46 protein-coding genes and 1 tRNA gene (1 of these 47 running past the window's edge) are annotated in these 57671 nt (G+C 56.1%); 22 read left to right on the top strand and 25 right to left on the bottom strand.

The window, feature by feature from the left end:
* Positions 1-57: 57 nt before the first annotated feature.
* From coaE to ACR2TX_RS22900, 8 genes are all read right to left on the bottom strand, one after another.
* Complete coding sequence (gene coaE, locus ACR2TX_RS22935; RefSeq protein WP_156879762.1) at positions 58-651, bottom strand: dephospho-CoA kinase; 594 nt, start codon at positions 649-651, stop codon at positions 58-60.
* A gap of 6 nt (positions 652-657) precedes the next feature.
* On the bottom strand, positions 658-1539 hold the full coding sequence (locus ACR2TX_RS22930; protein ID WP_434130763.1) for a prepilin peptidase: 882 nt from the start codon (positions 1537-1539) through the stop codon (positions 658-660).
* Between the two features lie 16 nt (positions 1540-1555).
* Positions 1556-2770 carry a type II secretion system F family protein gene (locus ACR2TX_RS22925; RefSeq protein ID WP_077730547.1) on the bottom strand — a complete coding sequence of 405 codons (1215 nt, stop codon included), beginning with the start codon at positions 2768-2770 and terminating at the stop codon, positions 1556-1558.
* A 5-nt stretch (positions 2771-2775) separates the two neighbouring features.
* Complete coding sequence (pilB, locus tag ACR2TX_RS22920; protein ID WP_077730548.1) at positions 2776-4491, bottom strand: type IV-A pilus assembly ATPase PilB; 1716 nt, start codon at positions 4489-4491, stop codon at positions 2776-2778.
* Positions 4492-4604: 113 nt separating this feature from the next.
* A complete protein-coding gene (locus tag ACR2TX_RS22915) occupies positions 4605-6101 on the bottom strand; it encodes an HDOD domain-containing protein (protein ID WP_077730549.1) in 1497 nt (498 codons plus the stop codon).
* A 14-nt stretch (positions 6102-6115) separates the two neighbouring features.
* Positions 6116-8968 carry a valine--tRNA ligase gene (locus ACR2TX_RS22910; RefSeq protein ID WP_434130762.1) on the bottom strand — a complete coding sequence of 951 codons (2853 nt, stop codon included), beginning with the start codon at positions 8966-8968 and terminating at the stop codon, positions 6116-6118.
* Positions 8969-9059: 91 nt separating this feature from the next.
* A complete protein-coding gene (locus ACR2TX_RS22905; RefSeq protein ID WP_077730551.1) occupies positions 9060-9500 on the bottom strand; it encodes a DNA polymerase III subunit chi in 441 nt (146 codons plus the stop codon).
* A complete protein-coding gene (locus ACR2TX_RS22900) occupies positions 9497-10984 on the bottom strand; it encodes a leucyl aminopeptidase (RefSeq protein WP_156879765.1) in 1488 nt (495 codons plus the stop codon). Before ACR2TX_RS22900 ends, ACR2TX_RS22905 begins: the two co-directional genes overlap by 4 nt.
* Positions 10985-11073: 89 nt before the next feature.
* Between ACR2TX_RS22900 and lptF the strand changes: the two genes are divergently transcribed.
* Together lptF and lptG are read left to right on the top strand one after the other, a co-directional pair.
* Positions 11074-12216, top strand: coding sequence for an LPS export ABC transporter permease LptF (gene lptF / locus ACR2TX_RS22895; protein WP_077730553.1), 1143 nt, complete (start codon positions 11074-11076; stop codon positions 12214-12216).
* The gene (gene lptG, locus ACR2TX_RS22890) at positions 12213-13283 is read left to right on the top strand and encodes an LPS export ABC transporter permease LptG (protein WP_077730554.1); all 1071 of its coding nucleotides are present in this window, start codon (positions 12213-12215) and stop codon (positions 13281-13283) included. The genes lptF and lptG overlap by 4 nt, the downstream gene beginning before the upstream one ends.
* Before the next feature lie 14 nt (positions 13284-13297).
* Here the strand turns inward: lptG and ACR2TX_RS22885 are convergent, their stop codons facing one another.
* Positions 13298-13705, bottom strand: coding sequence for an NUDIX hydrolase (locus tag ACR2TX_RS22885; protein ID WP_434132539.1), 408 nt, complete (start codon positions 13703-13705; stop codon positions 13298-13300).
* Positions 13706-13931: 226 nt separating this feature from the next.
* On the opposite strand from ACR2TX_RS22885, the gene ACR2TX_RS22880 reads away from it, so the two are divergent.
* From ACR2TX_RS22880 to ACR2TX_RS22865, 4 genes are all read left to right on the top strand, one after another.
* Positions 13932-14675, top strand: a complete 744-nt coding sequence (locus ACR2TX_RS22880; protein WP_077730556.1) for an ABC transporter ATP-binding protein — start codon at positions 13932-13934, stop codon at positions 14673-14675.
* Positions 14676-14689: 14 nt separating this feature from the next.
* Complete coding sequence (locus tag ACR2TX_RS22875; RefSeq protein WP_077730557.1) at positions 14690-15487, top strand: ABC transporter permease; 798 nt, start codon at positions 14690-14692, stop codon at positions 15485-15487.
* Positions 15444-16052, top strand: coding sequence for a low molecular weight protein-tyrosine-phosphatase (locus ACR2TX_RS22870; RefSeq protein WP_434130761.1), 609 nt, complete (start codon positions 15444-15446; stop codon positions 16050-16052). The genes ACR2TX_RS22875 and ACR2TX_RS22870 overlap by 44 nt, the downstream gene beginning before the upstream one ends.
* Positions 16053-16274: 222 nt before the next feature.
* A complete protein-coding gene (locus ACR2TX_RS22865; protein WP_168175425.1) occupies positions 16275-16442 on the top strand; it encodes a hypothetical protein in 168 nt (55 codons plus the stop codon).
* Between the two features lie 274 nt (positions 16443-16716).
* Here the strand turns inward: ACR2TX_RS22865 and malQ are convergent, their stop codons facing one another.
* Both malQ and glgC read right to left on the bottom strand, forming a co-directional pair.
* Entirely contained in the window at positions 16717-18219 is a 1503-nt protein-coding gene (malQ, locus tag ACR2TX_RS22860) for a 4-alpha-glucanotransferase (RefSeq protein WP_240502531.1), read from the bottom strand.
* 426 nt (positions 18220-18645) lie between these two features.
* A complete protein-coding gene (gene glgC / locus ACR2TX_RS22855) occupies positions 18646-19917 on the bottom strand; it encodes a glucose-1-phosphate adenylyltransferase (RefSeq protein ID WP_077730559.1) in 1272 nt (423 codons plus the stop codon).
* Between the two features lie 167 nt (positions 19918-20084).
* Here glgC and glgB point away from each other — a divergent pair, with 167 nt between their 5' ends.
* Genes glgB through ACR2TX_RS22840 form a run of 3 tightly spaced genes read left to right on the top strand, consistent with a single transcriptional unit; the run spans position 20085 to position 24583 of the window.
* A complete protein-coding gene (gene glgB, locus ACR2TX_RS22850; RefSeq protein WP_156879769.1) occupies positions 20085-22271 on the top strand; it encodes a 1,4-alpha-glucan branching protein GlgB in 2187 nt (728 codons plus the stop codon).
* Positions 22268-23749 (top strand): glycogen synthase GlgA, encoded by a 1482-nt coding sequence (gene glgA, locus ACR2TX_RS22845; RefSeq protein WP_077730560.1) that lies wholly within the window; start codon positions 22268-22270, stop codon positions 23747-23749. The genes glgB and glgA overlap by 4 nt, the downstream gene beginning before the upstream one ends.
* Positions 23750-23764: 15 nt before the next feature.
* Positions 23765-24583, top strand: a complete 819-nt coding sequence (locus ACR2TX_RS22840) for a hypothetical protein (RefSeq protein WP_077730561.1) — start codon at positions 23765-23767, stop codon at positions 24581-24583.
* 6 nt (positions 24584-24589) lie between these two features.
* Here ACR2TX_RS22840 and ACR2TX_RS22835 read toward each other — a convergent pair whose 3' ends face one another.
* The 11 genes from ACR2TX_RS22835 to ACR2TX_RS22785 all read right to left on the bottom strand — a co-directional run bounded on the left by ACR2TX_RS22835 (position 24590) and on the right by ACR2TX_RS22785 (position 39371).
* Positions 24590-27100, bottom strand: a complete 2511-nt coding sequence (locus ACR2TX_RS22835; RefSeq protein ID WP_434130760.1) for an FtsX-like permease family protein — start codon at positions 27098-27100, stop codon at positions 24590-24592.
* Entirely contained in the window at positions 27097-27756 is a 660-nt protein-coding gene (locus ACR2TX_RS22830; protein WP_434132537.1) for an ABC transporter ATP-binding protein, read from the bottom strand. The genes ACR2TX_RS22835 and ACR2TX_RS22830 overlap by 4 nt, the downstream gene beginning before the upstream one ends.
* A gap of 492 nt (positions 27757-28248) precedes the next feature.
* Entirely contained in the window at positions 28249-29220 is a 972-nt protein-coding gene (egtD, locus tag ACR2TX_RS22825; RefSeq protein WP_156879772.1) for an L-histidine N(alpha)-methyltransferase, read from the bottom strand.
* Positions 29217-30515 (bottom strand): ergothioneine biosynthesis protein EgtB, encoded by a 1299-nt coding sequence (gene egtB / locus ACR2TX_RS22820; RefSeq protein WP_434130759.1) that lies wholly within the window; start codon positions 30513-30515, stop codon positions 29217-29219. Before egtB ends, egtD begins: the two co-directional genes overlap by 4 nt.
* 224 nt (positions 30516-30739) lie before the next feature.
* Complete coding sequence (locus tag ACR2TX_RS22815) at positions 30740-31885, bottom strand: hypothetical protein (RefSeq protein WP_434130758.1); 1146 nt, start codon at positions 31883-31885, stop codon at positions 30740-30742.
* Positions 31875-32144 carry a phosphopantetheine-binding protein gene (locus tag ACR2TX_RS22810; RefSeq protein WP_077730566.1) on the bottom strand — a complete coding sequence of 90 codons (270 nt, stop codon included), beginning with the start codon at positions 32142-32144 and terminating at the stop codon, positions 31875-31877. Before ACR2TX_RS22810 ends, ACR2TX_RS22815 begins: the two co-directional genes overlap by 11 nt.
* Positions 32120-32653 (bottom strand): GNAT family N-acetyltransferase, encoded by a 534-nt coding sequence (locus ACR2TX_RS22805; RefSeq protein WP_133718148.1) that lies wholly within the window; start codon positions 32651-32653, stop codon positions 32120-32122. The genes ACR2TX_RS22810 and ACR2TX_RS22805 overlap by 25 nt, the downstream gene beginning before the upstream one ends.
* Positions 32631-34235, bottom strand: coding sequence for an amino acid adenylation domain-containing protein (locus ACR2TX_RS22800; RefSeq protein ID WP_434130757.1), 1605 nt, complete (start codon positions 34233-34235; stop codon positions 32631-32633). Before ACR2TX_RS22800 ends, ACR2TX_RS22805 begins: the two co-directional genes overlap by 23 nt.
* 5 nt (positions 34236-34240) lie before the next feature.
* Positions 34241-35305 carry an LLM class flavin-dependent oxidoreductase gene (locus ACR2TX_RS22795; RefSeq protein ID WP_434130756.1) on the bottom strand — a complete coding sequence of 355 codons (1065 nt, stop codon included), beginning with the start codon at positions 35303-35305 and terminating at the stop codon, positions 34241-34243.
* A gap of 224 nt (positions 35306-35529) precedes the next feature.
* On the bottom strand, positions 35530-37611 hold the full coding sequence (locus tag ACR2TX_RS22790) for an iron-containing redox enzyme family protein (RefSeq protein WP_156879775.1): 2082 nt from the start codon (positions 37609-37611) through the stop codon (positions 35530-35532).
* Positions 37608-39371 carry a carbamoyltransferase family protein gene (locus ACR2TX_RS22785; protein ID WP_347257510.1) on the bottom strand — a complete coding sequence of 588 codons (1764 nt, stop codon included), beginning with the start codon at positions 39369-39371 and terminating at the stop codon, positions 37608-37610. Before ACR2TX_RS22785 ends, ACR2TX_RS22790 begins: the two co-directional genes overlap by 4 nt.
* 18 nt (positions 39372-39389) lie before the next feature.
* On the opposite strand from ACR2TX_RS22785, the gene ACR2TX_RS22780 reads away from it, so the two are divergent.
* Complete coding sequence (locus ACR2TX_RS22780) at positions 39390-40442, top strand: fatty acid desaturase (protein WP_168183804.1); 1053 nt, start codon at positions 39390-39392, stop codon at positions 40440-40442.
* 35 nt (positions 40443-40477) lie between these two features.
* On the opposite strand, the gene ACR2TX_RS22775 is transcribed toward ACR2TX_RS22780, so the two are convergent.
* The gene (locus ACR2TX_RS22775) at positions 40478-41746 is read right to left on the bottom strand and encodes a cytochrome P450 (RefSeq protein ID WP_434130755.1); all 1269 of its coding nucleotides are present in this window, start codon (positions 41744-41746) and stop codon (positions 40478-40480) included.
* A gap of 142 nt (positions 41747-41888) precedes the next feature.
* On the opposite strand from ACR2TX_RS22775, the gene ACR2TX_RS22770 reads away from it, so the two are divergent.
* Positions 41889-42626, top strand: a complete 738-nt coding sequence (locus ACR2TX_RS22770) for a TerC family protein (RefSeq protein WP_347257512.1) — start codon at positions 41889-41891, stop codon at positions 42624-42626.
* 25 nt (positions 42627-42651) lie between these two features.
* Positions 42652-43077 carry a universal stress protein gene (locus tag ACR2TX_RS22765; RefSeq protein WP_077730574.1) on the top strand — a complete coding sequence of 142 codons (426 nt, stop codon included), beginning with the start codon at positions 42652-42654 and terminating at the stop codon, positions 43075-43077.
* A 216-nt stretch (positions 43078-43293) separates the two neighbouring features.
* On the opposite strand, the gene ACR2TX_RS22760 is transcribed toward ACR2TX_RS22765, so the two are convergent.
* Positions 43294-45372 carry a TonB-dependent receptor family protein gene (locus tag ACR2TX_RS22760; protein ID WP_077730575.1) on the bottom strand — a complete coding sequence of 693 codons (2079 nt, stop codon included), beginning with the start codon at positions 45370-45372 and terminating at the stop codon, positions 43294-43296.
* A gap of 769 nt (positions 45373-46141) precedes the next feature.
* Between ACR2TX_RS22760 and ftsH the strand changes: the two genes are divergently transcribed.
* From ftsH to ACR2TX_RS22715, 9 genes are all read left to right on the top strand, one after another.
* Positions 46142-48058, top strand: coding sequence for an ATP-dependent zinc metalloprotease FtsH (gene ftsH / locus ACR2TX_RS22755; protein WP_156879779.1), 1917 nt, complete (start codon positions 46142-46144; stop codon positions 48056-48058).
* Between the two features lie 301 nt (positions 48059-48359).
* Positions 48360-49700, top strand: coding sequence for a phosphoglucosamine mutase (glmM, locus tag ACR2TX_RS22750; protein WP_077730577.1), 1341 nt, complete (start codon positions 48360-48362; stop codon positions 49698-49700).
* A 71-nt stretch (positions 49701-49771) separates the two neighbouring features.
* On the top strand, positions 49772-50155 hold the full coding sequence (gene gloA / locus ACR2TX_RS22745) for a lactoylglutathione lyase (RefSeq protein ID WP_077730578.1): 384 nt from the start codon (positions 49772-49774) through the stop codon (positions 50153-50155).
* A gap of 127 nt (positions 50156-50282) precedes the next feature.
* Positions 50283-50528 (top strand): RNA chaperone Hfq, encoded by a 246-nt coding sequence (hfq, locus tag ACR2TX_RS22740; protein WP_077730579.1) that lies wholly within the window; start codon positions 50283-50285, stop codon positions 50526-50528.
* 62 nt (positions 50529-50590) lie between these two features.
* Positions 50591-51865: a ribosome rescue GTPase HflX gene (gene hflX, locus ACR2TX_RS22735; protein WP_133718158.1), complete on the top strand. Its 1275-nt coding sequence runs from the start codon at positions 50591-50593 to the stop codon at positions 51863-51865.
* A 207-nt stretch (positions 51866-52072) separates the two neighbouring features.
* On the top strand, positions 52073-53248 hold the full coding sequence (gene hflK / locus ACR2TX_RS22730) for an FtsH protease activity modulator HflK (RefSeq protein WP_077730581.1): 1176 nt from the start codon (positions 52073-52075) through the stop codon (positions 53246-53248).
* A gap of 2 nt (positions 53249-53250) precedes the next feature.
* Complete coding sequence (gene hflC / locus ACR2TX_RS22725) at positions 53251-54108, top strand: protease modulator HflC (protein ID WP_077730615.1); 858 nt, start codon at positions 53251-53253, stop codon at positions 54106-54108.
* Positions 54109-54293: 185 nt separating this feature from the next.
* Positions 54294-55487 (top strand): ATP phosphoribosyltransferase regulatory subunit, encoded by a 1194-nt coding sequence (locus tag ACR2TX_RS22720; RefSeq protein WP_077730582.1) that lies wholly within the window; start codon positions 54294-54296, stop codon positions 55485-55487.
* 45 nt (positions 55488-55532) lie between these two features.
* Complete coding sequence (locus ACR2TX_RS22715) at positions 55533-56825, top strand: adenylosuccinate synthase (RefSeq protein WP_434130754.1); 1293 nt, start codon at positions 55533-55535, stop codon at positions 56823-56825.
* A gap of 14 nt (positions 56826-56839) precedes the next feature.
* On the opposite strand, the gene ACR2TX_RS22710 is transcribed toward ACR2TX_RS22715, so the two are convergent.
* Positions 56840-56924 (bottom strand) — tRNA-Leu (locus tag ACR2TX_RS22710).
* A 165-nt stretch (positions 56925-57089) separates the two neighbouring features.
* Here ACR2TX_RS22710 and rnr point away from each other — a divergent pair.
* Positions 57090-57671, top strand: partial view of a ribonuclease R gene (gene rnr, locus ACR2TX_RS22705; RefSeq protein ID WP_077730584.1) — the 5' end (the start) only. Its footprint extends 1659 nt past the window's final position; 582 of the gene's 2241 nt are visible here — the first part of the coding sequence; the start codon lies at positions 57090-57092; its stop codon lies off the right edge, out of view.

Here is a 57671-nt window from a genome sequence, read left to right as displayed (position 1 = left end):
CCCGGAGATTAGTCAATACTACCTTTTGCGCTTGCTCTTGTGTAAGAATTATTCGGATTACTGCCCACCGAGTGCGAGATAGAGTTGGTGTAATTCTTCGATACGGTCCGATAGAGCAGCTTCATCGACCATGTTCTCGAGCACGTCGTCTGCTGCTTCCAGCCGTTCGGCGCGGCTGGCTTGGGACGCCATGATTTTCTCGATTTCCCTATCGCTCAATCCATCGCGGAGCCTGACGCGCTGCCGTTGCGTTTCTTCTGAACAATCGACGACCAGCAATCTATCCACGAAATGCCTTTGGCCGGTTTCCAGAAGCAGGGGAACGACCACGATACAGTAAGGTGCCGAAAGAGTCGCTATTCGTCGGCCGATCTCGGAATACACCAGGGGATGCAGCAGTGTCTCGATCCAGCGTTTTTCTTCGGGATCGGAAAAGACGAGTTCTCGCAATCTTGCCCGATCGAGACAGCCATCTCTTAGAATCGCAGCCCCGAAGTGCTGCTTGATCGCCTCGAATGCCGGTCGATTCGGTTCGACCAACTCGCGGGCGATGACGTCCGCGTCCAGAATTGGAACGCCCTTGGCGGCGAATAATCTGGCAACCGTGCTTTTACCGCAACCGATTCCGCCGGTCAAACCGATGACAAGCATGGGGGCTCAGCCGGAAATTCCCGCGAAACGCATATAAGCGGCGTTTATGTCATGGCCCCACAGCAGGGCAATCCATCCGGCAATGGCTAAATAAGGGCCGAATGGTATGGGAATGCTGCGGTCGTGCCTGAGAACGGCGATCATGGCTATCCCGATGATGGCCCCGACCAAGGATGAGAGCAGCACTATGGTCGGCAAAAGGCCCCATCCCAACCACGCGCCGAGCATGGCGAGCAGTTTGAAATCGCCGTATCCCATCCCTTCTTTGCCGGTCGCGATCCTGAACAAGTGGTATACCAGCCAAAGGCTTAGATAGCCGAAGATGGCCCCCAGTATACTCGAGGAGCTGTCTGTAAAAATGTTGAACAGGCTAAGAAACAGTCCTGCCCATAGGATAGGTAAGGTAATCGCATCGGGAAGCAGTTGACGATCGAAGTCGATAAAACTCAAGCAAACTAGACTCCAGCTGAGGATCAGTGCCGATGCGGTTTGCCAAGTGAAACCGAAGTGCCAGGCAACGGCGACAGAAATCGCGGCGGTCAGCGCTTCGATGGCCGGGTAGCGAAAGGGGATTGGTATTCGACACCCGGCACATCGTCCTCTAAGCAGTAGGTAACTGACGACCGGGATGTTTTCCCAAGCGCGGATCGGCCGATTGCACTGTGGACAACGTGAACCCGGAACGAGCAAATTGTAGGCCTCGTCCGGCTCCGATTCGGGTTCGAGATCGAGATAGGTTTTACACTCCCGCCGCCAGGTTTTTTCCAGCATTATCGGCAAGCGGTGAATGACTACGTTCAGGAAACTGCCGACCACGAGCCCCAGAACGCCGATGACGGTCAAGAACAAAGCTGGATTTTCGGCCAATAACTGGATGAGTGGCGCCACCTCGGAATTTCCTCGATCAGACGACTGAGCCGAGCTTGAATATCGGCAAGTACATGGCGACCACCAAACCGCCGACAACGACGCCCAAGAACGCCATGATCATGGGCTCAAGAAGGCTGCTGAGCGAATCGACGGCGTTGTCCACTTCCTCCTCGTAGAAGTCCGCCACTTTGGCGAGCATGCTGTCCAAAGAGCCGGATTCCTCTCCGATTGCGACCATTTGTATGACCATGTTGGGAAACAGGTTTGCCTGTCGCATGCTCAGTTGAAGCTGATGTCCGGTGGCGACTTCGTCTCGCATCCGAAGGACGGCATTGGAATAAATGATATTACCGGTAGCACCTGCCACGGACTTCAGTGCCTCGACCAAGGGGACGCCGGCTGCCGACATGGTGGCCAAGGTCCGGGCGAAACGGGAAATCGCCGCCTTATGCAGAATGGTGCCGATCGCCGGTATGTGCAGGGAAAATCTATCGAGGGCCTGATTGAACGCGGCCGAGCGCTGTTTGAGCTTCACGAACACAAAGCCGACGGCAACGAGAACTCCCAATACGATATACCACGATGCCTGTAGAAACCGGGACATCTCGATGACCATTTGAGTAAATGCCGGGAGGTCCGCGCCAAAACCCTTGAACAATTCCTCGAACGTCGGTACCACGAAGATCAGCAGGATGGCCGTTACGATACAGGCAACCACGATGACGGCTGTGGGATAAGTCAAGGCTTTTTTGATCTTGGCCTTCAGCGATTCGGTTTTTTCCTTGTATTCCGCTATCTTGTGCAGCAGCGTTTCGAGAACGCCGGCTTGCTCGCCGGCATGCACAAGGCTGCAGAATAGCTCGTCAAAATAAATCGGATGCTTTCCCAAGGCTTCGGCAAGCGGACTGCCTCCTTCGACGTCGGCCTTGATGCCCATGATCAGTTCCTGCATGCTTGGATTCTCGTGGCCACGCCCGACAATGTCAAAGGCTTGAACCAGCGGTACCCCTGCACTCATCATCGTCGCGAGCTGTCGGCTGAATACGGCGATGTCTTTGGTCGTGATTTTCTTCTTTCGCGCACTGAAGAGCGGTTTGGGCTTTTTCTTGATCTTGATGACTTTGATGCCCTGGCGTCGGAGTTCGGCCTTGGCCGTAGTTTCTGTGCGCGCGGACAGTTCCCCTTTGATTCGCCCGCCGGTACGGTCGGCGCCTTCCCAAATAAACAGAACGAGTTCTTCTTTTGCCATAAGACTTAATCTCGCGTGACGCGGTCGATTTCTTCCAGACTGGTAATGCCCGACTTGATTTTTCGAAGCCCCGATTCCCTCAGGTCCGCCACACCCTCCGCTTTCGCTTGTTCGCCGAGCTGAAGGACGTTCCCGCCCTCCAGAATGATGCGGTTGATGGATTCGGAAATGGGCATGACCTGATAAATGCCGACGCGGCCCTTGTATCCCTTTACGCATTTATCGCAGCCGACCGGTCCGAAAACCGTAAAACTGCCCAGCTCTTCTTCTCGAAACCCGGCCTCCAGCAAAACCTCCGGAGGGAGGTCCTCTTCCTTCTTGCAATGCTCGCAAAGCCGCCTGGCCAGCCGCTGCGCCATGATGAGCAACACCGAGGAAGCGATGTTGAATGCAGGGATGCCCATTTGCATCAAGCGGTTGAGCGTTTGGGGCGCATCGTTGGTGTGCAGGGTGGAAAGCACCAAGTGGCCGGTTTGTGCGGCTTTGACCGCAATCTCGGCCGTTTCCAGGTCGCGAATTTCGCCTACCATGATGACGTCCGGGTCCTGCCGCAGGAATGCCCGGAGCGCCTCGGCAAAAGTCAGGCCGGTTTTGACGTTGACATTGACCTGATTGATGCCGGGCACGGTGATTTCCACCGGATCCTCTGCCGTCGAGATATTGCGGTCGGCCGTATTCAGGATATTGAGCCCGGTGTAGAGACTGACCGTTTTACCGCTCCCGGTGGGCCCCGTAACCAGAATCATCCCATAGGGCTTATTGATGGCGCTCAGGAAGTTTTGCTGCTGCTCCGGTTCGAAGCCGAGCTTTTCGATTCCGATTTGGGCCGCGGTCGGATCGAGGATACGGAGTACGATTTTTTCGCCGAATAGCGTCGGACAGGTATTGACGCGGAAATCGATGGCGCGAGTCCTGGACAATGCCATCTTGATGCGGCCGTCCTGAGGGATGCGCCGCTCGGCGATGTCCATTCGCGACATGACCTTCAGGCGCGCCGCGACCCGCCCTGAGAGGTTGACCGGAAGGCTTGTGACCTCGTGGAGCATGCCGTCGTGACGAAAGCGGACGCGGAAGTTTTTTTCGTAAGGCTCGAAATGGATATCGGAAGCGCCTTTCTTGATGGCGTCGAGGAGAAACTTGTTGACTAATCGGACAATCGGGGCGTCATCGATATCCGAGGATTCGCCTTCGGAGGGCTGATCGATTTCATCGCCGCCGGTAATCCGGAGATTGTCGAGATCGGCATCCACCAAGTCTTTGAACGAGATGTCGGCTGCTTCCAGGGCCTGGTCGATCATCCGCGTCAGTTTGTCTTCCTCTACGATGACGCTTTCGGTGCTGGACCGGGTGTGAAATTTGATCTCGTCCAGAGCTTGGAGATTGGTGGGATCGGCGAGCCCGAGATAAAGGCGGTTCCCGCGCTTGAACAGCGGCAGGACATGGTGCTGGCGGATCAGCTTCTCGCTGACGGCCCTGGTCGGCATCATGTCCGGAGATATCGCATCCAGGTCGAATAGAGGAATTCCGTATTCTTTGGATGCTACGCATGCAATGGATAGGCTATCGAGAATCTTGTTGCCGACCAGATAGCTTACGAAATGGGTTTTTTTTTGAAGAGCGCTGTCGAGATGAAGATGTGCATCGGATTCCGTCAACAGCCCTTCCTTGACCAGGCTTTTGGCCAGTCCGCTGAGTTGCAATTTCGTCGCCGTGATTGCCATGAGATTTAATGCTACGGACAGCTATGCATCGCATTGTTGGAAAGCCTCGATAATATTAGTCGATGCATGGGCTTTATCCAGTTTGCTCGGACGGAGCCGCTTGATGGTGAGGATCAGCGCGCTTGAAGAAGCTTCAAGGCAATATTGGCCTGCATGGTCAACTGACGGAAACTGTCGAAAACCTCACGGGTAATCGGTTCTTTGCTGAACGCGCGGTCGGCATAGAAGAGTCCTATGACCCGCTTGTCGTAGCTGACCGGGGAGAGGCAGCAGTCGTGCTGGCCGAACTGCGCAATGACCTCTCCGGTAAATAACCGCTGTGTTTCGGTGTCGGCACCGCGAGCCCAAAAATACTCGTTCTTCTCCAGCACGTTCGAAAAAATGTTGGGCGACGAACCGGCAATGCCGATTTGCAGTTGTCCGCGCGATTCAACCGACGGCCAGCCGAGCGCGAACTTTTCCTTGAGACGTTTGCGATCGGGCGTCAACAGCGCGAAAAGGACCCGATCCATGCCTAAAGCCCGATAAATTCCCTCCAAGATCATTTCGAGAACCAGGTTCACGTTGAACTCGCCGCACAAGAGATTGGTCACGTCCTGCATGATTTGTATCAGGCTGGTGTCGTCCCTCGGCGCTAGATCATCGGTCTGACGCTGTTTGCCCGTTGGCCCCCGATCTGTGCCGGGGATATAGGGTGTGACTTGATGGGCTCCGGATTGCTTGGCGAGTCTTATCGCACTTTCCGCGTTATCCTGCAATATCGTGAGCAAATGGCGTTCCGGCTTTCCCGTCAGCTCAGCCATTCGGTAAATGCAGCGCCTGATTTCTTCGGTGTTCCACCCTTGAGGTGAATTTCTGGCGACTTGATAACCGAGCTTGACGTACTCCGTGCGGGGTGAGTTGCCGGAAAATGCCTCTTCGATCAACCCGCCAAGTCCCCACGTTTTACTGAGGGAGGCGCCGAGATGAATGAGTTGAAATCCTAAAACGGTTTTTTCGGCTTTTTCGGCAGGTATTTTTTGCTGTTCCGTCAGTACCTGAATTTTTTCCCCGGCATCGTGTTCGAAGCACCAAAAGCCGATGTGGCCGATGTTGTGCAGCAGGGCAGCGACAAATACTTCCTCTGGCCGTGGATCGTTAAGCAAGATCGCGAGTGATTTCGCCTGTACTGCGCTGTGCAAGGCACAGGCGATTTCCCGGTTTACTTGGTGTTTGCGTTGTTTGGACAGAACCGTTTCGATGAACGAGCAGGCTAGTGCCAGTTCGCGGATGACATTGAGTCCCAGCAACACGATAGCCCGTGTAACGGTTGCCAGACGGATGCCGCTGGGGTTGTAGTGAGGACTGCTGGCGAACTTCAGCAGCCTGGCCGTGAGCCCCGGGTCTTCGAGAATGATCTTCGAAAGTTCGGATACTCCCGAACGTTTATCCTCGATGACTTGATTAAGACGCTGCGCGGTACGGGAAAAAATAGGCATTTCCTTGTCGCGTAGACAGTTGGTCCAATCCTCCAGAGTTGTCGGGCTTTCTCTTACGTTGGCCGCCGACGTTTCGCTGACTGACGCCTTTGCACCGTCTTCAGGTGTTTCTGCGGCCGGATCATCGCGCATGATGACAGGTACCCCTATAAAGCACGGATTTTTTCCGCCTGCGCCTGCAACTCCACGAGGCTAACGCGAATCTCTTGAAGGCGCGCTTGCTCCTTGGCGACGACTTGAGGGGGGGCTTTCTCGAGAAAGCCGGTGTCATTCAGCTTGCCCTCGATACGCGGCAGGTCTTTGGACAAACGCTGGATCTCCTTTTCCAGCCGCGCCAGTTCGGCATCCTTGTCGATCAATCCTTTCATGGGAATCAGAACTTTCATCTCGCCGACCAGCGCGGTGGCGGATTCCGGAGCCGCTTCGGATTCCGAAAGCCAGGTTACGGTTTCGACGCGGGCTAGCTTTACGATGAACTCTTGGTTGCGGTTCAGCCAAATCCGATCCTGTTCGGAGCCATTCTGAATCATGATCGGCAGAGGCCTGCCGGGCGCGATGTTCATTTCGCCGCGGATGCGCCGAACGCCCAGAATGATATTCATGACCCATTCCATCTCGGCGATGGATTCCGGATCGATCCAGCTTTCGTCGACCTCGGGATAGGCTTGCAGCATGATGCTCGTGCCTTTCTTGCCGGCCAGAGGAGCGACGCGCTGCCAGATTTCTTCGGTGATGAAAGGCATCAGCGGATGAGCCAGGCGTAGAATGGTTTCGAGTACATGGACCAGCGTCTGGCGCGTTCCTAAAACATACTCGATCGGAGTCGATCCCTGGCTGTCAGGGGATTCCGCGCCGTAAAGCGTGGGCTTGGACAGTTCCAGGTACCAATCGCAGTACTCGTTCCAAACGAATTCATAAATCGCTTGGGCCGCCAGGTCGAAGCGATAATTCTCGATGGCGTTGCTGGCCTCTCGTATCGTCAGCTGCAATCGGCTTCGAATCCATCGGTCGGCCAAGGTGAACTTAACGTTGGCATTATCCAGTCCGCAGTCCTTGCCCTCGGTGTTCATCAGTGCGTAGCGCGCCGCGTTCCACAGCTTGTTGCAGAAATTGCGGTAGCCCTCGACCCGGCCCATGTCGAATTTGATGTCGCGCCCGGTGGAGGCCAGGGAGGCGAAGGTGAAGCGTAGGGCGTCGCAGCCGTACGCGGCGATGCCTTGCGGGAACTCCTTGCGGGTCCGCGTTTCGATTTTCTGAGCCATTTGCGGTTGCATGAGGCCGCTGGTGCGCTTCTGCACCAAATCCTCCAGGCTGATGCCGTCGATGATGTCCAGGGGATCCAGCACGTTGCCCTTGGATTTCGACATTTTCTGGCCTTCCGCATCACGCACCAGACCGTGCACGTAAACCGTCCTGAACGGCACTTGCGGGCTGCCGTCCGGGTGTTTCATGAAGTGCATGGTCATCATGACCATGCGCGCCACCCAGAAGAAAATGATGTCGAAGCCGGTCACCAGTACGTCGGTGGGATGGAAGGTCTTCAATTCCGGCGTCTGGTCCGGCCAGCCCAGAGTCGAGAACGTCCAAAGGGCGGAGGAGAACCAGGTGTCGAGTACATCCTCGTCCTGGCGCAGTTTCAGGCCGGCGTCCAGGCTGTACTTGGAGCGCACTTCGGCCTCGTTGCGGCCCACGTAGACGTTGCCGTGGTCGTCATACCAGGCCGGGATGCGGTGGCCCCACCACAATTGCCGGGAGATGCACCAGTCCTGAATGTCGCGCATCCAGGAGAAATAAAGATTTTCGTATTGCTGGGGCACGAAGCGAATGCGGCCGTCTTCCACCGCTTCGATGGCGGGTTTCGCCAGTTCCTTGGCGCTGACGTACCACTGATCGGTGAGCCACGGCTCGACGACTACGCCGGAACGGTCGCCGCGCGGCACTTTCAGCGTGTGCGGCTCGATTTTCTCCAATAGCCCTGATCGGTCGAATTCGTCCACGACTCGCTTGCGCGCTTCGAAGCGGTCCAGGCCGGCATAAGCTTCCGGAGCTTTTTCCCCGTGCGCGCCGGCATAACCCTCGAAGGTGAGCACGGTGAATTCGTGCAGGATTCGGGCATCCTTGTCCAGTACGTTGATCAGCGGCAGGTTGTGGCGTTTGCCTACATCGTAGTCGTTGAAGTCGTGGGCCGGCGTGATTTTCACGCAGCCGGTGCCGAACGCGGGGTCGACGTATTCGTCGGCGACGATGGGGATTTCCCGGTTCGTAATCGGCAGCCTGACAGTCTTGCCCACCAGGTGCTTATAACGCTCGTCCTCCGGGTGCACCGCCACGGCGGTATCGCCCAGCATGGTTTCCGGCCGGGTGGTGGCGACGACAAGATGGCCCGAGCCGTCCGCCAGCGGGTAGCGGAAATGCCATAAGCTGCCTCTTTCCTCCTCGCTCTGCACTTCCAGGTCGGAGATGGCGGTATGCAGCTTGGGGTCCCAGTTCACCAGGCGCTTGCCGCGGTAGATCAAGCCATCGTCGTAGAGGCGCACGAAGGCTTCCTGCACGGCGCGGGAAAGTCCCTCGTCCATGGTGAAGCGCTCCCGGCTCCAGTCGACCGACGAGCCTAGCCGGCGCAATTGCCGGGTAATGGTTCCGCCGGATTCGGCCTTCCATTCCCAAACCTTTTCGAGGAACTTCTCGCGGCCTAAGTCGTGGCGAGTGAGGTTCTGAGCCGCCAATTGCCGTTCCACCACCATTTGCGTGGCGATGCCGGCGTGGTCGGTGCCGACCTGCCAGAGGGTGTTGTAGCCTTGCATGCGATGGTAGCGGATCAAGGCGTCCATGATGGTGTTGTTGAATCCGTGGCCCATGTGCAGACTGCCCGTCACGTTCGGCGGCGGAATCATGATGCAGTACGGCGTTCCGTTCCCGCTGGGCGCGAAATATCCGCTTTCCTCCCAGAATTTGTACCATCGCGATTCTATGGAATGAGGCTCGTAGGTTTTATCCATGACGTGTTCTGTTGTTTAGGGATGGCCAATCGCGGGATTGGCGCAAGACGATCGATCTCGAATTATATTGAAAACTTAGCTGATCGAGGCTTCAGTCGGAGCTATCCAAGCGATGCGTCTGAATGGTATGGCCTTGATCCGTATAGAACCGGTATCGGCGGCGGCCCGCCTGTTTTACCGTTTCGTCCTGGTCGACAAGTTCGACCAGACGCTCGAATCGGTCGAGATCGGGCGGTATTTCGGCACTCAAATTGATCAGTACGTTCTTGGCAGCCTGCGGTGAGCTCCGGTGTCCGATGAGCACCGGCGTTTCGGCTTGGGCTGCGGAGGCATCGAGCCGTTCGTGGGCGACGAAACTGCCTTGCCGGAATGTCCATAGCAAATCGTCTAGCACCCGTTCTTCCTCTTCCGAAGCGGCATAAACGAAAACCGTGAGGTCTTGCTTGATGGCCTTCTCGGTAAGACGGCAGGCCATCAAGCGGCGGCTGTGAGCATCTCCGGTGGGCAGCACGTAGAAATCGATCCGGGTCATCGCGCTTGGTCGATCAGATACTGCACCAGCAGCGGCACAGGGCGTCCGGTCGCGCCTTTTTCATTGCCGGTTCTCCAGGCGGTTCCGGCGATGTCGACGTGAGCCCACGGATAGTCCTTGGCGAAGCGGGACAGGAAACAGCCGGCCGTGATCGTGCCGCCGTCGGGGCCACCGATATTCGCGAGATCGGCGAACTTGGACTTGAGCTGCTCCTGATATTCGTCCCAAAGCGGCAGGCGCCATACCCGGTCCCAGGCTTTTTCGCCGGCTTCCGTCAGCGCTTGGGCTAGACCTTCGTTATTGCTCATCAAGCCGCTCGGATGACGGCCCAAAGCGACGATGCAGGCTCCGGTCAAGGTCGCGACGTCGATCACGGCGGCCGGCTCGTATTTCTTGGCGTAGGTTAGCGCGTCGCACAGCAGCAAACGGCCTTCGGCATCGGTATTCAGGATTTCGACGGTAAGGCCGGACATGCTGGTGACGATGTCGCCCGGCTTATTGGCTTTGCCGTCCGGGAGGTTTTCGGAAGCCGGGATCAATCCCACCACATTGAGCGGCAATTCGAGCTCGGCTATCGCCGAGAGCGCGCCGATCACGCTCGCGCCGCCGCACATGTCGTATTTCATTTCATCCATGTTGGCGGCCGGTTTCAGCGAAATGCCGCCGGCGTCGAAAGTGAGTCCCTTGCCGATCAGAACGAAAGGCTTGGCTTTCGACGAAGCGCCGGAATATTCCATGACGATGAGCCTGGCAGGCTGCTCGCTGCCTTTGGAGACGGACAGAAAGGCACCCATGCTCAAAGCTTCGAGATCGGACTCGTCGAATATTCGCACCTTGATTTTCCGGCTTCTCCCGATTTGCTCGGCTTGTTCCGCCAGATAGGTCGGCGTGCAGATGTTGCCGGGCAGATTGGCCAGATCCCTCGCGATGTTCATGCCGTTGGCGATGGCCAAGCCTTGTCTGATGCCCAGTTTGGCTTCGGCCGATTGATCCTCGCTGTCGAGCAGGAATTGGAGTTTGGATAGGCGTTGCGGCTTATCGTCCGCCTCTTTTTTCAAGCGCGTGAATTTGTATAGGTTTCCTTCCAATACCTCCACGGCTTGCCGGATTTTCCAAGCCAGATCGTACCCTTCGACCTCGGCTTCGTGGAGAAGGCTCACGGCAAGTTTTGCCCCCGAATCTTTCAGCGATTTCGCCGCTGCGGCCAAAACCTTGCGGTAGGCGGCGGGGGCCAATTCTCCCTTCTTGCCGAGACCGACGAGCAAAATACGTTCTATGTCGCTTTCGGGGATATGGTTTATCAATAGAACGTCGCCGACTTTTCCTTCGACGTCGTCGCGCTTGAGGAGCCTGGAGATCAAGCCTCCCAAGTGTTCGTCCAACCCGCTGCCTGCGGCGGTCAGTTTTCGTTTCTGGTGGAAGCCTAGAACTGCGCAGTTGGCGCTAAGCTTGATGAGCGATTCACATTTTGCCGAATAGTCCATGGTAGAATTTGTGGCTTATTGCTTAAGGGATGGATTGTCGTAATTGACCGCAATTTTCAAGGGAGGGCCTCGAATCGTTAAAGCTTATTATGAAACCCCACCCTTTTAAACCGCTTCAATGGAGACGCCCTCCGATCATCTCGGTGCTCGACCGGATGGTGGCGGCGGAACTCGCCAAGACCTTAGGGGCCGTTCTCGGCGTTTTGGTCACGATCATCGTCAGCCGCAAATTTCTGAGTATTCTCGCCAAAGCCATCGAAGGCGAATTGTCAGGCGAAACCATATTTCAACTGCTCGGGCTCAAAATCCTGTCGGCAACCGCCCAGTTGCTTCCGGCTTCATTGTTCATGGCAACCTTGACTGTGTTGGGGCGCATGTATCGGGACCAGGAGATGTCGGTGCTGGCATCGAGCGGGGTGGGGTTGAGCCGCATTTATCGGGCGATGAGCTGGATGGTGTTGCCGGTGACTCTCATTGCCGCCGTATTGGCGCTGCAGGTCATGCCGTGGTCCGAGCGACAGGCCCAGGCGCTTATGAAGAAGGACGAGAAAAGTGCCGACATACGCGGTATAAAACCGGGACGTTTCAACGAATTCAGCCAGGGCGACGTCGTGTTGTATGCGGAGGAGTTGAACGAAGACAACTCCATGCACAAGATCTTCGTGCAAAGCCGGCAGCGGGACAAAACCGGCGTAGTGATCGCCGAGAGCGGCCATCTAAGAAGAAACGAGTTGAACGAGCATTTCGTCGTTTTGCAGCAAGGCCGCCGTTATCAAGGAATACCCGGACGAGCTGATTTTATTATCAGCGAGTTTGAGGAATACGCGGTGCGCATCGATGGTCCAGAGGGTGAGACGGCATCGCTCAAGCGCGAAGCGTCGGATAGCATGGTGCTGTGGTATTCGCATACGCCACGGGAGTTGGCGGAGCTGCAGAAACGTTTGGCAGTGCCGTTCGGCGTGCTCTTTCTGAGCTTTTTGGCCGTTCCGCTCGCGAAAATCGCGCCGCGTAGCGGTGTCTACGGGAACGTGTTTACGGCCTTTCTGATTTATATCGTTTACGAGAATGCTCAAAAGATTACTCAGGGTCTTCTGATGACCGAGAAGATACCGCTTTGGCTGAGCTATTCCGGCGTTTATTTCTTTTTGCTCATCATTACCGGGGTCTTGTTCATTCGAAATCTCGGCTTTAGCTGGATCGTTCAGGTAGCCAGGGAAAAGGTCGGGTTATGAGAACGCTGAGCCGGTATATTGCAGGAGAAGTGGTCAAGGGATCGCTGATCGCCGTGTTGATATTGTTGGCGCTCCTCAATTTTTTCACCTTTGCGGATGAATTGGGCGATCTGGGGCAGGGGAATTACGGCCTGGCGAGTATCGTTCAGTATCTGATCCTGACCTCGCCTCGCAATTTTTACGAGCTGATGCCTTCCGCGGCATTGGTCGGAAGCCTGGTAACCTTGGGAGCCTTGGCCAACAATCGGGAGCTGGTGGCCATGCAGGCCGCTGGAGCCTCACGTCTGCACATCATCGGGGCAGTGCTGGCGGGGGGCATGATGCTGGTTTTCATTTCGCTCGGAATCGGCGAATACATCGCTCCGGTAGCGGAGCGTGCGGCGCATACGCTTAAGGCTACCGCATTGCAAAAGCAGATCGCATCGAGAACGAAGTATGGATTTTGGGTGCGGGACGGCGATGTATTCATCAATATCCGCCAAATCGAACGGCCCGAAAACTTGGGCGATATCAATATCTTCAAACTGGATGGGACAGAGAAACTCCATTCGGCCACGCATGCCGACAAAGCCGTTTACGATGGGAAGCAGTGGCGATTGGATAATATTTTCGAGAGCCAATTTCTAGCCGACGGAATCGTCACCGAGCAAAAGGCGTATGCTGATTGGTCTTCGGTGCTAGCACCGAATCTGCTGAATGCGTTCGTGATCAGTCCGGAAAACCTATCGGCTTACGAACTGGCGAGATACATCCGGTATCTGAAGGAGAACGAACAGCAATCGGCGTTCGTCGAACTGGCATTCTGGGGAAGAATCGTGAACCCGGCGGTTACTCTGGTCATGCTGCTCGTAGCCGCCCCTTTTGTACTGCCGGTGCGGCGAGAAGTCGGCACGGGGCAGCGTATCGTGGTAGGCGTCGTCATCGGGTTGGGTTTTTATTTGTTTGACCGCACTTTCGGTCACTTGGGGCTGATTTATGAGATGAATCCGATATTTGCGGCTTTCTTTCCGACAGTGCTGGCGCTCACGGGTGCTTTGGTCGCGATTTTCCGGCTTCGCCTAACTTAGATTGGAGATGTGGGTTAGATAAAGGGCAAGAAGTCGCGGCCGCTTCCGTCGGCATCGATTAAGCCCACAGCGAAACCAGAGTGTAAGCTATCGAGGGCGATTCGAATAACCCGTTCCAGACCTTCCACCAGGGAATAGTGCTTCAAATCGGCGACTGTCACCCAGCGGGCGTCCGAAACATCGGTGGCGGGCTTTGGTGTGAAGCTCTCCGGATCTTTCAACGTTGCGACAAAATCGACGATGACATAATGAAACTCGCCGATCATCCGCTCGACCAGAGCAATTACGGGGCCCAGCTCTGCCTCGATCCCGGTTTCTTCCAGTATCTCGCGCCGGCAGCATTGGACGAGCGTCTCGCCGGGTTCCTGTTTACCGCCCGGAATCGACCACAGTCCCAAGGCGGGTTGTTTTCCTCTGCGGATCAGAAGAACTCGCTCGGATGCATCAAAAACGACAGCACCAACGCCGACGGCCGATTGAGGTGGTCCGCACCTTGTAGAGGTGATGTCCGGCTCCGGAGGCGTCATTCTAGCGGTAATGCGCTAAAGTCCGCGTCCGAGGCGTTGGCGAACCGGCGAGTAGAGCCGGTGCGTATCGATTAGGCGGATTCATTGTGCGATACGAGATCATTCGGTAGAGGAGAAGTTTATGCGGGCTCCCGCCATCGAGGTTCGTGGTCTTAACAAGCGCTTTGGCTCGGTGACGGCTGTGGACGGAATTTCTTTCGCGGTACCGGAAGCAAGCACTTGTGCCTTACTCGGCGGCAATGGAGCAGGAAAGACGACCACTCTGGCGATGTTGTTGGGACTCTTGTTGCCATCTTCTGGGAGTATTCGGATCATGGGCGTGGATATGATCAAGAATCGGTATCCCGCGCTGTCCCGCATGAATTTTACCTCTCCCTACGTCGATTTGCCGCATCGGCTTACGGTGAAACAGAATCTCGACGTTTATGCCCGTCTCTACGGCGTTCGGCATCGAGCCGCGTGCTTGCGGTCTCTTGCGGAGCGTTTCGATCTAGAAGCATTGATGAACCGCGCCTACGGTTCCCTTTCGGCCGGGCAGCGTACCCGCGTCGCCTTAGCCAAAGCGCTCTTGAACGAGCCCGAAGTGTTGCTGATGGACGAGCCGACTGCTTCCCTGGACCCGGCTTCGGCGGATACGGTCCGAACCTTGCTGAAAGCCTATCAGGAAAAATCCGGGGCCACAGTTCTGCTCGCTTCCCATAATATGCAGGAGGTGGAGCGGCTATGCGATAACGTCTTGATTCTCAAGCAAGGGCGTATCGTAGATCGGGATACGCCCGCGATGCTGGTGCAGAAATACGGACGAGACAGTCTGGAGCAGGTTTTCATCGATATCGCGCGCGACCAAGATCGCCAGTCCGCTTAGTGTAGCGTGTATACATGTATATGAGCTTGCAACGTGTTTTCGCCTTGGTCATGCGCTATCTGTATTTGATGCGCAGCTCCTGGCCTCGGTTGATCGAGCTCATTTATTGGCCGACCATGCAGATGATTTTGTGGGGGTTTATCAACCAATTCTTCGTCGGCCACAGTGAATGGGTGGCCCAGGCTGCGGGATTGTTGATAGGCGCCGTTCTACTCTGGGATGTGTTGTTTCGTGCCCAATTAGGTGTTTCCGTAGTCTTTTTCGAAGAGATGTATTCCCGAAACCTCGGGCATTTGTTCGTCAGTCCGTTGCGTCCTTACGAATTGGTCATGGCCTTGTTGACGGTCAGTTTTTTGAGAACCTCGATCGGCGTCGGGGCGGCAGCGGGTCTGGCGGTCGTTCTGTATCGGTACTCGATTTTCGATATGGGGCTTCCGCTCGTGGCGTTTTTTGCAAACCTGCTCGTCATGGGATGGGCTATCGGGTTGATGGTGGTCGCGCTCGTATTGCGTTACGGACTAGGAGCGGAAAGTCTGGCTTGGGCCGTGATTTTTGCAGTTGCGCCGCTCAGCGGGATTTATTATCCAATTTCCGTGCTTCCCGATTGGCTGCAAAAAATTGCTTTGCTGTTACCCTCCAGCCATGTCTTCGAAGGTATGCGTGCCGTTGTGCGAGATCATGTTTTTTCTCTCGATTCGTTTTGGATGGCCGTTCTGTTGAACCTGATTTACCTCTTGATCGGTTTCGCTCTTTATCTTTTCGCCTTTCATGTCGCCCGTAAACGCGGCCTATTGTTGCAAATGGGGGAATGAGTGGGCTGTCGCGATAGCCTGGAACCGTCCTAAGTACCTGAAGCTCCATTTTCCGGAGCGACCGCAAACAATGAACAAAGTCAACGTCCTGTTTTGTTGTATGGCTAATATATGCCGGTCTCCGATGGCCGAGGGAGCCCTAAGAGAACTGGTGAAGAATGCCGGTTACACGGACAAGATATTCATAGACTCGGCCGGAACCCATGCTCACTATTTGGGGCGCCCACCCGATCCGCGAGCTCAGCGGGCCATGTTGGAGCGGAGGATCGATATCAGCGGTTTACGCTCAAGGAGGATTTTGCTCGCGGATTTTCAGAGGTTCCACCACATTTTGGTGATGGATGCAGAAAATTACGACGCGCTGCGGTTTATTTGTCCGAGAGCCCACATCCACAAGATTCGGTATCTTCTAGACTTTGCGCCTCAGTTCAAGACACGTGATGTTCCCGACCCATATCATGGGGAAGAAATCGTTTTTTACCGGGTGCGAGAGATGATAGAACGGGCAGCGGAGGGAGTATTCGCGTACTTACACGAGTCTTTGAACGACAACAAAGTTACGTAAAACGAGAGGGTTGAAAGCCTAATTCGTGTCACGCCCCTAAAAAGTCAAGGCTACAATCTTGAACATCATTATTAACGCTCATAGAATAGTGTCCCGTTGCGTGGTAATCGGCTCTAGCGCGGGTTTCCACCAGCGGGCGTAACCGAGTTACGTCGTCATGGACGCTCTTGATGTCAGGGAGCGTTGTGTCACAAACCAAAGAGTTTTGTTGAGGTAAGAAAGATGGAACAAGAAAAAGACAATTTCTGGCTCTACATCGGCGGTATCATCATAGCGACTGTTGTCGGCGTTTTCCTGTTGAAGAGCAGGGAAATGGAAAGCGTGCCCGCCAAGGCCTATGAGGAAACAAGGGCACAAATCGAGAAACAGATCGAGAACGCAAAACCCTAGGAAATTTTGCCGCTGAAGCAGGAGCCAATACCTGCAAGGCAAGCGCTAAAACCGGAGGAAAAAATAACGGCTCGGAGGAGCATCTGATCGCTAAGCTTTGTTGCGTAAGGAGGTTGAGAAAATCAGCCGTAGTTGCGGCCTAGCCCTCACCGGACTTATGCAACAAAGCTTCTTTTGGCCATTTTCAAACCCGTCTACTTAATCTCTCGTCGCGTACAATACGTTGCGCGCGGGGCGTTGTCGGTCAACTCCAAATCAGCTTTGTGTCGGACGGCTAGCAGCAGCGCCCATGATCGCGGACCCACTCAGCCAGTTTTTCTGCCTTATGCTCTGTAAGCTGCTCCCAAGAAAAACGCCATTGCCAATTGTCGGCGATCGTTCCGGGCGTATTCATGCGATGTCCATGACCCAATTCCAGGACATCCTGCATCGGTATTACCGCTAATCTCGCCACAGACGCGAGCGCGCATCGAACGAGGCTTTGCGGCATTCCCACTTTGTTATCCCCGCAATGATCAAGTAGGTATTCGGAAACACGATGACGCTGTTCCTCCGACAAGTTTTCGTACCAGGATAACGTCGTGTCGTTATCGTGAGTCCCCGTGTAGACCACGTTGTTCTCGGTGTGGTTATGGGGCAGATAAGGATTATCGTCGCCCCCGTCAAAGGCGAATTGCAGTATCAGCATGCCCGGAATATCAAACCGGTTGCGAAGCGCTTCCACCTCGGGTGTGATAATGCCCAGGTTCTCTGCAACCAAGGGTAAGCCCGAGCCGTTGAGCGTGGCGAATACCGTTTCCAGCAGGGCGTCGCCCGGAGCCTTCACCCAGCGGCCGTGAATCGCCGTTTCGGATTCGGCCGGTATCTCCCAGTATGCTTCGAAACCTCGGAAGTGGTCGATGCGTACCCAGTCGTAAAGCGCCAACTGACTCCGGAATCGATCCAGCCACCAGCGGAAGCCGGTCGCTTTCATGTGCTCCCAGTTATAGTGAGGATTTCCCCAGCGTTGGCCGGTAGCCGAAAAATAGTCGGGCGGCACTCCGGCCACGACGCGGGCATAACCGGTCTCGGTCAAATCGAAACATTCTCGACAGGCCCACACCTCGGCGCTGTCGCCGGCGACGAATATCGGCATGTCGCCGAACAACATGACTGCTCTCTGCTTGGCATAGCGTCTTAACTCCGTCCATTGCTCGAAAAAAACGAATTGCTCGAATTCAACCTGAGCGATGCGATCCGCCAGACGTAATCGGGCAGCTTCCAGCGCGGCTGGCTCTCGGTCCCGAATGGCGTTGGGCCATTCCTGCCATGCCTTGCTGCCGAGTTCCTCGCGTAGAGCAATGAACAGCGCATAATCCGATAGCCACCAGTTCTGCTTTTTAACGAATTCGTCATAAGCAGTGCGGTATTCGCTTTGCAAGCATGCTTGGAAGGAGCCGAAGGCCTGTTTTAGGCAACGAAATCGATAATCGGCGACCGAGATTTCGCCGATAGAATCCGGCGGCGCCGGTAGCCAGCCGCGATCAGACAGCCATTTAAGATCTATCATCAGCGGATTGCCGGCATGGGCCGACAAGCACTGGTAGGGTGAGCCATCGGCATGGGTCGGATTAATCGGAAGCGTTTGCCAGACGCTTATGCCGCAGTCAGCCAGAAAATCGACGAATCGATAAGCGTTTTGACCCAAGTCCCCGTTCCCGAGACTGCCGGGCAGGGACGTGATATGCAGAAGAATGCCGGCCCGACGCCGGTCCAATATGCTGTGTGCGTGCGTCAATTCCCCACCTTAACGACTATGAGTTGGGACTTTCCCAGATATGCTTTCGCTAGCGCTTAACGGGATGTTTGGAGATTTGGAGCGTCTTTTTCGCGGATATTGCTGGACGACAGTGGTTTGATGTCAAGAGACAAGTGCAAGTTAAAAGGCGTATCAAGCTGATTTGTTCCTTGCCGGGATTCCGGCAAATACGTTTTCGAGGACGGCTGTGCAATCCACCCGACGGGCGCCCGGGATTCGCCGCGGGTGTTTTGAGGGCATTGCGCGCGCAATTTTTCGATCACACTAGCTGGCTAAGGGGGATCTCGGAGAGATCGAGCGAAATAGCGATGTGGGCGCCATTCAAAACGCAAGAGCTTTTTTTATCAAATAATTTTCGATGGCGCTTTAAGCGCCAATGCAGAAAGCCGGAAGATTAACCGAGCCTCAACGGGCGAAATGCAGCCGCTGTCCGAGAGCGTCCGGAGTCACCAGAACCACGCCACCCGGACTGACATAGAACCGTTTTCGATCTTCTTCCGGATTCTCCCCGATCACGGTATTCGGTGGAATATGGCAGCCCTTGTCGATGATCGCTTTGGTAATGCGGCAGTGCCTGCCGACGTTAACATCCGGCAATATCACTGAATCCTTTACCTTGGAGTACGAGTTCACGCGGACATTGCTGAACAGCAGCGAGTGCCTGACTTCGGCGCCGGAGATAACACAGCCGCCGGATACCATGGAATCTACCGCCATTCCACGGCGATCGTCGTCGTCGAACACGAATTTGGCGGGCGGGGTTTGTGCCTGATAAGTCCAAATCGGCCAATCCTTATCGTACAAGTTAAGCTCGGGATCGATGCCGATCAGCTCCATGTTGGAGGCCCAATAAGAGTCCACAGTACCGACGTCTCGCCAGTACGCTTGTACGCCACTTTGTACATCGCGGAATGGATAGACAAATACTCGATATTTTTTAATTACCGCGGGGATGATGTCCTTGCCGAAGTCGTGACTCGAACCCGGTGTGTCCGCATCTTTGATGAGCTGTTCGAACAAGAAGCCGGTGTTGAAGACATAAATGCCCATGGACACCAATGCATGATCGGGCCGATTCGGCATGGGCGGTGGATTTTCCGGCTTTTCGACAAAGTTGGAGACGCGTTTGTCTTCACTGACATGCATGACTCCGAACGCTTTCGCCTCGGCTAGCGGCACCTCCATGCAACCGATGGTCAAGTCGGCCTGCATTTCCACGTGGTAGGCCATCATCAAGCCGTAATCCATTTTGTAGACATGGTCGCCGGCGAGAATCAGGATATATTCAGGGTCCCTTTGGCGGAAGATATCCAAATTCTGGTATACCGCGTCGGCGGTCCCGGCATACCAAGCTTCCTGAAGGCGCTGCTGGGCAGGCAGGATATCGACAAACTCGCCCAGTTCGGCTCGTAAGAACCCCCAACCCTGCTGAATATGCCGAATTAACGAGTCCGCTTTATATTGCGTTAATACGCCAACTTGTCTGATGCCCGAGTTTATGCAATTTGAAAGTGGGAAATCGATAATTCGAAATTTGCCTCCGAAAGGCACGGCCGGTTTGGCTCGCCACTCGGTCAGCTTATGTAATCGTGTTCCGCGGCCTCCAGCCAGAATAAGAGCCAAAGTATGCCTAGTAAGGCGGCTGACGAAACGGGACGCATGCATCGACTCTGGCATGAAAGGCTCCTTTAGACTGTGCCATCCACTGGGGGCGCAAATTTGATACCATAACGCCCAGGTGTTTCGGGCATTTGCCAACGGCTATATTTTACTATCAGAGGCCAAATAAAGTGAACTCGACCGACACACAATCCGCGAACGAAGCCGGCGGCGTTTTGCCTCAGATGGATTCTGAATTGCAGCGGATCGTTCTGGCGCGCCACCACGATCCGTTTGCGGTTTTGGGTCGGCATCGGACCGAGGGTGGCGATGTCATCCGGGCGATTGTTCCGCAAGCCGAGACGGTGCGGATCGGGGAGCGAGGCCCGGACATGCAACGCATTCCCGGCACCGATGTGTTCGAATGTCATCTGGATCATGATTCCGTTCCCGAGCATTACCGCCTGTTATGGACGGACAAGTCGGGGCAGCCGCAAAGCCATATCGACCCGTATACGTTTCCGCCGCAGCTTTCCGACTTCGACCTTTACCTTTTCGGCGAAGGCAAACATTGGCATATCTATCGTATCCTCGGTGCCCATCCGCACACCGTGGACGGGATCGACGGCATCCTGTTCGCAACATGGGCGCCGAACGCGGAGAGAATCAGCGTGGTGGGCGATTTCAATGCCTGGGACGGGCGGCGGCATCCGATGCGGGTCCGGGGCAACAGCGGAGTGTGGGAACTATTCATTCCCGAGCTCGAACCCGGAACGCTGTACAAATTCGAAATTCGCAACCGCCAGCAGGGTACCGTTCTTTTAAAAACCGATCCTTACGGCCGGCAGTTCGAGCTACGCCCGAATACCGCTTCCTTGGTCGTGCCCGACCGGGCTTACGATTGGAATGACGACGATTGGATGGAACACCGCGCGAACCGCGATTGGCTCCACGAGCCCATGTCCGTTTATGAGGTCCACTTAGGGTCTTGGCGGCATGATGCCGAAGGCGAATTTCTAAACTACCGGGAGCTGGCCAAGCAACTCGTGGCCTATGTCAAGGAGCAGGGCTTCAGCCATATCGAATTACTGCCGATCACCGAGCATCCTTTCGATGGATCGTGGGGTTATCAAACCACCGGCTATTTTGCGCCCACCAGCCGTTTCGGTACTCCGGAGGATTTCCGCTACTTCGTAGATTACTGCCATCAAAACGGAATCGGTGTCTTTCTGGACTGGGTGCCCGCTCATTTTCCGAAGGACGCGCACGGGTTGGCCTGGTTCGACGGTACGCCGCTATACGAACACGAGGACCCGCGGCTCGGCGAACATCGCGACTGGGGTACGCTGATCTACAACTACGGCCGAAACGAAGTCCGCAATTTTCTGATCGGCAGTGCGTTATTCTGGCTGGAAGAATTTCACCTCGACGGACTTCGCGTCGATGCGGTCGCCTCGATGCTTTACCTGGATTATTCCCGTGAACCCGGCGACTGGATCCCCAACAAGTACGGCGGCAACGAGAATCTGGAAGCGATCGCCTTTCTGCGCGAGCTCAATACCGTGACGCACCAGCAATTTCCAGGCACGCTTATCATGGCCGAAGAATCCACCGCCTGGCCGCAGGTGACCCGTCCCACCTGGACCGGGGGGTTGGGCTTTTCGATGAAATGGAACATGGGCTGGATGCACGACACCTTGCTCTACATGAGCAAGGACCCCATCCATCGCCATTATCATCACGATCAGCTGACCTTCGGCTTGCTGTACGCGTTCACGGAGAATTTCATACTGCCGTTCTCCCATGACGAAGTCGTCCACGGCAAGGGTTCGATGCTGCAAAAAATGCCGGGAGACGATTGGCAGCGTTTCGCCAATCTGCGTTTGCTGTACACCTTCATGTTCACTTATCCGGGCAAGAAGCTGCTGTTCATGGGCTGCGAGTTCGGTCAAGGCGGTGAATGGAATTTCAGCAAGGCTTTGGACTGGTATGTACTCGCGTACCCCAATCACAGCGGACTCAAGCAACTGGTGAGCGATCTCAACCGCCTTTATCGGGAAAACCCGGCGTTACATAGGTTCGATTTCGAACAAAAAGGCTTCGAATGGATCGATTGCCACGATGCGCCTCAGTCGACTCTGAGCTATCTGCGACGGTCCTCCGACGAGTTCGCGGTCATGGTGTTCAATTTTACCCCGGTGCCGAGGCAGAACTATCGCATCGGCGTGCCGGAGCCCGGCGTCTACCGAGAGATCTTCAATTCCGACTCGCGTCATTACGGCGGGAGTAATATCGGCAATAGCGCCGTGACCACGGAAGCAAAGGAATGGATGGGAAGGCCGTATTCCATCAGTCTTACACTGCCCCCTTTGGCCGGAATCGTTTTGACTTGCGAGGTTCTTAAGGAGGATGAACCGGAACCTCCCGAATGAAGAAAATACTCTTCGTCACCAGCGAGGCGTATCCGCTCATTAAGACCGGGGGGCTCGCCGACGTCTCGGGAAGCCTGCCGATAGCCTTAAAGGGCCTAGGCCACGATGTCCGCATACTGCTTCCGGGATATGCTTCGGCCATGGCGGCAGGTCATTTCGAACAGGTCCGACTGCTGCACGGCGATGGCGAAATTGCCATTCTGGAAGGCGTTCTGCCCGGTTCGACGGTACCGGTTTGGCTGCTCGCCCATCCCCAGTACTTCGGGCGGTCCGGCAATCCATATTTGGGGCCGGATGGAAAACCCTGGCCCGACAATCCCGAGCGGTTCTCGTTGTTGTGCCATGTTGCCGTGGAGATGGCCATGAATCGGCTGGGACTCCGATGGAAGCCCGACATCGTGCACTGCAACGATTGGCAAACCGGTTTGGCACCCGCGTTGCTCAGCGACGAGCCGGGACGGCCAGCCACCGTTTTCACGATCCACAATCTCGCCTATCAGGGAGTCTTTCCTCACGAAACCTTCGTCAAGCTGCGCTTGCCGAATCGATTTTGGTCCAGTCAGGCGCTGGAGTTTTACAACCAGTTGTCCTTCATCAAAGGAGGATTGGTTTTCGCCGACCGGATCACTACCGTGAGCCCTCACTATGCCGAGGAGATTCAGGGAGAGGAGTTCGGTGCCGGACTCGAAGGCTTGCTCAAGCATCGCCGGGAGCGGCTCAGCGGCATACTCAACGGTATCGATGCCGACGCTTGGAATCCGGCCACCGATCCCTTCATTGGGACGAATTTCGACATCGATTCGCTGGAAAAAAGGCCGGCCAACAAAGCGGCGTTGCAGCGGGCGTTCAAGCTGGCGGAGGATGACGGGATCGTTTTGATGGCTTGGGTCGGGCGCTTGGTTCAGCAAAAAGGCATCGATCTCGTGATCGAGCTTCTGCCCAAGCTGATTCGGATGCCCATTCAGCTCGTCATCGTGGGCAGCGGCGAAGCCCGATACGAGCAGATTCTATTGCACTGGGCACGTCTGTATCCCGATCGTATCGCGGTCAAGCTGGGTTACGACGAGCCGAGCGCGCACCTGATCGAAGCCGGTACCGACCTATTCCTGATGCCTTCCCGGTTCGAGCCCTGCGGTCTCAATCAGATGTACAGCCAACGCTACGGGGCCGTGCCGGTCGTACGTCATGTGGGCGGTTTGGCGGATACCGTGGACGATGCCAACGCCACGAATCTGACGATGGGCCGGGCTACCGGGGTGGTTTTCCGCGATGCTGCCGCCGATGATTTGTTCCACGCCTTGAATCGAGGTTTCGTGCTTTGTCAGAATAAGGTGCTTCGGGAGAAGGTCCAAAAAGCCGGTATGAGCAAGGATTTTTCTTGGCAGCAAAGCGCTCAGCGTTATCTCGATTTGTACGATCGGGCCATGGCCGATCGCCTGACTGCCGACAGCTTGCTGCGTCTCGACGTGGAAACCTAAGCTTTTCGTGCCGATATGTGGCTACGTCTCGCCTTTATCGCAATCGCCGTCACAGTCTCGAATGCCCCGGCCGCCGCTCAGGATTTGTCGACCATCGAACTGTTCCACCGTCCGTCGGATGAGATGGTGCCGTTGATCCAGCCCTTGCTGGGGCCGGGCGATGTCGTGATCCCCGCCCGCGATCGGCTTATTCTGAAGGCCGACCCCGGAAAGGTCGAAGAAATCCGCGACTTGGTTCGGCAGCTCGATAAAAGTTCGCACAGACTTCTGATCACGGTCACTCAAGGCCGTGATCTGTCCACGGAAACCTTGAATGCGCAGGGGCGTTTGCGCGGACGGATCGATCTGAACCGTCCGGCCGATTCGGATATTCGTATCCGCGGGCATCTTTATCAGTCGGAAGGCCGCGATTCAGCCGGCCACACGCAACAGTTGCAGACTCTGGAGGGGCGATCCGCCTATATCGAAGTCGGAGAACAGATCCCTGTTCCGACTCAATCCTATTACGGCTATGGGTACGGCTACAGCGAAAACATCGAATACCGGCCGGCAACCACCGGATTTGCGGTAACGCCCAGATTGTCCGGCAGCGAGGTGATCATAGAGCTGTCGCCTTGGTCCGACCGGCTCAGCCGGGACCGGTTCGGCGTCATCGACACGCAAAGCGCACACACGGTAATACGGGCCGCGCTCGGCGAATGGGTCGAGATCGGCGGACAAGTGGAAACGTCCGTCCGCGAAGAAAGCGGGCTCGCCAGCCGAAGCTATTCCACCCGCAGCCAGCAAAACAGGATTTTTCTCAAGGTCGAGGATTTGGACGCGGGTAAGCCTTGACGACCATTATTCCTCCCTCAACGCCAAGGCCGGAGTTAGTCTGCTTGCCCTCCATGCCGGATAGAGTCCGGCGATCAACGCCGCGGTAATCGAAAGAAGCGGCGCTTGCCACAGCTCCACGCCGGAAACCGCCAAATCCATGCTCCAGCCGAAAGACCGAAGGTTGATGACCTTGACCAGTGCCATGGCCAGGGCGAACCCCAGGGGCAGTGCAAGAACCCCGGCGCAAAGGCCCAGAAAACCGGTTTGCGTGAGCACGAGGCCGATCAGTTGCCGCGGCGTCATTCCCAGCGATCGCAGCACGGCGAATTCCCGCGTCCGTTCGAGCTGTATCGCCAGCAGCGCGCTCAGGATCCCGATCAGCGCGACCCCGACGGCGAGGAGGCGCAGCACATGGGTGACGGCGAAGGTGCGTTCGAAAAACTCCATCGAGGCTTGCCGGATTTCGATATTCGAACGGATCAGCACGGTGCCGGGTTGCCGAGTCAGGTCCTGTATTTTCGCTTTTACCGCTTCTGCCGTAATCCCGCTTGCGAGATAAAGGCCGAGCGAGGTTACGCCGGTATCGTTCCAAAGGTTCGCATACAAGTCCCGTCGCAGGACTGCGAGTCCCTGATCCGAGCGGTAATCGAAAAAGACTCCGGCGATGACAAACGGCTTCGGACCTCGTGACGTGCTCAACATTAAGGAATCGCCGGCTCCCAGCCCGTGCCGCGTGGCAAAAGGTTCGGAAACGATGACGACCGGCTCGGCCATAAACCGCTTCCAAACCGTCCGATCGTCGGCCGATTTGAAACGGAACGCCGGCCGCTCCGGGTAAGCCGGCTGAAACGCCAGGAGCTCGATGCGGCCGACTGAGGATTCGGCGAAGGTCCGGCGTCCGAGGCTGAAGCCCGCGATGCCGGGCAAGCGAACGGCGTCCTCCAGCAGGGATGAGGGCAAGGGTTCGCTCGCGATGCCGGTTTCCGTGGGACGGGCCACGTAAAGATCGGCCTGAAGCAGTTGTTGCAGCCAATCGGCAATGGTGAAGCGAAAGCTCTCCACCATCATGCCGACGCCGATGGCGACGGCTACCGAAATGCTCAATGCCGCCGTCGCCAAACCGGTTCGGCTCAAAGCGGCGGACGTACCTCGGATGGCCAGGCGGACGATTGGCCTGGCGGTGCGCGGACACAGTCTGGTGAGGTCCAGCATCGCTGCGGGGATAAAGAGCGCATAAGCCCCCGCCAGCAGGAAGATCCCGACTATCGACGTAATCAGACCGGCCGCCGGCCAGTTCAGGAGGAAGACTCCGAGGATTCCGCTTGCTATCCCCAATAAAGTCAATTTTGGGAGCCACCGGCGCACGCTCTGTTCCAGGCCGGAGCGGCGCTGGGCGCGGACCGGCCGGGTCGAAGCCGCATCCAGGGCGGCGGGCAATGCCGCCAATACCGAGGCCGAGATTCCGATCGACAGGCTGCGCAGTAAAGCCGCGGGAGAGACCGAAAACTCGGTCACCGTGACGACGAAATACATGTCGTTGATGGTGCGGGTGATTTGATCCAGGAGACCTCGAGCCGCTGCCAGTCCCAGCATCAATCCGAGCAAGCTGCCGAAGAGGCCGAGCAACCCGGATTCCAACAAAATTTCGCTCATGAGCTGATTCCGGGTGACGCCGACGATGCGGAGATTGGCGAGCAGCGGACGGCGTTGCAGCACCGTGAAGGTCATCGTGTTGTAGATCAGGAAAAGGCCGACCAGCAGCGCCATCAGACTCATGGCTTTCAGGTTGATTTCGAATGCATGGGCCATGCGCGCGGTTGCGGTGTTTCGTCCGGCGGCATCGATCAGCGCGGTGTTTTCGGGCAGCATGCCATGCAGCTTCTCCAGTTCGCCCGGATCGTCGGGCAAGACGAGATCGATGCGGTCGAGCCCGCCGATCTTGCCCAGTACCTCCTGGGCCGTGGCGATGTCGGCGAGCAGCAGGCCTTCCAAAGCGGGATCGGGCTTTTCCTCGGGATCGACATAGCCGACCGCGCGTATCGTCCGCGGCGTGCCCGCGATCTCCACGGTCAGGTTGTTGCCGAGGCCGATGTTGAGCCGCTGGGCGGTGATGCGGGAAATCAGCACCGCGCCGGGTTCCGTCAGGAGATCGACCAGCGCGGCGAACGAGGATCGAGTGAGCCCTTGCCGTATCGGGCTTTCCGAGAAGGGGTCGAAGCCGGCGAGTCGCAGGGTCTGATCGTGCGCCGCGACATAGCCTTCGACGACGGGCGCCATGGGCACATCGCCTAAACCCCGTCTGAGCTTGGGATAAAGCGTCTCATCGAGGAGTCCGGCCCCGGCGACGATGTGATGGGTAGTCTTGCCGGTCAGCGCGCTCATCGACAGCTGAAAGGCGCGGCGCGAACTCTCTACGGCCAAATCCACCGAAACCAGCATCGCTACCCCGAGGGCGATCCCCAGAATCGCCAGCACGAGCTGTAGCGGATGCCGGTAAAAGTGCCGGCGATTGGCTTTGTTCAGCAGCGTCATCATGATATGAGCCTGCCGTCTCGCAGCTCCCACACCGCATCGGCGCGCTCGGCCACTTCCCGGCTGTGGGTGGCGACCAGCAAAGTCTTGCCGCGCCTTCTGACGGCGTGATCGAGGAGATCCAGAATGTGCCGCCCCGTCGCGCTGTCCAGATTGCCGGTCGGTTCGTCGGCGAGAATCAACGAGGGATCGTGCACCAGCGCCCGGGCCAGGGCGACCCTTTGTTGTTCGCCCCCGGACAGCGAATCCGGATAGCTGTCCTGCCGGTCGGCCAAACCGACTTCTTCGAGCAGCGTAACTGCCCGGCGCCGGGATTCTTCGGCGGAAAAACCGTTCAATTCCGCGGGCAGGGCGACGTTTTCCAGCACCGTTAACGTCGGCAGCAGATTGAAGAACTGATAGACGAAGCCGATATGGCTGCGCCGGAACAGGGTTCGCTCCGGTTCGCGCAGTCGGTTCAGATCGAGATCTCGAACAATGATCGATCCGGAGTCTGCCACGTCCAGACCTGCGATCAGATTCAAAAGAGTCGATTTCCCCGATCCGCTCTGTCCCAGCAAGGCCACGAAGCGCCCTTCGCCGATGTCGCCGTCGATACCCTGGAGCACCGGACGCAGTCGGTCGCCTTCCCGATAACCATGAGTCACGCCGCGCAGCATCAGCAGCGGTCGCTCGGAATGGATGGCGGCGGGGGCTTCGGTATGCAAGTTGCCTTTGGTACTGTTCGTGACGAAACTCAAATCACATCGTCACCCCGGCATGGAAGGGGCCGACTAAAGGCCCGTTTGCGATTGGGACTGCCGGGGTCCAGGTTACAAGGACGTAGACGCCCCGCCATCCTCGGCCTCTGGATTCATGTCCCACAGTCCCTGTGCGGCACCCTTCGGGCGTGATGCGTGCAAACCGGCCTCGCCACGCTACGCCGTCCCGCTTCGCTCGCGAGTCCTGGGCAGTCCTTCCCTGGCCTGCCCGCTCGCCGCATTGCGCCTCGCCCTGCCGATTTGTCCGGCACAAATTTGCCAGGAGCAAATTTGGACGTGCGCAGCACGGTCCGAAGGACGAACCCCGGGGACGGGGTGAGCAAGCCATGCCGGAATGACGACCAATACTGACATTTCTTCCTTTGCGTGCGGTAAACGGCCGACACCGCCCTAAGACGGTAAGTCGAAGTAATGGATGCTGAACAGATTGCAGTCGTCCAGCCAACATCCTCGGACCCTGAATCCCGCCGTCCGGGCCAGCCTTTGAAATTCTTCGACCGTGTACTTGTAGGAATTTTCCGTGTGCACCGATTCGCCGTCGGCAAATGTGAGGACTTCTCCGGCCAGGTGAATTTCCTGCGCGCCGCGGCTGATCAGGTGCATCTCGATGCGGCTTTCTCGGGCATTGTAGAAGGCATAGTGATAGAACCGGCCGGGATCGAAATCGGCGTCCAACTCGGTGTTGAGGCGGTGCAACACGTTCAGGTTGAACTCACGGGTCAGTCCTTGCGCGTCGTTGTAGGCCCGGTGCAGCACCGCCGGATCCTTCTTGAGATCGACGCCGATCAGCAAACCGCCGTCCGGTTCCACGAGTCGAGCGACCCGTCGAAGGAAAGCCAGAGCCTCTCCGGGCTCGAAATTACCGATGGTCGATCCGGGGAAAAACACGACTTTTTTCGATTCGGCCGATGCCGGAGGCGGCTCGAACGGTTCCAAGCCGGCGGTATAGTCCATGCACATCGCGTGCACCCGCAACCATGGGTATGCGGCTCCCAGCGCCTGCACCGAAAGTTTCAGATGATCCTTGGAAATGTCCATCGGCATGTAGACGGCGGGGTGCAGGGTTTCCAGCAGGAGCTGCACTTTTTGGCTGTTGCCGCTGCCCGGCTCGATGAGGATACAGTCCTTGCCGATGGTTTCCGCGATCTCTTGAGCGGAGTCGCGGAGAATGCCGATTTCAGTGCGGGTCGGGTAATACTCGGGCGTCTCGCAAATGGCCTCGAACAATTCGCTGCCCCGCTTATCGTAGAACAGTTTCGGGGGCAGCCGTTTTTTCGGGCTGAAGAGGCCGCTCAATACCTCGTCGAGGATATCCGCCTGCGCCGGCTCCCGGTCCGTGAATCGGATGCGCCGAGCGGTCATGAGCCATCCTCCGCCAAGCGGATGCCGGTAAACTGCCAGCGGTCCGGCGGATAAAAAAAGTTTCGATAAGTGGTGCGGATGTGCGACTCCGGCGTCGCGCACGAACCGCCTCGGAGCACCATCTGATTGCACATGAACTTGCCATTGTATTCGCCGATCGAGCCGGCCAGCGGCTTGAATCCGGGGTAGGGCGCATAAGGGCTCCGGGTCCATTCCCAGACGTCTCCGAAAATCTGCGCGATATCGCCTCCTTCCGTTTCCGAAGTCGCAGCGGGATGATAGCGGCCCGATTCGCGGAAATGACCCCGAATCGTGCAACGGGACGCGGCGCATTCCCATTCCGCTTCGGTCGGCAGGCGTTTGCCCCGGAAACGGGCGTAGGCGTCCGCTTCGTAAAAGCTGACGTGGCAAACGGGCTCGTTCTCGTCGAGAGGGCGCATTCCCGACAAAGTCATCAGCCACCATTCGCCCTCGATGTTCTCCCAGTACAGCGGAGCCTGCCAGCCACGCTGCCTGATCGCCGCCCAACCGTCGGAAAGCCACAATTCCGCCCGCCGATAGCCGCCGGCCTCGACGAACTCCAGGTATTCGCCGTTGGTGACGAGGCGCGAGGCGAGGCGGTAGTCCCGGAGGTAAACCTTGTGGCGGGGTGTTTCGTTGTCGTAGGCGAAGCCCGAGCCGGCATGGCCGATCTCCCTGAGACCGCCGCCGTAGTCCAGCCATCCCAATGCCGACGCGGCCGGAGCTTTCGGATGGTTCGCGTGGCGATAGACCGGCCTCAGGGGATTGACGGCAAAGTTGTATTTGATGTCGGTGAGGAGAAGTTCCTGATGCTGCTGCTCGTGATTCAAGCCGAGCAGGAGGCGCGAAGCGATTTCATCCTTGTCCGACGGCGGCGGGGCAGTCAGCAATTCAGCCATGGCTTCGTCCACGTAAGCGCGATACCGGTAGATCTCCTCTACGGTGGGCCGCGCCAACAGGCCCCTCTGAGGCCGTGGAAAGAAGCTTCCGACGGTTTCGTAATAAGAGTTGAACAAATAACCGTATCGTTCGTGAAAGAGCCGGTAAGGTTTCAGGTAAGGGATCAGCAGGAAGGTTTCGAAGAACCAGGTGGTGTGGGCCAAATGCCATTTCGGCGGACTGACGTCGGGCATCGCCTGGATGACGTAATCCTCGACGGCCAGCGGCGCGCACAAGGTTTCGCTGTGCCTGCGAATGGCCTGGTAGTCCTCGAGCAAGGCATCGGTCGGATTCTCTTTGCGCGCGAAGCGAGCGGAACGATCGGCTTGTATCATGTGTTACCTCCCTGGATCGCAGGGGGCATTCTAAAATGCCGAGCCTTTCAAGGCTAACCGTAGTGTTACTAAAGGGGTAAATTCCAGCGCAAGAGGAGAATCTGTCAGTACACTTTGAAACAGTGCAGTGCGTGACGGAAAGTGATCGTTGTCAGAATGTCAAAACAATAGCTTTTTTCCGTCCGAATCGATTCATATTCGATTATCGGAAATTCGGCGTCGAATCAGAACTGTTCACGAAACCCCGTCCACCATTCGCCGTCAGCCCGTGTCAAAAAAGCTTGACCTGCATGAACGGCAGCCGTCACCTCGCTTCTGCGGGCATGCACCAAAGCCAGCGTCGGCGCCCGGTGATAGCTGCGGCACCGGTTGCGATACAGCGGATCGATAAGCCAGGCTTCCAGCCGGCCCTGCACGGCCGTCGCGCCGCGGCGGTCGGCATCGAGCAGCAGGGATGCGAAAATTTCGTTCTCGTTATTTTCGTCCGCGACGATCTGCATCACCTCCGCGATGCGGCTGGGCGAAAGGTAATAAAGATACCAACCCGACAGCTTACCGTTCGAATCGCGGACCTGCCGTCCGATCAGCGGACCCCGCGAGGTCACGCTCGACATCTCGTCCAGCAGCCAGGCCAGATAGGATTTGCCGTAATCGGGGTGAAGACGCCAGCGCGCCGAGAGCCTAGGCCAAGCCGCCGCCATGGCTTCCGGCGCGAGATCTTCCTCGACAAGCTTTTCGGTGGAACGTGCCGGACGCAACATGCCGTTCTTCAAGAGGCTCCGTGCCGCACCGTCGAGCAGCACCGAGAGCGGTCGGGACATGCTTACGACCCGCCTGAGAGCAGGATGCTTCCGGCCGATGTATTGGCTGGCGAATGCCGCCGGCCGGAGTAACCGTATCCAGCCCAAGGAGTGCAGGTGCGCGGTCTGTCCTCCCAGTTGCTCCCACAAATAACGCCCCTGGTCGTTTGCGCCGTCGGTAATCGATAAATCCTGAGGACCGCCGAGAAAGTGCCGAAGCAAGAATACGCCGGCGCCCTTGGCCCTTGCCTCCGGAAGTGTCGCGAACGGTCCGCTGCACGCCATGCGTATCGGCCGGCCGTCGAAGATCATCCGCTGCACGCTCACTCTCAGAAATCCGCCGATTCGGCCTTGAGCATCCTCGTAGACCAGCGACGGAATCTCGGGATCGTAGCCTGGCGGATCGAGACACATGCGGCGTACGTAGTCGGCCAGTCGGTCCGGTGCCGCGGAGCGATCCGAGCGGAATACCCGTTCGAGGACTGCCGCTACCGCCGCGATGTCATTAGACGTGAGCGGGCGAATGGACTGGCGCCGCAGACTCCTGACTCGCGCCGGCTCAAGCGACATCGGTGAGATTCCGCCGGCTTTCGATATAAGCCGCAATTCGGCTTACCGAGCGAAATTTTTCCAGGTTCAGATCCAAGTCGTCGATCGATACCGAGATGCCGAACTCCCGCTCCAATTGAGCGATCAAGTTGACGAGCAGTAGAGAATCCAGCAATCCGGCGTCCACCAGATCGGTATCGGGCTCGGGAATTTCGATGTTGAGGCGATCGAAGAGGAGGCGCGTAACGGCTTGCATCAGTGACTCGGTGCTTTGAGGCATTTTGTTCTCCGGTGCTCATGGGCCAATAAATCGAATAGCAGACGGTCCAGGTATCGATCGCCCAACCGGTGACAGCGTCGTTGCCGCCCGATCGGTCGAAAACCGGTTTTCTCCAGAACGCGGATCGACGCGACGTTTCCCTCCACGGCCCACGCGTTAATCGCTTGCAGCCCCAAGCTGCCGAAGCCGTGGTCCAGTAACTGGCGGACTGCCTGGGTCGTATAACCGCCGGTTGCGTACGTCTTGTCGCCGAGCACGTACCATAAAGTGGCGGTTTTGAAGAAATCCGTGATGCTGCTGAGCCCGACGATGCCAATCGGCTGTTCGCTCTCCGGCGGCGCGAAAAGGCGTAAACAGTGGATGTCGCGCTGGACCATCACCTGCAACAGCATTGGCGTCAGGATTTGCACGTCGCCGCCGAAGTCCAGCCATCGATAGTTCTCTTCGGCAGCGAGCCAGTCGGCGGCGGTCGCCAACCACTTGCCGTCAAGGTTCCACAGCTGTGTCATGTTGAAAGAGGCTCCGCAAACGAGGCCGGTCGATTTTGCCGTTGGCGTTCTTGGGGAGTCGCTCCAGTGGCAGCCAATGCATCGGTAACGCATAGCCCGGGAGCAATCGAGACGCCTGCTCTCGCAAATGGGCTGCCGACACCGTTGAACCCTGCCGCGGTACGTAGGCGCAGCAGATGGCATTGCCCTCGAATCCGTCGGTCGGCATGGCTACTACGGCACATTCTTCGAGGCTCTCGATCGAATGGAAGGCCGCTTCGACTTCTCCGAGCTCGATCCGGTAGCCACGGCTCTTGATCTGGGTGTCGGCGCGTCCGACGAAGTAGAACAGGCCATCTTCGCCTCGTCTCGCCAGATCGCCGGTCTGGTAGATGCGGTCTTCGGAGCCCGCCGCGTGGGGATGGGGCAGAAAGGCCGCAGCGGTTTTCTCAGGGTCCTTCCAGTAACCGGGGCTCAGGCCCGCTCCCCCGATGTACAAATCGCCGATTTCGCCGGGCGGAACTTCGTTCAGTTTCGAGTCCAGCACCAGCAACTCTTCGCCGGCGCAAGCGGTGCCGATCGGAATAGGCGCCAGCTCGCTCCGCGGGCATTCAGGTACGGTGTAATAACTGCTCGCTATGGTCGTTTCGGTCGGACCGTAAAGATTGGTGAACCGGACATGCGGCAGTCGCTGCATGAAATGGATGAGGGTCGGAGTGGGCAATACCTCGCCGCACCACAACATCCGTTTGAGCATGGGAAAGTCGTTCTGCGTCACGATGCCGTGCTTGGCCATAAGGTTCAATACCGATGGGACCGAAAACCATTGGGTCAACTCGGCCGAGCGGATGAATTCGGCGAGTTTGTGCGGCAATAAATTGAGCGCAGACGGGATCATGTGCAGCTCGGCTCCCGCCGAAAGCGTGCCGTAGATGTCGAACATGGACAGATCGAAATGCAAGGGCGTGTGGCCCGAAATCCGGTCGCCGGGTTCGATGCCGAAGTAACTCCGTGCCCACTCCACGAAGGCGATCACGTTACGATGAGTGATGACCACCCCCTTGGGGACGCCCGTCGAGCCGGAAGTGAATAGAATGTGCGCGATATCTAGCCCGTTGTTTTCGGTCTCCGGCGGTACGGAAGGATATGTGTCCACCTCGGTCATATCGAAGCATGCGGTGAATTTCCGTCCGTTCAAGCGATATTGCTCGATCGAGCCGATCATCATGGGGTAGTCGCCGATCTCTTCAAGGATGTCATCCAAGAGTTTCACCGCCTCGGACGAGACCAGCGCTCCCCACGGCTCGGAAATTCTGATCATCGGTGCCAGGCGCGCGGGGGGGCTGGTCAGATCGATCGGAACATAAACCGCATCTGCCTTGAGCACGCCTAGCATGGCCACGACGGCAGCCGGCGATTTAGGCAGCAACAGACAAATTCGATCGCCGCGGCGGCAACCGGCTTTTAGCAAATGCCAAGCCAAGCGCGAGCTGGCTGAATCCAGTTCTCCGTAAGTCAAGGAGGAGCTTCCCAGGGTAACGGCGATGGCATTCGGGCGCAGCTCGGCCTGTCGGGAGACGTAATCTTGCAACAGTTCGGGCACGGCGGTTACCCCTTTAGGGATTCTAGGGCTTCGCGAAAAACGATTGCCGTATGCTCCAGTTCTTCCTCGCTGGGCGGGATATCGAGAATGAAAGTACGATAGCCGAGCCCGACGTAGCTGGCGATTTCCCGTGCCACCCGTTCGTAACAGCCCACCAGATAAGGGCAAAACGTCTGGTAATTGTGGAAGGGGCCGAGCCAATAGGGGTTATCGTCGTCCACGGCCGCTGCATGCGACGACAGCTGTTTATGCCAGTCGGAGTCCGACACTTTCATTGCGAGATGATGGGTCAGCTGTCCTTCGCGGGTTTCCGGAAAACGCTCTAAGGCGGCCCGCCATGCCTGCTCGGCCGAGGAACGTGCCACGATGCCCACCCGAACGCCGCAGGGCACTCCGACATTCTTTTCTACGCCTCGCTCTTCATTCGGAGGCAAGGGATACTTGATCGCCGTCGCGCCTATCGCGTGAGCCGCCGTCATGCCGGCATCCGACGAGCCCGATATCAGGATGCCCGGCTGCAACGAAGGCGGCAGCTGCGGAGACATCTTAAGATTGTGGATACGGTAATACTTTCCTTCGAAGCTTACGCCCGCCGGGCTTTCCAGCAGTTGCCGGATAATCGTCGTGTACTCGACCGTACGCGCGTAGCGCTCGTCATGGGGCGTATCATCGCCAAGGGCCGACAGATCGTTGCGGAAGCCGCCGGCCAGCATGTTCAAATAGACACGCCGCCCGTACAGAAATCCTAGCGTCGCGACTTTCTTCGCGGCCGTATAAGGGTGCATATAGATCGGCTGAACGGCCACCAGCGGAGCTAAGGTCGCAGTGTGTTCCAGAATGATTTGACTCACCAGCCACGGGTCCGCCAGCGAGTTGTCGGTGTAGACCAGAATGCCTCGGCATCCGATACGCTCGCTCCAGCGGGCTACCTCGATGACACGCTGTCGATAGGATTTCGGATCGCCGGTAGTGGATTGAGGGCAGGTCGAGAAAACGTCGATCGCGTCAAGACCGATGCGGCTTTCTCCGGAAAAATCGGCAGATGCACTGTTACGCTGAAGCTGCGACATAAAGCCTTCCTTGGAAATGTCGTTCCAGATCGTTGGTTAAAGCCTGCCTAGCGTGCGCAAAGCGGCCATTGTCCTTTTCGGCCGGGCAGTCGGATCGCGATTGGGCTTGACGCTTTTTCGATTCGGTGTCCGTGAGTCTCTGAGTCAAGAATTGGCGTGTCGTTGCCCGATCGATACGTTCATATAAACGTCTTGTGGTCCGGTTCGCCCATTCGTACGTTTACCTATCTTGTCGGGTACGCCGTCTTCAAACGGTCAGCAAAATAGCGCTGCATGAATCGGCCCGTCATCGGCAGAATGGCGACGCCGAGGGATACGTAACCTAACCGGATTCTGCGCCATGCTTCTTGCATGCCCGAAAAATCACTCCGCTGTCGTACTCGGTCCAGGTAGAGCAGGATGGCGTCGCGTGCCCGGCCCGCATGCCCGGATGCCAGATTGTCGATGGTCTGGTGAAGTTGAATGATGGTGGGATCGATTCCGTAATGGCGGAGAATATCCGCAACCTGCATATAGCCGGCCCCGAGTCCGCTCAACTCGATGGCGAGATTGAGACCCAGCAGTTCCGGGAAATAGCGGTCCTTGAGCAGCCCGATAGCCAGCATGTAAACCGGCAATTCAAACGCGGCGTCGGTTAATCTTCGATCCTGGGCGAAGCCTTCGGTCTCGAACTCGGGAATCGCCAAGTCCAAGCTCTCCAGCAGCCGTCGATAGACATTGGCATGATTGCGTCCCGGTCTGCCGTTTCCCACCTCGTCGGCATAGATATGCAACAGATGCCGTTCGATCTCGCCGAGATTTTCGGAGGCCGTCGGAATGGCGGCCAGCCAGCAGCCGTCGACCAGAATGGACGGCGCCAGTTGCAGAATTGCCCAAAGACAAAACTCCCGCCCAATCCTGGGATTGCCGTTCAGGGGACGATAGCGCGCGGCTTCCTGCCGATAAGCGGCTTCTATCCACTCGCTGAAGGCCGCCGGATGATAATGGCGCAAAGAACGACGGATCGGTTTCAGCAAGTCCAGCCATCGGCTGCGGCCAAGAATGCGCTTCACCGCGATCGTCGCTTCGGGCGGGCAGTCGCCGGCGGATTCGGCACGGAGCAGCGCGGAGAAGAGCCGTCGGCGGCTCATGGCAGGCGGCGAGGGCTGGTGTTTTTTCGGTCCAGCCCGTGCGTTCTGTGGAGTTGGCACTGCACGGGGTTCGCTAATGGACCGGCGAGCCGTTTCGCCGGCGTCGATTGCTTCCGATTCGGCATCGGGATTTTCGATCCAGTTGAGACAGGACCGCCGTTCCTCTTCGGTGAACACGCCGAACATGGCGCCACCGAATTGCATGGCTCGAATCAGCCGGCCGGCGGCTGGACATCGGAGATCCACATAAGGCGAGGTGCGCAATGCTTCGAGCATCGCACCGGGATCGTCCTCGGCCTGTGCCAGCCATTGATCAAGGCTACGCTCTTGGAGCATCACCCGACGATGGTAGCCGACGGCGTACCGGCACTTCGCCCTAACGATGTCGGCCATGGCGTCGGCGGCCGTCGGGCGTCGATTCCGGTCGGCGGAGAAAGCGAGCAGAAGTGATTCGAACGCATGGCGGTAGAGGTGCCAGCCGGCGCGGATACGCGCCAAGTGGCCGTATTCCCGGAGGTGGGACTCCAACGCAGCTGATGCCAAAGGACGGACAGCGTTCGAAAATCGTTCCCGTGCCGAAATCCAAGCGGTTTCAGGGCTATCCGAGAGAGTAGCCCACCAAGCCGAATCCAAAAAGCAATGAGCAAGGGTGTAGCCCAGCAGCTCCGGAAAGAAGGTACGGGGTTTGTGCATCAGGCCGAGATGGAGGCAGGGCATGCGCAGGGCGAAATCGGGGAAACGCCGGTCGCTGAAAAAAGTAGGGCTGTAAATGGGCGGGAGCGTTATGGTCGAATTCGTCAACAAGCTCCGGAAATGTAGGGAAAGGGGCGGTGAGTCGTCCTCCAGCCCGATCGTTCGGCAGTAAATCGCAAATAGGTGACCGTGCGCGGACAAATGGCCCGTGGCCGGCTGGGATACGCGGGCCAGCCACGCGCCTTCGAGCAACGCGCTTGGACTGAGAGCCAAGAGCAACGATCGTCGTTCGGCTGGGTCGGCGACATTCGGCGCGTTAACCGGCACCCAGGTTTCGAGTTGGAAGTCGGGTCGATTTTGCTGCTCTTGAGCTTCGATCAAAGCGGCTTTCACGAACTCTTCGGCGGTTTGCAGAGTTCCTCGATCGGGAGGATCGTTCAGCAGAACCTGGCAAAGAGAGCGGAAATCCGGCGACGCGGTCATGGCTGAAGACCTGGCTTGGTGAACAGATGATCGTCGATGACCAGGGCGTCGAGGCCGGACGTGAGCAATACGCCGGCGGCGTCCTCCACGCTGTGCACGATGGGTTTGCCCATGACGTTGAAGCTGGTGTTGAGCAGGACCGGCACGCCGGTTCGTCGATGAAATTCGCCGAGCAGCGCATGAAAACGCGGATTCCAGTCTTGCTTGAGCGTTTGCAGCCGACCGGTGCCGTCGACGTGGACCACGGCGGGCACCCGGTCAAGTACGGTGGGCCTGAAGCGCAGGGTACGATCCATATAAGGGCTTTCCTGGTAGTTTTCGAAGAAATCCGGACCGTGCTCGTGCAGAACGACCGGCGCATAGGGACGGAAGCGTTCGCGGAATTTCACGTCTCGGTTGATGCGCTCGCCCATGTCCCGCGACCTGGGGTCGGCCAGAATGGAACGATTGCCCAGCGCGCGGGGGCCGAATTCGGCGCAGCCTTGAACCCAGCCCAAGATTTTTCCCTGGGCCAGAAGATCCGCGGCAGCGGTTATTACGGCTCCATCCGGCAAGTGTCGAACCGGAAGTTGTGCGTACTGAGCGAGACGTTCAATGGCGTCGCGCTTGATGCGGCTACCTAAATAGGGCGAAAGGCGGCGGGGTTCCGTCCGGCTTTCCGGATGGTCGTCGTGAAACGCCAGCAGGGCTGCGCCTAAGGCGGTCCCGTCATCGGCAGGTGCCGGCGGGACGTACAGCGATTGGAACGGCGTATGTGCCAACAGCTGACCGTTGCAGACCGAGTTGAGCGCGCATCCTCCTCCGAAAGCCAGATTATCGGACGAGGCGAGTTCGTGGAGATTGGCGATGAGCCGGTTGACGGTCTCGGTGAAGAAATGCTGGCCGGTATGGGCCAAATCCGCGACGGCCTCCGGTGCTTGATTCTTCAATCTCCGACGGGTTATCAGGCGGTTCAGGTACTCGAAGAATCGTTCGTAATCGGGAGCCAGGCGCAAGCCCTCGATCCGCATCGTGCCGCGCAGCCAGCTCAAGACCTCCTCGTCGATCCGTCCGTAGGACGCGAGCCCCATGACTTTCCATTCCTCGCCGCCTATCCAATCGAAACCGCATAGCTCGGTGAGCTTCATATAGTAGAATCCCAAGCTGAGCGGGCCGCGTGCTTCGAAGAGAGGTTTCAGGCGTCCGTTGCGATAGGCGAAGAACGCCATGGAGCCTTCCTCGCCATAAGAATCGATTACCGCGCAGGCCGCCTCGTCGAAAGGACTCCCGTAACACGCCAGCGCGGCATGGGTCAGATGATGGTCGTAATGGCGGAAACGGACGGATGCGCCGGGAAAGTCGCGGCCCAATGTTCGCGCCAGGTTGAGCCCGATCCGCCGCATGGCGTGGTGCTGGCAAGCCAGCATGTGGTGGATCTGATACATTTCCAGCCACGTGGTAAGACGGCGTCCTTTGCCGTTCAGGATGCCCCGGGGCGACAGCCAGCCGAGCATCTTCGCGAGTCTTTCGTAGATCGGCCGGGATCGGCGCCAGTTGCAAGCAATGACGAACTCATCGGCATCGCCGCAATGCTCGCTCAGAAGCTTAGGGATAAGGTATAGGTTGTCCGGCTCGCAATTCAGGGCGCGCTTGTATTGAAGGTGGCGTTCGGTAGCCTCCGCGAATAAGATCTCGCCCGCATGGTTCAGGATGGACAGCGCCGGATCGTGATAGGTCGCGCAGAGGCCAACATAATACGTTCGGGTGTCGTGTTTTTTCATCGCCGATTCCGAAAGCCTATGGACATTCTAACGAAAACTGCGGGGGTCGGGATTCCGAGAACGGTTCGTCTGCCGGATTTTCTACCGCCTTGGTGGTGCGGTTTCGGTCTCAGCCTGTTTATGCCGATCTGCATTTTCGCGTTTTTCGCAACCGGCCCCCATCCGGCGGTTCAGGCCTTGGCTTGGACATTGCCGATGGGCGCACTCTTTGCGGCCGATTGTTTCGGTCCTTCCGAGCGGCGGTCGGTGCCTGCCGACGCTCCGCGCTGGTTTTTCGACGGAATCCTGTATGCGCTAGTTCTATTGCAGATACTGAACGCCCTCGCTTTGGGACTCTTGGTCTCGCGGCTTAGATGGGCCGGCCCGCTGGAAGTTGCGAATAGCCTGGGCAATCTGTTGGCCGTCCGGATCATGGCCGGAGCCAATTTTTGCTGCGCGGCAATTTGTCCTGCCCACGAACTCATCCACAAACATCGCCGATGGCACCGGATGCTGGGACGATTTCTGTTTGCCACCGTGTTTTACGATCATTTTTCGATCGCGCACAAGCGGGCTCATCATGCCATGCTGGGCAGTGCGCTGGATCCGTCGACCGCTATTGCTGGCGAATGCTACGAGGACTTTTTTCGGCGCGTGGCGATTCAACAATGGCGGATTGCCTGGAATGCCGATCGAAGGGCTACTTTGACCGGAGCGGCCGTCGAAGCCGTTTGGCTCGCAGCATACGTCTGGCTGTTCGGGCTCTTGGCGGCAGCGGTGTTTCTGCGATGCGCCTATCTCGCCATACGGATCTTGGAATCCGTCAATTACTTCCAGCATTACGGTTTGACCCAAGCCTCCGGCCGGTCGCGTTTAGCAGCCTGGCGCAACGACTCCGCGGTCAGCCTGTTTCTGTTTCTGGGCCTCACGCGGCACGCCGACCATCATCGTCGCCCCGGGATACCTTATCCGGAACTGTGCGCACCGACCGAAGGACCCGCCATGCCTTACGGATATTGGGGCATGGCGGTGATGGTGCTGAGGCGTAACGAGAAATACCGGGCTTGGGTCGATTCGCAAGAAAACGTATAAGATGACCGAAAGGGAGCGCTCGCGATTGTTCGCCCCTACCAATGCGCCAGCAAATGGGCCAGGCCGCGGATGGTAATGGTCGGCTTCCACGATGGATGATCGATGTTCTCCAACTGTAGCTCCGGCAGCCTGCGGAGCAGGGCGTCAAGCGCCGTTTCGAGCTCGATGCGCGCGAGCCGGGCTCCCAGGCAGTAATGCATGCCGCCGCCGAAGGACAGCGGTTTTTGCGGAAGTTCGGCGCGTTCGATCAGGAATCGCTCGGGTTCTTTGAACACGGCCGGATCGCGGTTGGCTGCACCGAGATTGATGTAGACCGTCTCTCCTTGCTTGACCGTTACCGCCCCGACGGCGACATCCTGCATGGCAACGCGAGCGGCGATATGAACGGAAGTCTCGTAACGAAGACACTCGTTCACGGCTTGCGGCAGCAATGACGGGTTTCCTCGAAGCAAATCCAACTGGTCGGGATGCCGAAATAGTGTCAATAGCGCATTGCCAATCATATTGGCCGTGGTTTCGTGCCCCGCCAGAAACAGTAGCGCCATATTGGCGATGATTTCATCCTCGCTCAACCGATCTTCGCCTTCCCCGGCCTGAAGGAGCAAGGAAACCAGGTCATTGCCAGGATTTTTGCGACGTTCGCGGCAAATTTCGCGGAAATAGCGGTCGAATGCGTGCGAGGCCCGGTTGGCGGCGTCGATTTCGTCGGCACCGATCGGACTCAATTCGAACACCTTGACCAGTGCTTGGGTGTCGGCGAGGAATCGGAGGCTGTCCTCGAGATGTATATCGAGAAGTGCGCAGATGATCCGGACTGGAAGCGGATAAGCGAATGTATTGACCAAATCGGCGCGGCGGCTATCGATAAAGCCGTCTATCAGCCGATGAGTTTCCCGCTGGGCCAGATAGCGCAGCTCGGGGGCCTGTTTCACGCCGAAAGCTTTGCTGACGAGCGTGCGCAGTCGCGTGTGCTCCGGAGGGTTCATCAGCAGCATGAACCGATTCACCATCTGAAAGGCCGGCTCCATGACGGCGTCCTTTCCGTAGCGGCTGGCGACTCCCGCCAGAAAATCCTTGCCGAAGCGGGCGTCGCGGAGAATTCGATTGGCATCCTGGTAGCGTGTCGCCAGCCAGATGCCGGGCATGAGCGGACAAATCGGTGCGTCACTGCGCAACTTGGCATAGAACGGATAAGGATCGGCAAAGAAGGCGGGGGAGTCGATATTGATGTTGAGCACGGCGGCCAATTCTGTCCAATAGGTTGTTGGAGACGGTCGAAGATACCCGATCCACGACAGATCCATAAACGGGAGATTTTTCCGGCACAGTTTGCTCCTCGACCGGTTGCTTGCTACTTCGCCGTCACGCGGTGAAAATATCTTCTTTTAAGGATGTTCGAAATTTCCTTCCCTCATCAGGACCACACCTCGGCCGGAAGCAATAATCATGTCAGGACTTTTTGTCGATCCTCAGTTCTGGATCGGACTCGGCGAGATTATCGTCGTCAATATCATTCTCTCGGGCGACAACGCGGTGGTAATCGCTCTCGCCGCGCGTTCACTCCCGGAACAACAGCGCAATCTCGCCATAGTCTGGGGATCGGTTGCCGCCATTTTGATGAGGGTCGTCCTCACCTTAGTCGCAGTGGAAATGTTGCGGCTTCCTTATTTGAAGATCATCGGCAGCGTGCTGCTGTTCTGGATTGCCGTGCAGTTGCTATTGCCCGAGGGTGACGGCGGCGAGGGTGTCGACGGCCACGATAATCTTATCGCTGCGATCCGGACGATCTTGATTGCCGATCTGGTCATGAGCCTCGACAACGTTATCGCAGTTGCCGCGGCGGCGAAAGGCAACGTACTGCTCCTGATACTCGGTCTGGCGATCAGTATTCCCCTAGTGATTTTCGGCAGCACCGTCATTCTGCGCTTGATGGACCGGTTCCCGGTAATCATTGTGCTCGGGGCCGCTTTGCTCGGTTTCGTATCGGGCGAAATGCTGGTCACCGATCCGGCGTGGCCCGGGCCGGAGGGCCATTGGCTGCATGACGTAATCCCCTTTGCCGGTGCCGTTCTGGTGGTCTTGGCCGGCAAGTGGTTGGCGCAGCGTAAAGCGACGACGGCACAGCACCGGGTAGTGGATCTCGCCGCCGAAGACGAGCAGCCGAAATCGGGCAAAACGGGCTAACGCCACCTATTCCAGGAGAATACGCATGTTAAGAGTATTGGTTCCGGTCGATGGCTCCGAAAATTCGATCCGCGCCGTCGATCATGTGCTCAAAAAGGCAGCCTGGTACAAGGAGCCGCTGGAGATTCATCTCCTTAATGTCCAGCATCCGCTGCATGGCGAGGTACGTATGTTCCTCGATGCCGAACAGATCCGCGCGTTTCACCATGACGAGGGAACCAAGGCCCTGGAGTCGGCGCGTAAAGTTTTGGACGGAGCCGGGATTCCGTACATCGTTCATATCGGTGTCGGCAACCCGGCTGAGGTGATCGTTCAATACGCGAAAGAGAAGGGCTGCGATCAGATCGTCATGAGCGCTCGCGGCCTTGGTTCGGTCGCGGCTCTGCTCATGGGGTCGGTAGCCACCAAGGTCATCCATCTGAGCGAAGTGCCGGTGTTGCTTGTGAAGTAATCCCGTAGATGCGTGATCGTTCCGCCGCGTCATAAATGGATTGTGCGCTGTATGAACGGATGCGGGTGCTTGTGACGTTCTCGCCTATCCAGGTTTCAAAGTGACTTGACGATCAGCCCGTTAGTCTACGGGGCGACGGGGTTTGCAACCGAACGCGTCAGATTGCAAGCCCCGTTATTTCATTTTGTCGATATCGAGTACTATCCGGCCGCTACGTTAAAACCGGTATTCCACGCCACCGAAGAAAGCCCGCCCATCACCCGGATAAAACTGCGCCGCATCGCGTCCGTCGGCATTGGCGATGACGCCAGTGGTTGCCGCATATTTTTCGTCGGTCAGGTTCTTCGCTTCGAAGTAGGCGGAAAATCCTTGTTTGGTCCTATAACCAGCGCGAAAACCCATGATAGCGTAGGCATCGGCGGACAGCGTATTGGCCAGGTCGACCGGAATTCGGGTCGCGGACCACTCCACGTTGGGACCCGCGTAAAAGCCGGACGGATGCTCGTAGCGCAGTTCCGTTCTCAAGTAATGTTCCGGGATTCCCGGTAAGCGGTTATCGCCGTAGGTCGGGTCGTTGTCAAACCGAAAATCGTTCCACATATAGGCTTGGCGCAGGACGATATCGTCTATGGGGCGGACCTCGAAACCGAGTTCGATACCCTGGTGTACGGTCGTGGAGTCCGCGTTGCGGGTAATCGTCGCCGTCGCGGTCGGATCGGTGGGATCGCGCAGTTGAAGCAATTCGTTTTCTACCCAAGCGTGGTAATAGGACAAGTCCCAGTTGACGATGCCCTCTCTGCCGCGCGTTCCGATTTCTACAGTGCTGCCCCTTTGAGCCGTCAGCTCAAGCGGAACGCCGTTCCGCTGGACGACCAGTTCGCCGAATGACGGGGGTTCGAAACTGCGGCTGAAATTCACATAAGCTTGGCTATTGGCCGTGAATTCCCAGCGCGCGCCGATTTTCGGGCTGACCCCGAAGAAATCCTGGTGGTCGCTTTGATCGCCATTGCTCAGGAAGCGATCGGTATATTCGCGTGAGGCATAGGACAGTTGAAGGCCGGTAACCAGGGCCAATTGATGCAAGATATAGTGTTGGTTTTCGCCGTAGAGATCGATGTTGATGGCGTCTTGCGTACTCTTGGCCCTTCTGGCGCCGCGGTGGCCGCCGACGTTGACGAAACGGTCGTCCTGGGTTCGGCCGCCGGTCGGATATAGACCCAGGATGAAAATATTCTTGCGGCCGAACAAATCGTTTTCGTTGGTGTAACGGATGTTCATGCCGTAATCGTCGGAAACCTGGTCAAGAACCTGAAAAATAGGGTGATAAAGATCCTTGTAAGACCAGAAGCTGCTGATGTCGATGCGCTGCTTGTCGTCCCATCGCCAGGTAGTGGTATTGCCGAGCCGCATCAGCCTGAAGTCGCGCTTCTGCTGGCCTCTGAGGCTGCTTGGATTGGCCTGGGTCGGATCGTCTTCCAGTTGCGCTTTGGTTAAGCTTCCTGGTAGGTTCGATTGGGTGTTGACATAAGTGACGTAGAAGCGCGTTTCCAGGTTCTCATTGAAGCGATAGCCGAAATTGCTGAAGATGCGCTCGTTCTCCTGCTCGCTCCAGTTGCGAAAACCGTTGGTAGAAAAGAAGGTTCCGGAGATATAGTAATCAGCATCGCCGATCACTTGCCCTGAGCTCACCTGGGCACGGTAAGTGTCGAAGCTGCCGGATTCGAAGCGTAGCTGTAGAGGCGACGCGGTGTATCCGGTCCGGCTCACGAAGTTGATCGCTCCGCCAAGGGTGGTAGAGCCGTACATGAGTGCGTTAGCGCCGCGGTAAACTTCCACGTATTCGGCAGCCAGAGGCTCTACTGCCTGCATGTCGAAGCCTCCGTCGGCGAGGTTTAGCGGAACTCCGTCCTGAAGGAGTTTGATGCCGCGGCCGTGAAAGGTGCGTTGAATGCCGGAGCCTCGGATCGAGACCCGCGATTCCTCGGCACCGAATCGCGGTTGCACGTACACGCCGGGAGAGTAGTCGAGAACATCCTTGAGATTGGCGGCACGGCCCTTCTGATAGCTTTCCGCATCGATAATATCGACGCCTCCGGGAACCCGGTTAATCTGCTCGCGCGCGGTTTCGATATTAGGTACGGTGAGAGCTTGAGGTGCCGTATCGGCTTCGCCGGTAATCGTTAAAGTTGGTAACTGAGTGGGCTTGGTGTCATGATCGGCCCATGCTTTTCCCCCGATGGTTGCTCCGCTGCATAAGAGTGCGAGAGTCATCTTTAAATAGTGATTGCTCATCATTTTCGGACTTGTTGTTTTAGTTTTTTGAGACGGCTGTTAGCGTAAGCACTATTTGAGCCAGTCCGTCTTCAGGCCGAGAACTGGAGGATAGTTTGTCGGAAAGGTCGATCGGGGTGTGTGAAATCACGCATTCCTGGTCGGCGAAGTGAGGCAAATGACATGCTTGGGGTGGCGCGATAAGGGTTGGAAGTGCTCTGGCAATTTCTTGTTTTTTGCGCCCATGGCTGTCGTTGATGGAGATTGCAGGCCGATGTCGGTGACATTATTAACCCGGCCTATAAATATAGGCCGGGTTAATCCGGGGCAGGGATGCCCCGGCGCGGCGGCAAGCCGCGTGAGCCCAGGCCGGGCGTGTACCGGCTTGGGCGGCGGCCCGAAATACCAGGAGGGTATTAACGGGCCTGATTAATAATTGGTCAGCCAAAAAATTTCTTGCAGTACCCGCTTTGGGGTAGGGCATTTGCCGCATCGAGGTTTTGATGATGGGTGCGGCGGCGCTGCATCGGTGTAATAAATTTCTCACGCCGGTATTCGCGTGCGGTGCCGATGGTTGCGAGAGCTCGGACAGTTCTCGGCAGAAAAATTGCTGAATGAACCTTCTTGAATATGCGCAGTCGAAAAGTCAGTGAAGAGGGAGGTAGATGTAGGCTTCTACGATTGTCCTTGCCTGGTTGAAGCATTTACACCGGGCGATATCCTGATAGTATTTGTAAACTATTTCAAAAAAATGGTCGGATTTATCCGACGAGGAAGTTAGACCGTGAATGACATGTTGAAGAACATAATTCTGTGGGTAGTCATCGCCGTCGTTTTGATGTCGGTTTTCAATAATTTTGGCTCCCGAAAGTCGGTCGATTCGACTATGTCGTATTCGCAGTTCATCTCGGCGGTGAACGAGGGGCAGATTAAGCAGGTGACTATCGACGGGCAAATGATCCGGGGCATGCTCGGGACCGGCGAGAAGTTCACTACTTACAGTCCTGGCGACGACCACTTGGTTGATGACCTGCTGAAGAACCATGTCGAGATCAAGGCTCAGCCGCCAGAATCTCAATCATTATTGATGCAGATCTTTATTTCGTGGTTCCCGATGCTGCTGCTGATTGCTGTGTGGATTTTCTTCATGCGGCAAATGCAAGGCGGTACCGGAGGAAGGGGGGCCATGTCCTTCGGTAAGAGCCGAGCTCGGCTGATCGAAGAAGATCAAGTCAAGGTGACGTTTGCCGACGTAGCGGGCGTTGAAGAGGCCAAGGAAGACGTTCAGGAGATGGTCGATTTCCTCAAGGATCCGAGCAAGTTTCAGAAGCTGGGCGGCAAGATTCCGCGCGGGGCTCTGATGGTCGGTCCGCCAGGGACCGGTAAGACTTTGCTGGCCCGAGCGATCGCCGGAGAGGCTAAGGTTCCGTTCTTTTCCATCTCGGGCTCGGATTTTGTCGAGATGTTTGTGGGCGTGGGTGCGTCCCGCGTGCGCGATATGTTCGAGACGGCGAAGAAAAATGCGCCGTGCATCATCTTCATTGACGAGATCGATGCGGTAGGCCGCCATCGTGGTGCCGGTTTAGGCGGTGGCCACGACGAGCGCGAGCAGACGCTCAATCAGTTGCTCGTCGAAATGGACGGTTTCGAAGGAAACGAAGGTATTATCGTCATCGCGGCAACCAACCGCCCCGATGTTCTGGATCCGGCGCTCTTGCGTCCTGGGCGCTTTGACCGTCAGATCGTCGTTGGACTACCTGACGTTCGTGGTCGCGAGCAAATCTTGAAGGTGCACATGAAGCGAGTGCCGATTGCCGACAACGTGGAAGTCGAATATCTGGCACGCGGCACCCCTGGATTTTCCGGCGCTGATTTGGCCAACTTGGTCAACGAGGCGGCTTTGTTCGCCGCCCGCAAGAATAAGCGCAGCGTCGACATGGAGGACTTCGAGAAAGCCAAGGATAAGATTCTTATGGGCGTAGAGCGCAAATCCATGGTAATGACCGACGAGGAGAAGCAGCTCACCGCTTATCACGAGGCAGGTCATGCGATTGTGGGACGGCTGGTTCCGGAACACGATCCGGTGTACAAGGTCAGCATCATGCCGCGCGGCCGGGCGCTGGGAATTACTATGTTTTTGCCGGAGCGTGACCAGTACAGTGCGAGCAAGCAGAAACTGGAAAGCCAGATTTCGAGTTTGTTCGGAGGACGTATAGCGGAAGAGCTCATTTTCGGCAAAGAAAAAGTGACGACCGGCGCTCAGAACGATATCGAGCGGGCTACCAATCTCGCGCGCAGCATGGTTACCCGATGGGGGCTCTCGGAACGTTTAGGGCCGTTGGCGTATAGCGAAGAAGAAGGCGAAGTATTCTTGGGACGCTCCGTCACCAAGCATAAAATGGTCTCCGAGGAGACGGCGCATCTGATCGATGAGGAAATTCGCTCGGTAATCGATCGCAACTATGAGCGTTCGGAGCGCTTGTTGCGAGAAAACATGGAAAAATTACATCTGATGGCTGAAGCCTTGATCAAGTACGAGACAATCGATCGTTTCCAAATCGACGACATTATGGAAGGCAAGGTTCCGCGTCCGCCGCAAAGCTGGGGCGAGGCGCCTCCGAGCGGTGGTGCTGCGGCGGGTTTGGGTGCTAAAGAGACTCCCAAGGCAAAAGGAGCTGGAGGCATCGGTAAAGCAGCGGAACAGCACTGATTCTGTTTGGTAGGCTTATTGAGACCCCCGGCACCGTGCTAGGTGCGGGGGGTTTTGTTTTTGTATGGATCGCCTACACTAGCTGACGAGCTTTTACGTTCAGTTGTCGGATAGAACTTGTCCGTTGGAATGGAGGGTAGTCGCTATGAAACTAAGGACATAGACGGCGCGGATAATTGCGTAATTTCCATGCTTCTTGAAAGCGGAAGGTATTAGTGTGTCCAAAAGGTGTCGACGGATCGGCTACTGCATAGAGCGTAAAATCAAAAATAATTGAATCTTTAGATTTGAAGGACGGCGAATGAAAAAATCGTACTTTGGTACAGACGGAATTCGCGGCAAAGTAGGGGAATATCCTATTACACCGGACTTTATGCTGAAGTTGGGTTGGGCGGCAGGCCGCGTGTTTTCGCTGGATCGCTACCCTTCCAATGTTCTGATCGGAAAGGACACCAGAATTTCCGGCTACATGTTCGAATCTGCTCTCGAGGCGGGGCTTGCGGCGGCGGGGATTAATACTCAGTTGCTCGGTCCCATGCCAACCCCGGCAATCGCTTATCTTACGCGGACGTTTCGAGCCCAGGCCGGGATAGTCATCAGCGCCTCGCACAATCCGCATTACGATAATGGGATTAAGTTTTTTGGGCCCGATGGCATGAAGCTTCCGGACGAGGTCGAGCTCCAGATTGAGGAGCAATTGGACAAACCCATGACGACGGTGGAGTCTTCAAGGATAGGCAAAGCGTCTCGCATCAGTGATGCGGTCGGGCGTTATATCGAATTTTGCAAAAGCACTATTCCGTCCCGCATCGAATTTACTGGATTCAAAATTGTTGTCGATTGCGCCCATGGCTCGACATATCACATCGCGCCCCATGTATTCGAGGAAGTTGGTGCGACGGTTGTCGCTATTGGCATTCAGCCCAATGGCTTGAATATAAACGACGGCGTCGGAGCTACCAAACCCGAGCGACTTAGCCGTGCGGTATTGGAAGAGCAGGCGGATTTTGGGATCGCCTTGGATGGCGACGGCGATCGGCTGATCATGGTCGATCATAAAGGGGAGATCGTCGATGGCGATGAACTCGTTTACATCATCGCTAAGTCCCGTATGGAGTGCGGTGGGTTAAGAGGGCCGATAGTCGGTACTCTGATGAGTAACTTAGGGTTAGAGCATGCGCTGGATGCGTTGGGGTTAGAGTTTAAGCGCGCTGCGGTAGGAGATCGTTACGTGATGGAAATGATGCTTCAGCATGACAGCGTGCTCGGCGGTGAAAGTTCAGGTCATATCATATGCCGGGACCGGATTACGACCGGCGATGGTATTGTTTCTGCTTTGCAGGTTATGGCAGCGATGCACGAGGCGGGCAAATCGCTTAACGAATTGAAGAGCGACATGGTCAAATACCCTCAGTGTTTGGTGAACGTGAAGGTGCGGGACAAAGTCAATTTGGATGAAATCGAGCCGGTTCAGAAGTTGAAAAATGAAATTCAGCGTGAACTTGGCAGCAAGGGGCGTATTTTGCTCAGACCGTCGGGAACCGAACCTCTAATTAGGATTATGGTTGAAGGGCAAGACGCTCATGTTGTTCGTGCTACGGCCGACCGTCTCGCAAATGCCGTCTCTTCGGCGCTGACCTAGAGATGTGTTCGTGGCGGTTATTAGATGCGCGATGATTTCATTAGCAAAAATTGAGTCGAGGTAGTCAGTCGATGCGTATCTTGCACGCGATGATTCGGGTTGGAGACTTAGAACGGTCGATTCGCTTTTACACTGAAATTCTCGGAATGAAACTATTGAGAAAGGAGGATTTTCCTGATGGAAAATTCACTCTGGCATTCGTAGGGTTCGGTGACGAACGCCACGATTCGGTGATTGAATTGACTTACAACTGGGGTGTTCATGGCTATAACTTGGGCGATGCCTTTGGGCATATCGCGATCGAAGTCGAGGACATCTACGACGCTGTCGAGCGTATAAGACGCGCTGGCGGCGAAATTTTACGCGAAGCCGGCCCCATGAAGTACGGCACCACGGTCATTGCCTTCGTGGCGGATCCGGATGGTTACAAAATTGAATTAATCGGAAAAGAATAAAGGGCTGTTGCGCTTATTTTTCATATATTAATGGCGGCTACAGTCAGGTATTGTGCCTGGCGAAAAAATGAGAGATTTGTTTTAATACTGGCTGAGCGTCGGTCTTATAACAATAAGGAGAAAGAGGATGTCAAAAGGGCAAAATTTACAAGATCCGTTCCTAAATGCGCTTAGAAAAGAACATGTTCCGGTTTCGATCTATCTCGTAAACGGGATCAAGTTACAAGGTAAAGTGGATTCTTTCGATCAGTACGTGATCATACTCAAGAACACTGTAAGCCAAATGGTTTACAAGCATGCCATTTCCACGATTGTCCCTGCGCGTCAGGTCCGTCTACCCCATGCGGCGGAAGGATTGGAAGACGAGGGTTAATCGACAGTTCGGTTCAAGCCGTAAGATGGTGATGTCGAAGTTGGTCTGGGAGAAGAGTTTACTTGTTTGAGAGGCCGAAGTCCGGCGAGCGTGCCGTGCTTGTTCATTTGGCCGCTCAGGACGAGACCGAAGCTCTTGTAGAACTTCAGGAACTCGCCTCATCAGCCGGGGCGGAGCCTGTAGCTACGGTGACAGGCAGGAGACACACGCCCGATCCTCGTTATTACATCGGAAAAGGGAAACTTGACGAGTTGGCCCGGATTGTCCGGGAGAACGAAGCAGAGCTGGTTCTTTTCAACCATCCTTTAACGCCCAGCCAAGAGCGTAATTTAGAGAGAGAGCTTTCGGTCAGGGTTGTCGATCGCACCGGATTGATTCTCGATATCTTCGCTCAGCGGGCCCAATCCTTCGAAGGCAAACTCCAGGTTGAATTAGCACAGTTGCGGCACCTATCTACTCGTTTGGTGCGTGGCTGGACTCACTTGGAACGTCAAAAAGGGGGTATCGGCCTCCGTGGTCCTGGGGAGACACAGCTTGAGACGGACAAGCGTTTAATTGCTGATCGAATACGGCTGATTCAAAAACGGCTGGAGAAAGTCGAGCGGCAACGCAATCAGGGACGCTCCGCTAGACGGCGGGCGGAGTTGCCGGTTGTCAGTTTGGTGGGATATACAAATGCTGGCAAATCGACTCTCTTCAACGCGTTGACGGGGGCTGGCGTTTATGCGGCAAATCAGTTATTTGCTACGCTCGATCCCACCTTGCGACGCTTGCAGTTAACGCCGAGTTTGACGGTAATTCTAGCTGACACGGTCGGATTTATCCGGCATTTGCCACATGAGCTGGTTGCAGCATTCCGTTCGACTTTGAAGGAAGCGGTGGACGCAGATTTATTGCTTCACGTTATTGATGCGAGTGATGAGCGGTCTGACGAAACCATATCGGAAGTCAATCGGGTTCTGAGCGAAATCGGAGCTGATCGAGTAAGACAGATTCAGGTCTTTAACAAGATCGATCGGGTTGCGGATATTGAGCCGCACGCTGAGAGAAACGCGAGCGGAGATGTCGCAAAAGTATGGTTGTCCGCCAAGACAGGTGCTGGTCTGCCTTTGCTTCACGACGTTTTAGAGGTTCTTTTTCGTCGCGAAGTGATTCACCGCAGAATTCACTTGGGTCCGGAAAACGCCGGATTGAGGGCACGGTTATATAACGCAGCGCAGATCTTGAGAGAAGAATCGGACGGAACCGGAGGGTGGGATTTGGAAGTCGAGCTTCTCAAGCGGGATGTGAAGTTATTGCATGAGCTCGACGAGCTGCAGGATTCAATTAGTGCTTAATCATCTCGATCTGGTAACAATAATGCCGGGGCATAGCATGCTTCTACCGTGAAGCACTGGGCCAGTGGAGAGCGTTCCGGCTTCCTCTCAAATGCTCGTTTTTGTATATCCAACCATTTTCCTAGATAATTCTAATATTCATGCCGCAGTAGCGGCTTTGTTATAGCTCTAGAAGAGCATCAAGTTCTGTACTATAGGAGTCATCCAATGTCCTGGAACGAACCGGGCGGTAATAAAAAAGATCCGTGGAGCGGGCGTGATCAGCAGGAGACGCCTCCGGACTTGGAAGAAGTCATGCGCGGATTACACGAAAGGATAGGAAGGTTTTTCGGTGGCGGTGAAAATGCGCCCATGAGGACGATCGGTTTATTTCTCCTGATTGCCTTGGCTGTATGGGGGCTAACCGGTATTTATCTCGTAGACGAAGGGAGTCGCGGCGTCGTTACGCGTTTCGGCAAATACGCTGATACCACCATGCCTGGGCTGCATTGGCACATGCCTGCGCCAATAGAGCACGTTCAGGTGGTCAATATGGAGCAGCAACGTTTTCTGGAAGTAGGGTATCGCTCCGGCGGGCGTCAGCAATCTTTGGGGTCCGTGCCCAGGGAAGCCCTTATGCTCACGCAGGACGAAAATATTATCGATATCCGATTAGCGGTTCAGTATCAGATCAAGGATGCGAAAGATTATCTTTTTAATGTTGCTGATCCGGACGAAACCTTGAAGCAGGTTATTGAAAGCGCCGAACGTGCGGTTATCGGGAAGAGTACGATGGATTTCGTGTTGACGGAGGGACGGGGCAAGGTTGCCGACGAGATCAAGAACGAAATTCAACAAACGCTGGATCAATATCAAACCGGAATCAGAGTGAGCAATGTGAGCTTGGTGGATGCTCAGGCTCCGGAAGAAGTCCAGGCAGCATTCATGGACGCGATCAAGGCAAGGGAAGATGAGCAGCGCCTGAAAAATGAAGCGGAAGCTTATGCGAATGAAGTCGTGCCAAGAGCAAGGGGTGCCGCGGCACGTGTCTTGGAAGAATCGGAAGCGTATAAACAGCGCGTAATTGCCAGAGCAGAAGGTGACACGAGTAGGTTCAAACAGTTGCTGGCGGAGTACGACAAGGCTCCGGAGGTTACGCGAGAGCGCCTCTATCTCGATACGATGGAGGAAGTGCTTGGACGCACGGGTACGTTATTGATCGATGTCAAGAACAGCAATAATTTGTTGTATCTGCCTATAGATAAACTTCAAAAAGCTGCGTCGCCCCTGATGCCGCCCAGAGATGCCGACAATGCCACGATTACTACTCCGGAAGTATCGGACAGCGGGGCCCCTAGAACTATCCGATCAACCACTCGAGGTCGTGAAGGAAGGGGACAATAATGATTAGTAAAAATACCCTAATTCTTGCGTTTGTTTTTATTTTGCTGGTAATTACTGCTACCTCCATATTTACTGTATCGGAGACGGAAAGAGCCTTATTGCTGGAGTTTAAGAAAATCGTTCGAACAGACTTCGAGCCGGGGTTGCATTTCAAGCTTCCATATCAAGAGGTGAAGAAATACGATGACCGAATCCTCACATTGGAGTCCAAGCCCGAGCGGTTTCTCACCTCTGAAAAGAAAAACGTAATCGTTACTTGGTTCGTGAAATGGCGGATCGAAGACGCGACGAAATTCTATAAGGCAGTCGGTGGGGATAAGGCAGCGGCAAATATTCGTCTCGATCAGATAACGAAAGACGCATTGCGGAACGAATTCAGCAAGCGAACTATCCGCGAGGTGGTTTCCTTAGAGCGTGGCCAGATCCGCGATCTACTGATCAAGACGGTGAACCCTGTAGTCGATGATTTGGGAGTCGAGGTTATCGATATTCGTGTGAAAGGAATCGATTTGCCGGATGAGGTAAGTTCATCGGTCTACCGACGGATGGAAGCCGAACGCGCACGGGTTGCGAGAGATTTCCGTTCGCGTGGTGCGGAGGCAGCCGAACGTATTCGTGCGGAAGCAGACCGTCAGCGGGAGGTGATACTTGCTGATGCCTATAGAGACTCGGAGATCAGGCGTGGTGAGGGCGATGCCACGGCATCGGAGATTTATGCTCAGGCATATAGCAGAAATCCAGAGTTCTTCGAGTTTTATCGAAGCTTGTATGCTTACAGGCAAGTGTTCAAGGACGAGAACGATATGATCGTGTTGGAGCCTGATTCGAAATTCTTCCAGTACTTCAAAAAGCCAAAGTAACCGGACTGTTGCTCCCGCATATTTTCTATTGCCCCTTTGTCCAGTCGACAGGGACAAAGGGGCGGACCGTTTGCCGTTGGCAAAGGATTCTCACACACTGCTAGGGTCAATATGAGCCTCGCGGTAACATAACTGTCGCCTAATCCATCCAGATTTTTTTCCGTTTGCTGAGCTCACCGAATTCGATGCTAACCGAAGATAATTGGCTGTTGCCAGAAGGTATTGATGAGGTCTTTCCGGAAGAAGCCGAGCGTTTGGAGCAGCTACGTCGAAAGATCATCGATCTGTTCGCCAGCTGGGGCTATCGGCTGGTGATGCCGCCGCTGATTGAATTCATTGAATCGCTTTTGACTGGTTCGGGCAACGATCTTGATTTGCAGACATTCAAGATCATCGATCAGATCAGTGGTCGATTAATGGGGATACGTGCTGATATGACGCCTCAGGTTGCGCGTATCGATGCGCGCAACCTTGGCACCGATACGCCGACACGGCTCTGTTACATGGGAACGGTGCTGCACACGCAGTCGGATCATCTCGAAAAGTCCCGGAGCCCATTGCAGGTTGGGGCCGAATTGTACGGACATGCGGGTAATGCCAGCGACATGGAGGTTATCTGCTTGATGTTGGAGATGCTTGCCATTGCAGGTATTGAAAACGTACATCTGGATCTGGGACATGTAGGCATCTATCGGGAGTTGGCACGTCAGGCCGGTTTGAATGCGCAGCAGGAGGCGGAGCTGTTTGAAATTCTTCAGCGGAAAGACTATCCGGAATTGGTAACTTTATTACATTCGCTGACGGTTAGCGATTCTTCCACCGAGATGTTGGAAGCGCTGATCGATCTAAATGGACATGAGGGTGTCATAGAGAAAGCTAGAAAGCGATTGGCAACCGCCAATGAGTCGGTACATCGCGCTTTGATGGATTTGGAATCCATTTCGAAGAGTTTGACAAGCTTGTTCCCGGCCTTACGAATCAATTTCGACCTTGCGGAATTGCGTGGTTATCACTACAAGACGGGTGTCGTATTTGCCGCTTTTGTGCCGGGTTACGGCAGAGAAATTGCACGTGGCGGCCGTTACGATGAGATCGGAAAAATTTTCGGGCGCGCTCGTCCGGCGACGGGTTTTAGCGCCGATTTGAAGGTTCTGGCACGATTGGCCAACGGAAAAGACGATGATGCGCCTAGTTTGCGCATTTTTGCGCCCGCCGTAGACGATCCCGATTTGCACGAAATAGTGCGTAATTTGCGCGGCGCCGGGCAAACGGTCATTCAGGCGTTGTATGGACAAACTGGCGAGGCTCGCGAGATGGCATGTTCACACTACCTTCAAAAGCAGGGGCTAACTTGGGAAGTCTTTCCCGTTAGCGATTGAGCCCAAAATTACCTCGAAAAATGAAACGCTAATCTGGAATCAAGAATGGGTAAAAACGTCATAGTCATCGGCACCCAGTGGGGCGATGAAGGTAAAGGTAAACTTGTCGATTTGCTGACGGAGCGTGCAGATGCAGTGGTCCGTTTCCAGGGTGGTCACAACGCAGGGCATACCTTGGTAATCGACGGCCAAAAGACGGTATTGCATTTGATACCTTCTGGCGTTTTGCGGGAGTCGGTGAAATGCTTGATAGGCAATGGCGTGGTGTTATCGCCCCGCGCTTTGTTGGAAGAGATTGCGCTGCTGGAGAAAGCCGGTATTCCGGTTCGGGATAGGCTTACGATCAGCGAAGCCTGTGCCTTGATATTACCCATTCACGTCGCGTTAGATGTAGCGCGTGAAAAATCTCGTGGCGATAAGGCTATCGGTACGACAGGAAGAGGTATCGGTCCCGCTTATGAAGATAAAGTGTCGCGGCGAGGGTTACGCGCCGGCGATCTTATGTATCCCGCCGTGTTTGCCGAAAGGTTACGCGAACTCCTGGATTATCATAATTTCGTACTCAGCGGGTATTACCGGCAGTCTCCGCTCGATTATCAGCAAGTGCTGGACGAAACGATGGCATTGGGTGAGCAGATTAAACCCATGCTGGGAGATGTGGCGGGTATGCTGCATGCTTATCGTGATGAGGATAGAAATGTCCTCTTCGAAGGCGCTCAAGGCGCAATGCTGGATATCGATCATGGCACTTATCCTTATGTGACCTCGTCTAATACTACGGCGGGCGGCGCAGCATCCGGTAGCGGAATGGGCCTGCTGGATTTCGATTATGTATTGGGTATCACCAAAGCCTATTCGACACGCGTTGGAAACGGACCTTTTCCGACGGAACTGTCGAATGAGATTGGCAAGCATTTATCCGCGAAAGGCGCGGAATTCGGTGCTACTACTGGACGAGCGCGTCGCTGTGGCTGGTTCGATGCCATCTTGATGAAGCGTTCGGCGAAACTCAACAGTCTGAGCGGGTTGTGCCTGACGAAATTGGATGTTCTGGATGGGCTGGAAAAGATCGGAATTTGTACGGCTTATCGATATAAAGGAGAGGAGATTCGTACGGTACCAATCGGCGCCGATAGTTATGCTCAGTGCGAGCCCATTATCGAGGAGCTTTCAGGGTGGCAAGAGTCTACTGCCGGCATTACCTCGTATGAGAACCTTCCGGCAAATGCGAGAGCCTATATTGACCGGATTTCAGAATTGGTCGGTGTGCCAGTGGATATTCTCTCGACCGGTCCTGATCGCAGCGAGACGATAATTCTGAAGAATCCCTTCGATTGAGGGACGACTAAGGATGGTGCCGAGGAGAGGACTTGAACCTCCACGGGTCTCCCCACATGAACCTGAATCATGCGTGTCTACCAATTTCACCACCTCGGCAAGAGGCGAGTCGAGCGACTCAATTGAGTCGCGAATTTTGTTACTTATCGGTTAAATTGTCAATACCGAAAGTTTTGAAGGGAATCATCGATCTTCGAAGAGGTTGTCGGACCGAGGGCTGTCCGAATAGCAAAACTAAACATATAGAAAATAGGAAAATTATCGATGACCAAGTCCGCCCCTACGATCGCTAGAGGGTTTAAGCTCGAGGATCCCTTCGCCGAGCGGGAGGCAGGAAAGTATGAGCGTCCCATTCCCAGCCGGGAGTTGATCCTCGAGGTGATGAAAGAGCAAGGGATTCCTTTAAGAGTCGAGGACGTTGCCGGCGTATTGGGCGTACAAGAGGATGAGGACGTTGAATCGCTCCGTCGCCGCCTCAATGCCATGGAGCGGGATGGGCAGATACTGAGAAACCGCCGCAATTATTACTGCATCGTAAACCACAAAGATCTCATCGTTGGGCGGGTCATCGGCCATCCCGATGGGTTCGGCTTTCTTCGGCCCGACGAGGGCGGCGATGATCTTTTTCTCTCGCCCAAGGAAATGCGTTCGCTCATGCACGATGATCGCATCGTGGTGTGCATACGCGGCGTCGACCGCCGCGGGCGGCGAGAGGCCGGGGTTGTGGAGGTGTTGGAGCGGAATACGCACAATATCGTGGGTCGGTTGTACCTGGAGCAGGGAATCTCATTCGTCGTCCCAGACAATAAGCACATCGCTCACGACGTTCTTATTCCTGAGGAGCAT

It is taken from the genome of Methylocaldum sp. GT1BB, from assembly GCF_051027545.1.
GTDB lineage: Bacteria > Pseudomonadota > Gammaproteobacteria > Methylococcales > Methylococcaceae > Methylocaldum.
This window is presented reverse-complemented; position numbering and strand designations above follow the sequence as displayed.

What these genes read in the sequence shown, in the direction of transcription:
- coaE (WP_156879762.1), bottom strand. Translation starts at nt 651, where the DNA reads ATGCTTGTCATCGGTTTGACCGGCGGAATCGGTTGCGGTAAAAGCACG.
- ACR2TX_RS22925 (WP_077730547.1), bottom strand. Translation starts at nt 2,770, where the DNA reads ATGGCAAAAGAAGAACTCGTTCTGTTTATTTGGGAAGGCGCCGACCGT.
- pilB (WP_077730548.1), bottom strand. Translation starts at nt 4,491, where the DNA reads ATGGCAATCACGGCGACGAAATTGCAACTCAGCGGACTGGCCAAAAGC.
- ACR2TX_RS22915 (WP_077730549.1), bottom strand. Translation starts at nt 6,101, where the DNA reads ATGCGCGATGATCCGGCCGCAGAAACACCTGAAGACGGTGCAAAGGCG.
- ACR2TX_RS22910 (WP_434130762.1), bottom strand. Translation starts at nt 8,968, where the DNA reads ATGGATAAAACCTACGAGCCTCATTCCATAGAATCGCGATGGTACAAA.
- ACR2TX_RS22905 (WP_077730551.1), bottom strand. Translation starts at nt 9,500, where the DNA reads ATGACCCGGATCGATTTCTACGTGCTGCCCACCGGAGATGCTCACAGC.
- ACR2TX_RS22900 (WP_156879765.1), bottom strand. Translation starts at nt 10,984, where the DNA reads ATGGACTATTCGGCAAAATGTGAATCGCTCATCAAGCTTAGCGCCAAC.
- lptF (WP_077730553.1), top strand. Translation starts at nt 11,074, where the DNA reads ATGAAACCCCACCCTTTTAAACCGCTTCAATGGAGACGCCCTCCGATC.
- lptG (WP_077730554.1), top strand. Translation starts at nt 12,213, where the DNA reads ATGAGAACGCTGAGCCGGTATATTGCAGGAGAAGTGGTCAAGGGATCG.
- ACR2TX_RS22880 (WP_077730556.1), top strand. Translation starts at nt 13,932, where the DNA reads ATGCGGGCTCCCGCCATCGAGGTTCGTGGTCTTAACAAGCGCTTTGGC.
- ACR2TX_RS22875 (WP_077730557.1), top strand. Translation starts at nt 14,690, where the DNA reads ATGTATATGAGCTTGCAACGTGTTTTCGCCTTGGTCATGCGCTATCTG.
- ACR2TX_RS22870 (WP_434130761.1), top strand. Translation starts at nt 15,444, where the DNA reads ATGTCGCCCGTAAACGCGGCCTATTGTTGCAAATGGGGGAATGAGTGG.
- ACR2TX_RS22865 (WP_168175425.1), top strand. Translation starts at nt 16,275, where the DNA reads ATGGAACAAGAAAAAGACAATTTCTGGCTCTACATCGGCGGTATCATC.
- glgC (WP_077730559.1), bottom strand. Translation starts at nt 19,917, where the DNA reads ATGCCAGAGTCGATGCATGCGTCCCGTTTCGTCAGCCGCCTTACTAGG.
- glgB (WP_156879769.1), top strand. Translation starts at nt 20,085, where the DNA reads ATGGATTCTGAATTGCAGCGGATCGTTCTGGCGCGCCACCACGATCCG.
- glgA (WP_077730560.1), top strand. Translation starts at nt 22,268, where the DNA reads ATGAAGAAAATACTCTTCGTCACCAGCGAGGCGTATCCGCTCATTAAG.
- ACR2TX_RS22840 (WP_077730561.1), top strand. Translation starts at nt 23,765, where the DNA reads ATGTGGCTACGTCTCGCCTTTATCGCAATCGCCGTCACAGTCTCGAAT.
- ACR2TX_RS22835 (WP_434130760.1), bottom strand. Translation starts at nt 27,100, where the DNA reads ATGATGACGCTGCTGAACAAAGCCAATCGCCGGCACTTTTACCGGCAT.
- ACR2TX_RS22830 (WP_434132537.1), bottom strand. Translation starts at nt 27,756, where the DNA reads ATGCTGCGCGGCGTGACTCATGGTTATCGGGAAGGCGACCGACTGCGT.
- egtD (WP_156879772.1), bottom strand. Translation starts at nt 29,220, where the DNA reads ATGACCGCTCGGCGCATCCGATTCACGGACCGGGAGCCGGCGCAGGCG.
- egtB (WP_434130759.1), bottom strand. Translation starts at nt 30,515, where the DNA reads ATGATACAAGCCGATCGTTCCGCTCGCTTCGCGCGCAAAGAGAATCCG.
- ACR2TX_RS22815 (WP_434130758.1), bottom strand. Translation starts at nt 31,885, where the DNA reads ATGTCGCTTGAGCCGGCGCGAGTCAGGAGTCTGCGGCGCCAGTCCATT.
- ACR2TX_RS22810 (WP_077730566.1), bottom strand. Translation starts at nt 32,144, where the DNA reads ATGCCTCAAAGCACCGAGTCACTGATGCAAGCCGTTACGCGCCTCCTC.
- ACR2TX_RS22805 (WP_133718148.1), bottom strand. Translation starts at nt 32,653, where the DNA reads ATGACACAGCTGTGGAACCTTGACGGCAAGTGGTTGGCGACCGCCGCC.
- ACR2TX_RS22795 (WP_434130756.1), bottom strand. Translation starts at nt 35,305, where the DNA reads ATGTCGCAGCTTCAGCGTAACAGTGCATCTGCCGATTTTTCCGGAGAA.
- ACR2TX_RS22790 (WP_156879775.1), bottom strand. Translation starts at nt 37,611, where the DNA reads ATGACCGCGTCGCCGGATTTCCGCTCTCTTTGCCAGGTTCTGCTGAAC.
- ACR2TX_RS22785 (WP_347257510.1), bottom strand. Translation starts at nt 39,371, where the DNA reads ATGAAAAAACACGACACCCGAACGTATTATGTTGGCCTCTGCGCGACC.
- ACR2TX_RS22780 (WP_168183804.1), top strand. Translation starts at nt 39,390, where the DNA reads ATGGACATTCTAACGAAAACTGCGGGGGTCGGGATTCCGAGAACGGTT.
- ACR2TX_RS22775 (WP_434130755.1), bottom strand. Translation starts at nt 41,746, where the DNA reads ATGGATCTGTCGTGGATCGGGTATCTTCGACCGTCTCCAACAACCTAT.
- ACR2TX_RS22770 (WP_347257512.1), top strand. Translation starts at nt 41,889, where the DNA reads ATGTCAGGACTTTTTGTCGATCCTCAGTTCTGGATCGGACTCGGCGAG.
- ACR2TX_RS22765 (WP_077730574.1), top strand. Translation starts at nt 42,652, where the DNA reads ATGTTAAGAGTATTGGTTCCGGTCGATGGCTCCGAAAATTCGATCCGC.
- ACR2TX_RS22760 (WP_077730575.1), bottom strand. Translation starts at nt 45,372, where the DNA reads ATGATGAGCAATCACTATTTAAAGATGACTCTCGCACTCTTATGCAGC.
- ftsH (WP_156879779.1), top strand. Translation starts at nt 46,142, where the DNA reads ATGTTGAAGAACATAATTCTGTGGGTAGTCATCGCCGTCGTTTTGATG.
- glmM (WP_077730577.1), top strand. Translation starts at nt 48,360, where the DNA reads ATGAAAAAATCGTACTTTGGTACAGACGGAATTCGCGGCAAAGTAGGG.
- gloA (WP_077730578.1), top strand. Translation starts at nt 49,772, where the DNA reads ATGCGTATCTTGCACGCGATGATTCGGGTTGGAGACTTAGAACGGTCG.
- hfq (WP_077730579.1), top strand. Translation starts at nt 50,283, where the DNA reads ATGTCAAAAGGGCAAAATTTACAAGATCCGTTCCTAAATGCGCTTAGA.
- hflK (WP_077730581.1), top strand. Translation starts at nt 52,073, where the DNA reads ATGTCCTGGAACGAACCGGGCGGTAATAAAAAAGATCCGTGGAGCGGG.
- ACR2TX_RS22720 (WP_077730582.1), top strand. Translation starts at nt 54,294, where the DNA reads ATGCTAACCGAAGATAATTGGCTGTTGCCAGAAGGTATTGATGAGGTC.
- ACR2TX_RS22715 (WP_434130754.1), top strand. Translation starts at nt 55,533, where the DNA reads ATGGGTAAAAACGTCATAGTCATCGGCACCCAGTGGGGCGATGAAGGT.